Below are 57,671 nucleotides of genomic sequence, written 5' to 3'. Positions count from 1 at the left end.
ATTCGTGCAGGAAAAATGACTATTACCGAAGCGTATGTCATATTCCGCAATAACGAAGCTTTCTTATTTGGTGCGCACATTCAGCCATTACTATCGAGCTCAACGCACGTTAGTCCAGACAGTATTCGTACCCGTAAACTGCTGCTAAACCGTCGTGAGATCGAAAAACTATCTGGGGCAATCAACCAGAAAGGCTACGCTTGTGTACCGCTGTCTTGCTACTGGAAAAACTCATTGGTGAAATGCCAAATTGGCCTAGCATTGGGTAAAAAGCAGCATGACAAACGTAAAACGCTAAAAGATCGTGACTGGGAACGTGATAAGCAACGCGGTTTCAAACAGCATTTAGATTAAGCGTTATTTAATCTATATAAAAAAGGACGACTCAATATTTACTGAGCCGTCCTTTTTTGCTGTTTATAATATTTTATCAAAAACCATTTTAAACGCTAGTTGGTAAAAATAGACTTGTAAAGTAGTAGTTTTATAAAATAGAAACCTTTATAACATCTAGCCAGCGACCTTTTATGCCATTTTCTCTTCTAGAGACAATGCTGTCTTTCTACTAGCCTGACGCAATTGCCTAACACCATGAGCAATCAGACAACCAATACCTAACCAAATCAGACCATAGCTATAGATCATCGCTGACTCAAATGGGTTACCTAGTACGGTCACTGCCAAGATAAATAGCAACGCAGGCTCTAGATAGCTCATCATGCCATAGACGTTGACTGGTAGCATTTGACTGGCATCAATATTGGTCTTCATCGCCAAGACACTGAGCACACCTAAACCTACTAGCATCATGATAAAGAACCCAGAGCCGCTAACCAATACTAAACTGCTTGGGGCAAAGAAGAACAAGTAAGCCAGCGCAAAGGGCGCAAATATCGTTAAATCAATCAATAATCCAGTCACGGCACCGACTCCCTGCAGTCGGCGTAAAATGTAGTAAACGGGATACGTACCGCATACCCATAGCGTCGCCCAAGAGACACTTTGGGTACGAATAACTTCGCTACCTACGCCCAGTGCAGCAAAGGCCACTGCCAACCATTGCAAACGGCTTAGTTTTTCGCCAAAGAGGACACAACCAAACACCACCATCATTAACGGGAATAAGAAATACCCCATCGCGGTTTGCACACCTTGCCCATTAACTGGCGCCCACATAAATAACCAAAATTGGCTAAGGAATATCGGTGTAGGTAGTAGCAGCCAAGCCCATTGCTTAGCGCCTCTTATCACTTTCAATTTATCGATGTGCAATCCCAGACGTCCACTTACCATCAGGTATCCGACCAACGCTGCCCACATCGCGAGCATGCGCCAGATAAAAACTTGCGTCCCTGATAATGGCGATAAAAAGCTGCTATACGCATAGAGGACGCCAAATAGCACATTGGACAATATGGCAAAAGACACTCCTAGTATCACAGTGCGTTGTTGTGCGCTACCTGTCGTCCAAATCGCAGGTAGTGGCAAACGTGCAGCAGTCGTTGCTAGCGTATTAGCGAATACATTGGAGAGCATTGAGATAGACATGATAAGCACCGTAGCTATTAATAGATTATAAAAAACCAATTGCTAGCTCTTTTTTTTAAAGCAGCTCTGATTGGTACAGTCTATTTTACTAGGGTGCTTTAATATATTATCTCTATATAGATGTATTAATGAATAAAAATATCAAATATGTATCATATAAATCATTATTTTCTTATATTAGTATTTTTAGTGATAATATTTATAAAAATAGATAGAAAACTCTGCTATTAAGGATGTCCTGATATGAGCCATACTTTAGATAATATTGATAAAGCCATTTTGAACTTGCTACAAGATGATGCGACATTACCGCTTAAAACTGTCGCAGAACGAGTGCATGTATCTATTGCAACGGCACAGCGGCGTATACAGGCGCTCATAGATAGTGACGTGATTACCAAACAAGTCGCCATCGTCAATCCTGACAAAGTGGGCTATGGCCTGACAGCCGTAGTGATGATAGAAATGGAGCGCTCTAATACCTCAATGCAGCATCGGTTTGAGCGCCTGATGGATGCACAATCGCGAATCATGAGCTGCTATGAAGTATCGGGCGATTTTGATTTTATGTTGATGGTCAATGCAAAGAATATGAGCGACTATCATCAGTTCACTCGCAGCTTACTGACTTACGAAAATAATGTGCGCAATTTCAAAAGCCAGTTTGTGATGAACTTTACTAAGAGTGGGACAAAAATTACCCTAGATTAATTATAATTAATACGTCTCAGCTGAAGTTGCCTATCATATGACAATGGATGATAAGTAGCTAAGTTACCTCTAAACTCTGTACGATATTCACCAGACATCCGAGAAGAAATAAAAACTCGATAGTTAATTTCGTAAGCCCATTTGTTAGACAAGGAAGCCTAATCATGACTGACCACACAAATGCTACTCAGAAGAATATGCAAGCGTCACTAAAACCGTTAAACCCATTAAATTTAAAAAAGATAATAGCAGGCGCTCTGTTTGCTACGGTACTAGCCAGCTCAGGCTGTGCGACTAGCTCATTGTTAGACAATAGCGGGCATGTCACTACGAACACAACGAAGCAGATACTGTCTGAAGATCAAATTGTTGCCTTTGGTCGTCCTGCGCAGGCGTTACCAAAAATGCCAAACGCGACGATGGTTATCGTAGGAGAAAAAAATAGCTACGTCCTTACCCAAGGTGGGACAGAGATGGTGAATTTACTGAGTAATCTCACGCAAGAAAACATTCAAGTGGATAACGACATGAGCTTTCATGTACCCAATAATGATGGGTACTTTCAAGGTGAGATGAAACTGTCTTATGCCAAATTAAAAGATGAGTTTGGGCGCTCAGACTATCAGTTCTTTTTGCAAAATAATGGTAAAGAGTGCACCTCAGCGAGCGATCAACGTATCAATGCTCAGCGCTTTTGTTTTAGCGTTCCTGTCAAAGGCGCTATCTATCCGCAAGTTAGTAACTTAGGATTAATTCAGTCAAACTATCGTGCATTGACCAGGCCCTATACGGTGAGCTTCTATACACAAACTCAGCAAGATGTCGTCACTCATAGCGGTCCAAATGGCGCACAAAAGCTAGTATTGCTACCCTTTGCCCTCGCCTTTGACGTGGTTACTTTCCCGCTTCAGTTATTAGATTAAATAGCTAACTATTAGACTACTCATCGTCTAGTATCAAGTTTCAAGGTACGCCATGAAGGCTACATTGTGAAAGCTATCTCATGAAAACTACGTTATATAAGGCACGCTATCGAAAGGTATTCCGTACCCGACCGTAACGTGCCTGCTTAATATCTTAGAATAACTTTTCGACCAATGTTTTCGGGTAATTTTGTTTTGCCTTCTCTGCCGCTCGAAACATCATCTCATCTGCTTCGACAGGGCCTGCAACATCGCATAAGCATACATAAGCCAGCTGCATCAAATTATTTAACAGGTGCTCATTATCAGGTACAGACGGGCGATTGCCTTCTAAAAATTGACTGATGTTAAAACTATGCCCTTTGAAGGTGCGCTCTTGCGAAACAGTTTGGTGCATGGTTAGAAATAGGTTGCGACTTTCTGTTTCTGATAACTGACTGCGCAGCGCCTCTACGACGGTATAAAATGCAAGAACCAATTCAGAGACAGGTACTGGCGCTTTGATTGCTTCATTATGACTATTATGGCGATTGTGACTATCAGATTCGACAGTCTGCTGACTGTCCGCTTGCAACGTAGCCCAAAAGCCTTTCCTAATATCAGACTTATAAGCTTGCAGCTCAGGATAGCGCCTTGTCGCATCCAAGACGCACTGTTGCATCATTTTCACAGAGACCGTTGAGTATCTCTGCCACTGTGATTTAAGCAGCCGCACCTCTTCAGGATGTAGATAATCGGCAAGTACTTCTGCCATCGCAGTCACAGCTTGGTCTACGGACTGAGTATCAATATTCATCAGCTCGCTCCTATAAATGCCGCTCGGTTAAACTCTTGGAATCAAACATCTGCTTCTGAAACTCAGGGTAACCAAGCTCTGCATGCTCGGTATAATCAAGGCCGCGCTGCTCATGTAAGCGGCTTGCTTTTAACCCAAAGCTTAGATCGATCAGCTTATACATCACTAGCCCCAATCCCAGTCCCCAGCCTAACGCTACACCGACGCCCAGCGCTTGTACGCCAAGCCGTGATAAGTTAAATAAATCTCCTGTATAGAATAATCCTGCAGCAATCGTACCCCACGCACCGCCAAAACCATGTACTGCCACTGCCGAGACCACATCGTCTACTTTGAATTTTAATAATGCTTGCGACGATAAGATATAAACCACGGAAGCAACCGCACCGATGATAATGGCAAATACAGGCGTAGTGGTAGCACAACCTGCGGTAATCGATACCAGACCAATCAAGCTGGCATTGACACTATCGCTCAGTAAAATAGCTTTGTTAAGCGATCGGGAGATCAGCATGTAACTCACCACCGCACTGACTGCAGCGACAAAAGTATTGACTGCGATTAAACCAATATTGCCGGTGATAGATAATGTCGACCCAGCGTTGAACCCGAACCAACCAAACCATAAGATAAATCCGCCAAGCGCCAGTAACGTCATGTTATGCCCTGCGATAAGTCTTGGCGTACCATCAGGTGCAAAGCGGCCTAATCTTGGGCCAATGACCAAGATACCTGCCAAGGCCAACCAGCCACCGATAGAATGCACGACAGTAGATCCAGCAAAATCAATAAAACCAAGCTCGGCTAGCCAGCCCGTACCGCCGAAGTAACCACCCCATACCCAACTGGCAAATACAGGGTAAATGAACAAACAAATCAAACATGCCGCCACTGCATAGCCGATAAAGGAAACTCGCTCTGCCATTGCACCACTAGCAATCGTCACCGCTGTCGCTGCAAACATCATCTGAAAAAATATCAATGCCCAGTCCATATTGGACAACTCAATTGGCATAAAATGATCCGTACCGACAAATCCGGAGTGATTGGTACCCATCATCAGCCCAAAACCAACCAAGTAGAACGCCAGACCGCCGATACACATATCGGTATAGTTTTTCATCATCACGTTTACCGCATTTTTCGCACGTACCGATCCGCTTTCAAGTAGAGCAAAACCTGCCTGCATAAAGAACACCAATACCCCGCCCCAGATAATCCAAGCGATGTTTTGATATTCGAGCAGCTGTGCCACGGTCAATGTGTCAGTCGCAGCAGCTTGGGCACTACTTATCATTGCAAACGATAATATACTTAGCATCAGCCTACTACTTAGTGATGATTTTAATAGTTTTGGTAATGTCTTTATCGTGTCCAGTCCAACAGATGATGTTCTCATTTTATCTCCAAACACTTATCTAGCCGTTCAAATTTTATCGGTGCACTATTTTTACTCATTAATGCACACAAATAAGCCCTAATAAGGGTGGAGCAAAACCTGTGCCAAAACCTATCATTAGAAATTGAAGTAAGTCTTAAATGTAAGAAAACAAATGACCAGTATCAGATAAATCAGTATTTTGACTATTACGTTTGCGAGGATGTAGCTAAAAATTGAACTAGAATAGAGAGTGGTTGTTAGAAATAAGTTTTATAGAGCTAATAATGCGACTGTTCTGCCTAGACTGTTTTTGCCATTATTTTTCTGTGCGGATAGCTTACTTTGCATGAGCAGTTTATCTCACGCTATCAATAACTTATCGGCAATCGCCCCTTATAGAATAGGTCGCATAGTGAAGGCGATTCATGTTAAAATGAGCGCTTTTAAATTCGCCTTTATTATCATTGGGTAATAAGGGCTGTATTTTTAGTGCCATTTTTCTAATTAACAGGTCCGCCCATGTCTGCCGATACCATCGCCCGCACTGCCTTTAAACAAGGCACCAAGCCACTTTATGATTATGACAAACACTGGGCGAGCTGCTACGAGCCGGCGCCTTATCTGCCGATGAGCCGCAAAGAGATGGACGATTTGGGCTGGGATGCTTGTGACGTCATCATCATCTCAGGTGATGCCTATGTCGATCATCCAAGCTTTGGTATGGCGATTATCGGTCGCTTGCTTGAGTCGCAAGGTTTCCGTGTTGGTATCATTGCTCAGCCAGATTGGAAGAGTAAAGACGCCTTTATGGAATTGGGCAAACCTGTTTATGCGTACGGCGTAACCGCGGGCAACATGGACAGCATGATCAACCGCTATACCGCCGATCGCAAAATCCGTAGCGATGATGCTTACTCTCCTGGCAACGTGGCAAACAAACGCCCTGACCGCGCGGCTATCGTCTATAGCCAGCGCTGCCGTGAAGCCTATCCTGATGTACCAATTATCTTGGGCGGTATTGAAGGTAGCTTGCGTCGTATCGCTCATTACGATTATTGGTCAGACAAAGTGCGCCGTAGTATATTGCTGGATGCGCGTGCTGATGTCTTACTGTATGGTAATGCTGAACGTGCGATCGTCGATGTGGTACATGGTCTGTCTAAAGGCTATAGCTTTGAGCAAATGAGCAAACTGCGGGGTACTGCTTACTTATTGACCCCGACTCGTCGTCACTGGCAAGAAGATATGACTGAGGTTGCGAGTAATGATGTCGATACCGTCGGCCGTGTCGATCCAATCATCAACCCTTATGTGATGACCGAAGACGTTGATAGCTGTTCAATTGAGCAGAGCAAACCATCGGACTCGCCTGTTGGCCAAGCCATGCCTTCATCTATGTCGTCACAATATCAGGGTTTTGTCGCTGAGCCAGTTGCCAATAAAGTCATCAACGCTGAACAAGTCGATGAAGAGACGCAAGTGGTGCAAATGCGCGGCTTTGATAAGCCAATGACCGCACGTAAGCATAAGCTAAAAATGCCACCACGTGAAAAAACCGTTATTCGTCTGCCTGACTACGAGCATGTCAAATCTGACCCTGTGCTTTATGCTCATGCAAGTCGTATCCTGCATTTAGAAACCAATCCAGGTAACGCCCGTGCGCTTGTACAGCGTCATAGTAGCGGTGCTGGTAACTCACATACCTCTATCGACGTTTGGCTTAATCCACCACCAGTGCCACTCTCAACTGAAGAGATGGATTATGTGTTTGACCTGCCGTATGCACGCCTGCCGCATCCAAGCTATGGCGATGCGCGCATCCCTGCTTATGACATGATTAAGTTTTCGGTCAATATCATGCGCGGCTGTTTTGGTGGTTGTACCTTCTGCTCGATCACTGAGCACGAAGGCCGTATTATCCAGAGCCGTTCAGAAGATTCAATCTTGCGCGAAGTAGAAGCGATTCGAGATACCGCACCGAACTTTACTGGTGTGATATCTGATCTTGGTGGCCCGACTGCCAACATGTATCGCCTCAGCTGTAAAGACGAGACAATTGAGAAGAACTGCCGTAAGCCATCTTGTGTCTATCCTGATGTCTGCGAAAACCTGATTACTGATCATAGTAATTTGACCAAGCTATATCGCAAAGCCCGTGATATCAAAGGCGTGAAAAAGATCCTGATTGCTTCAGGCTTACGTTATGACTTGGCAGTGAAAGATCCTGAATATGTGAAAGAATTGGTCAGTCATCACGTCGGTGGTTACCTCAAGATTGCGCCTGAGCACTCTGAAGAAGGCGTGCTATCGAAGATGATGAAGCCGGGCATGGGCAGTTATGATCAATTCAAAGCCATGTTTGAACAGTTCAGTCAGGAAGCTGGCAAAGAGCAATATCTGATTCCTTACTTCATCGCTGCCCATCCGGGTACCAAAGATGAAGATATGATGAACCTTGCGCTTTGGCTCAAAAGTAATGGCTATCGTGCTGACCAAGTACAGGCGTTTTATCCAAGCCCAATGGCGACCGCGACTACCATGTACCACACGCATAAAGACCCACTACATAAGGTCAGCCGTGATGAAGGTGACATGGATATCGTCAAGTCTGGCAAGCAGCGCAAACTGCATAAAGCATTCTTACGCTATCATGATCCAAAAAACTGGGTATTACTACGTAAAGCCTTACAAGACATGGGTCGTAGTGACTTAATTGGTAAAAACCGTGGTTGCTTGATTCCACCATTTAACGCCAGTTTAGAAGGGCGTGATGCCGCGCAAGATACTTACCAGTCAGCGCGCAAAAAGAATAGCCGTGTTGGCAATGACTCAGTGAAGCGCAGTAATGGCTCGTCAAACAGCAATGCGTCAGCTAAAGGCGCAGCAGGCAAAGGCATGGCGGGTAAGAAGAAAGTTAGCAAAGGCAATTTCCAAACGCAGCATACTGGTCTGCCACCGCGTAAAACCAAGTAGTATTCATAGCAAGTAATGTTCATAGTATAGAAATGCATGCTCAATCTAGAGCATTTTAAGTAAAACAAAAAACCGCCTATCAGCCACTCGTTGATAGGCGATTTTTTATGCGCTAATTTTATAGTCGCGCATCTCATAATTAATACGACTTACTTTTCAGCATGTCGCAGATTACAAGTTACATTAGACAGCGGTTGGGTAACGAAGCTAACAGGTAACGAACAATTTCTAACATTGAAATGGTTCGTTTTCGCTACTATAACCCTCATATGCTAAACGCATAATTAAGAACAAGTAAATGACACCAGTGAAAAACTTTGGAGAGCACTATGAAAATGACAACCAAAATTGCGACTACCCTACCAGTCCTTGCCATATTGAGCGCTTGTGCGACTACCGCACCAACTACCCCAGATGCAAATGATACGCCAGTTCCAGAAAAAGTAACCGCTGCCTATGATCGTATGGCACCAGCACCGTACACCTGTACCGATGACAGCAAAATCATGGCAAAGCAATCTATTAACAAAGAACAAGTGATGCTCAACGCTACCTTGCCAAAAGTAAAATGGGCAGAGCAGCCGATCGTCCTAAACGGTAAAATGAAAGGCGAAGTTGCAAGCTATGTAAACGACTCAAACCCAGAAGTCGTCTATGCATGGCACATGAAAGGTGACAAAGGTATCTTTGCGATGAAATGGGCTAATGGTAAAGAATACCAAGTAAATTGCCAAATCTAATCAGCTAAAGATACGCTCGTATCGTAATAGACAAATAGTCACAACAGAAAAAAGCAGTCATTATATAGTGGCTGCTTTTTTATGCGTGTTCGTTTGATACGTGTATAAAGACGGCTATAAGAAACAGTTCCAAGTAGACGGTTGTACAGTCAGTTCAATATAATTTTGATACAAGGAAACCGAGTGCAAGTTATACATTATTATGCTTAGCGAGGATGACGATGTAGCGGATTTATATAGACTTGACTATATAGTTGATTCAATTTAAAAGTAGCATAAGGCAGCCGAGCGCAGTTGTAACTGTGACACTGCAAGCGAGGTTAACGCTATCATTCTTTTGGAGAGAATTGGACTATATCAAAACTTACCATCTGATGCATTTCACTAGAGAAGCACCAAGAAAGCTGGCAAAATAGCAGGTAGAGCAAATCAATCATGACCAATAACCAAAAGGGTAACTCGATGGCAAAGCGTCTGATAAGTATGATGGTAATTGCAACGGCAAGCATGTGGGCGCTAACAGGCTGCGATAACGCTACCGATTCTGTCGATGCCACTGAGCAAACTGCGGAGACAGCAGCAGATCCAACTGCATCGGCAGCCGACACCATCGACTGGTCACTGGTAGACAGTGGTACAAAGCCTGCTGACCCTACCAACTATAAGTATCCATTTGCAATCGATAGTCAAAACGTCCGAGACTATGCAGATTACTTCAAAGTGGACGCTGCGACCGCTCAGCATAATCTGACGGTAAGCATGGCAAGCAACGAAGCACTATCGAAAGCCTTAGATCAACTCAGCGAAACCTATGTCTCACATGAGCTAACCGATGGCAATGAGATGACGCTTATCATTCATACCACGCCTGATGTCGCTGCCAGTCGCTATGATTATGTGCTGTCTGATGACTTTGCCAAAGGGCTGGTACTACCTATCGTGATTCAGCCAGATGGTAAGAAAGGTGATGTGAAAGCGCATGGTGAGATGGCGGAGTAATTTAATTTACAGGGTGCGCCCTACGCACCGACAAAACATTGAAATTCATACGGCAAATACCAATGTCACAATACATTCGTTCATACACGAAAGGTGCTACCTATTTTTTTACTTTGAAGTCATACAACCGAGACTAGTCAAAATAGTAGTACATTGACCATATTCAAGCTTTCATCGTTATGTAAGACAAGGTTCTTATGCAGAGGACTGGGGTAATGATTCAATTTTGACTTTTCAGAGTGTTTTTAGATAAATTACTCTAACTTATATATATCATTGACAATTCGATTAGTAGCTATCGAGATGCATTAAAGATATAGTAATTTACAATAGTATATTGTATAGTTAGCACTATAATATGTTGACAGCCTTGTCAACAGCTGAAAGTGTGTCAAATTATAATCATATAAGAAAAATATACGGTACTTATTAATGTATAAATTGTTAAATCTTGATGTGCAAGCCACCAACTCTATTCGTGCAAACTGGATAGAACAAGTCGAAAAAGGTGATGATAGTGGTCTCGAACTTACAGACTCTTTCTTTGATTACCTTATGAGCGGTAATTACTTTGGAGATCTGCTGCAAAGGTCTAATCAAATAACTTATCTTTCGGTAGTTGATCCAAATAATCAAGAAGTGGTTGCTATAACTGAAATTATATACGCTCGCCAAGGTGCTAAATCTATATGTAAAATTATGGACATATCTCATGCACCAAAAATAAGTAATTTAGAAGATGAAGCGTATATAAATAAAAGTTTCGATATATTGCTTTCTATTCTAGCGCATATGTTGGAGATCAATAAATCAACTAATCATGGCATTACTAAGATTTATGCGAGAGATGATGCCGCTCGAGATACAATTAAACAAATCCACACACATACAGACAAAAATGTTTTAGAAACAACAGGGTTTAAAATGAAAACATCAGGCTATCGTTGGCTTGAGTTTGAAAAAATTTAATCCTGTATATAAATTTGCTAAAGGAGCAAGGTTATGAAAAATCTTCAAGAAGTTAATGTAGATTCAAGGATGTTTGAAACTTTGGATAGTGCGCTACGCCAATCTTACGTTAATGCCTTAAATAGTAAAGTAGAAGAAGGTTTTGACCCACGACAGATTCTAGCTACTGATATTTCTAAGACAGACTTCTCTATCAGCGTTGCAGCTTAAAATACTACTAAATGTATTAAAGAAAACCTACCTAAAATGGTAGGTTTTTTTGTATCATATAGTGAACCATCATAGGATGGTTGGAGACTCAACATTCTGACAGAATACGACAATTAAAAGACAAACTTATACTCCTGAAATTAAAGAATGCGCCGTTCGCATGCTAATTAAAGCAGCGAGCGACTATCCATCCAACTGGTCAGCTATCCAAGCCATTGAAACTAAGACTGGCTGTACGCCTGAAGCTCTACGATCGTGGCGTGGCATAAACAATATATCGAACAAACCACTCCTGCATCAGTAGTGGTAGGATGCGCCCAAAAACTAACGCTTAAATATAAAAAAATTTCTTAAAGGTGCGCTGGGCGCACCCTACTCAAAAATGTTCAAAATGCTTATTCTTGCGCGAATGAGTAAAGCAACCGTAACTCTCTACTAAAGCAAAAGACGAAAATTGTACGCGAGGGACGAGCGCCGAGTAAACCATTAAAGAAAGACGGCTCATGACCCGCATATTTGCCCACTATTAAAGTAAGCGATGCTGAGGCCATGCTTTTAAATCTTTATCTTTTGCTCTTGCGCTAGGGACGAGCGTGTTATTAAAGTATGACCTAATCAGAAAATCCCCTTTAAGGGATTTTCACTTGCGAACCTAAAAATTGCAGTGCAATTTTTTAACGGTTCTCATCCCCAACCATCATCAAAAACTCTTCCTCAGCTACAATTTTGACGCCCAGTTTTTCCGCTTTGGTCAGTTTAGAGCCAGCCTTATCCCCTGCCAGTAACGCGGTGGTTTTTGCCGAAATACTGCCTGATACTTTTGCACCCAGCGCTTGTAGTTTGGCTTTGGCTTCATCACGTGCCATGCTATCGAGCGCGCCCGTGATGACCCACGTTTGCCCATCGAGTGGCAGCCCTTCTGAGGCGACCTGCTCGACCTTATCCCAATGTACGCCCGCTTCTAGTAATGAGTTGATCACCTCGATATTGTGCGGCGCACGGAAAAATTTATAGGTCAGCTCGGCAGTAATTTCTCCAACATCTGGCGTTTTTATCAATGTCTCGACACTGGCGGCCATCAGGCTATCTAAATCACTGAACTGCTGAGCAAAGTTCTGTGCTGTGCCTTCACCAACACCGCGGATGCCAAGTGCATAGATAAAGCGAGGCAACGTTGTATGCTTACTGGCTTCGATAGCGTTGATGATATTTTGTACCGATTTTTCGCCCAATTTTTCAAAGGTGACCATTTCATCTGCATGGTTATGCAATTGATAGATATCAGCGACCGTCTTGACCAGACCATGCTCAAAGAAGCTGATCAGCCAGCTCGCACCAAGCCCATCGATATCCATCGCGCGGCGCGAGACAAAGTGTATGAGCGCCTCGGTCTGCTGCGCGGGGCAAAACAATCCGCCGCTGCAACGTGCCAATGCTTCATCTTCCGGCAGGACGACAGGAGAGTCGCAAACAGGGCAAGTCGAAGGTAGCGTGACTGGCTCGCTATCGGCTGGGCGCTGATCGTGCCAGACACGAGTGACTTTTGGGATGACATCGCCTGCACGATGGACGCTGACCGTATCGCCTGCACGTACGTCCAAACGCTGAATCTCGCCAAAGTTATGCAAGGTGACATTGCTGACAGTGACGCCGCCGACTTTGACAGGTTCAAGCTTACCGACCGGTGTGATTTGACCCGTACGGCCGACTTGCCACTCGATATCGTTTAGACGCGTCATTACCGTTTCGGCAGGGAATTTATAAGCAGTTGCCCAGCGTGGCTCACGTGATAGGTAGCCTAACTGCTGCTGTAACGCAAGGCTGTTTACCTTAATCACCATGCCATCGATTTCAAATGGCAGATCGCTACGCCCTTCTATCACTGATTCATAATAGGTCTGCGCGGCGCGCGGGTTGGCGACCACTTCTACAGCGCTGACTGTAAATCCAAGCTCAGTGAGCCATGCCAAAGCCCCTGATTGTGTATCGATAGTATCTGGCAAACCCTGATTGACCGAATAGCCGTAGAATGCCAATGGACGACTAGCAGCAATGGCTGGATCTAACTGACGTAAGCTACCAGCAGCGGCATTGCGCGGATTGGCAAAGGTTTTGCCCTCGTTCTCTTCTGCCAGTCGATTAAGCCGCTCAAAGCCTGCCTTTGGCATCAATACTTCACCGCGCACTTCTAGCAACTCAATATTAGCAGCATCAGCTATCCATAGTGGCAAGTTACGAATGGTTTTGGCATTTTGGGTAATATCTTCACCGGTCTGTCCATCACCGCGCGTGACCGCTTGGACAAACTTACCATGCTCATATTTCAGTGAGACAGCTAGCCCATCGAGCTTTAGTTCCATCTCGTATTCAGGGTTTTGCTGCGAGTCGCTGAGACGATCATTGACGCGGCGCATAAAATCGCGCAAATCATCATATTCAAAGACATTGCCTAGCGATAGCATCGGAATATCATGCGTAACTTGGGTAAAAGCCGATAGCGGCATATCGCCGACTTGATTAATTGGGCTATCCGGCTGCACCAAATCTGGATATTCTTCTTCAATCTCAAGCAACGATCGACGTAATTGATCGTACTCGCTGTCTTCTAATATCGGATTATCGAGCACATAATAAGCATAGTTATGCGTCTTAATCGCTTCAATAAGCGCACGCATTTTTGAGACAATCTCTACACTATTATCCGTACTGCCATCGGTTGGACTGGGTATATTAGATGTCGCAGGTGCTTGGTTTCCTACTTGAGCAGATAGGTTTTTAGAATTATTTGATGAGGTAGAGTCAGTCATAGTCGGCGTCTTTTTTGCAATTCAAGATGTCGATATGATAACAAGTTTGTAGGAAGCTCGGTATAGTCAATCCTATATAAATCAAATACCATGTCAGGCTCGGTCAGTCTACTATGATTAGCATTTTGCAGAAACTATAGCTCATTAAAAAAGGCAAATAACGTTAATCGCTATTTGCCTTTTTATGATTTCTGATACTAATCAGCTTTTATCTTTCAGCGCTTATCCTTCGAGCTTCTAATCCTCAAGCACCTAGCCCTCATAATCACGAACTTGGTTACGTAGTTGCTGCTTGTATTCAGGCGTGATTGGTTCATTCTCTTCATCAAGCATAATCGCGTCAAGGTCGCTTGCCATCATATAAGCAATGCTCATCATACTATCAAAACTGCGCACGGCCTGTGGATGTGGCAATGACAAGAATACGACGACACCGTTATAAGTGTTGGTCGCGACACTATGCGGATCAAATGGCGCGATACCGCTATCGGTGATACCCATCATGCTAAACCACAGCATACCAGTGCCGTCTTTCTGCTCATAGCGATGGAACATATTCATCGCGCCATAGCGTAGGCCGTATTTATCAATCAACGCTAACAGATCACGACCACGGATAATCGCCGCTGGACGGTCACGATATTGGTGCGGCAAGATGGTGATATTGATATTGTCTTTAGCATTAATTAAAGGACCATTTTGGGCGTCATCACCTGACTCTGATAGATGCTGATCCAGTATCGGACTGTTGTCATCGAAGCTTGGCTCTTCTGCCGTATCAATGGTTGGCATCAGGCTATCAGTAGCTGACATTAGGCTAGAGAACGCATCAGGCTCTTGCTCGATATGCATCTGATCGGCGACTTCTACAAACTCCGCACTGTCGGCACGGCGCTGCTCTTCTTGCCAGCGCGCGTAGTCCGCTTCATCGATGACGTCATGTTCATCAGTTGCTACGTGGTCACGCTCAGCCGTTAGTTGAGCGTCAACGTTGGTATGCGCTTGCGTCAATGGCTCTTCTTCAACCACAGCATCTAAGTAACTACGATCTGGACCGATGCTCGTCTCGCCTGCGACTGTATCATCAAGGTCGGGCTGATCGACGATATTGCGCTCGTGACGCGGTATGATCGGAATACCATTTTTATCATAATTGACCGCAGCAGCTTCGGTAGCACCGCGGCGCTTAAAGCTACGAATGACCATAAACAGCCCTGCGAGCACGATAAACGCGGCAATGGCAATCAATATAAACTGAATAACGGTCATGATAAATACATCCTAGTATATATAACAAAAGGGAATACACAAACGAGCATAAATGGCAATATTCTAGCATGGCTAACCTATATCGTCACCACATTGTGTACTTTATAACCAGTATGCTGGACTGAGGTCAATCTTATTTGCATTTATGCCAATTGATTGATTATATTTGCATCGCACTGATTCTCATAGCACTTTTAATGTCGACTATTTCACGCTTAGCTCTCTACGTAACGCGCGGCTTCATCGAGCGACACACTGACTAGTGTAGAAATGCCTGCACTTGGCATGGTAATACCTTTTAGCTCATCAGCAATTTGCATCGTCAATTTATTATGACTGATAAATATAAACTGTAAATCATCTGCTAGCTCATGGATGAGGCTGGTAAAGCGCGCAACGTTTGCATCATCAAGCGGTGCATCGACCTCATCAAGCACACAGAACGGTGCAGGATGCTGCTTAAATATCGCAAAAATCAAACTCAATGCAGTAAGGGTTTTTTCACCACCCGATAATACCGCTAAGCGACTGTTGCGTTTGCCCTTTGGCTGCGCCATTAAGGTAAGCCCTGCGCGCCACTGTTCTGACTTTGGCGTATTGGCTGGCATCTCGTCGGTGTTCAACGTCAGGCTGGCTTGTCCACCGCCAAAGACTTTGGCAAATAAATTGGCCAGCTCCTTATTGACCGCATCAAGCGTCTGCATAAACAGCGTTTTAGTCGTCTCATCAATAGAGGCTATCGCTTCAGTCAATGTCTGCATACTGGCCGCAATATCTGCCGTCTGCTGTGCGAGTGGATCTAGGCGTTCGTTCACCTCGGCCAACTCTGCGACCGCTGCTAAATTAACTGGCCCAATCTTGCTCAACTGCTGGGTCAACTTGGCGCGCTCAGATTCAAGCTCAGCGATTTTGTCTGGACGGACGCGCCGATCATGAGCGATAAAATCTGCTAGCAAGTTTGAGACGCTCATGCTTTGTCGAGGTTGCTCAGCTTGCGCTTTATATTTATGACTCACACGATAATAAGCATCTAAAGCGCTCTGCGTGTGTGCGCTAGCATCCTCTAACCGTGCAGCACTCAGTGCCAGCTCAGTAGCATGACGGGCAAGCTCGCTTTGCTGCGTTTGCAATGTATTTTGCAATGTATCAAATGCTGTCTGCTGCTCAGCGTACGTTTGTTTTAGTGCTGTTAGCGCAGTATCACGCTCGTTCAATAGCACTTGCTGCTCATCGCGCGCTGTCTGGGCAGACTGTAGCGTTGCTTGTAGCTCTGGCAACTTGGCCTGCTGCTGATCGTGATGCATCTGTAGACTTTGCTCATTCTCTAACGACTTGTCGTGTTGCTCAGTCGCACGATCCAGACTGCTAACACTATGTTCTAAACGCATCTCGTATTGCTGAATACGCAGCTGCAGTGCTTGCCACGCGTCATCATCGACTTGACGCGCGCGGTTTAGATCGCTGCGCTCAGCTTGCAGTTGCTGAGTTGTCGCTCGTGCCTCTGCTATTTGCGGAGTGAGTGTGGCGATCTCACTTTCAATGTGCTGTTGTTCTTGCTCAAGGGTTTGTTGCTCTTGTACCAGTTCTTGCTTTTCTTGCTCAAGCGTTGCTTTATCAGCGTTCAAACGCTGGCTATCCGCTTGCAACCGCTCAGCATTGGCTCGCTCGGTCGTCAGTTGCTGCTGGTATTGATGCTTATCACGGGTTAACTGCTCAGCTTGCGCGCGCGTTTCTTCCAAGCTAACCATCAACGCATCATAATCGCGCTGGTCTTTTGCAATAGATTTTTGCTGCTCTTGTATTTTGCTTTCAAACTCATCAAGCAAGTCTTCTAACGCTTGCAAACGAGTGCGCTGCTGCAAACGCTGCGTGAGAAATTGACTGCTGCTATCACTTTGATTATCTTGCGCACCAGCGAATTTGCTTAAATTAATCGTTCCATGACGACTGATGAGCCAACCATCTGCGGTAAGTAGGATAGCGGACGATGGTAATAATTTTAGTACATCAGTAAGTGTGTCAATCTCATTCTGTTGACTGGTCTCAAACTGCGCCGTATATATATAGCACTGCTGCCATAGCGAGAGTAGCGGCTGAGTAATCAACTGCGATAATGGCAACACTTTATCAATCAAATTGTCTGGCAATTCGCTGACAAATTCTTGGTCACTAATATCACTTTTCGCAGTTGGCAACCATAAGCTATGACCTGTCTCTATTAGAGTTTTATCTTTTGCACTGGCAGGCGTATTTTGTGCCGTCTGATAAGTCCGTAAATCTGCAATGTCATGCTCAAGCACTTGCCAGAGGCTATCAGTTTTCTGAGAAATGCTATTAGCGTTGTTAACGTCTGATTGCTTGATTTGATTAGCTTGTTGATTAGCAACCAGCACATGGCTATCTAGCCACAATGCTAGGATACTATCGAGTAGCGGCGCATACTCCTGCCCCTTCGCACTTAGCTCAATTTGCTCACGTAGCGTTGCAATGGCTAACGGCTGATGATGTATGCCATTGTTATCCGTCTTATCTTTCGCAGTAGTTTGGGTCTTTGCTGATTGCTGTTGTGTAGGTTTCGGATGCAGTATTTGATGCAGGGTATCGTATTCGCCTGCCAGTAGCGCATGACGCTTTTCATTATCGCTCAGCTCACTCTGTTGTGCGTTTAGTCTCTGCTGCAAGCTATGTGCTTGCGGTTGTATCTCGGATAATCGTTCATCGACGGCTTCGTATTGACGCTTAACCTGCTGCAACTGCATACTTAGCTCAGTGATTTGCTGTTCTAGCACCTGACTTAGATCTTGCGCATCATCCGTCTTACTCACATTAGTACGACTAGATGGCGCTATAGACTGCTGTAATTGCTGCCACAGGTTTTGCCAGTTTTGCTCGCGGCGTTGCCATTTATCATAGCTTTGCTGATGGCGTTTTTGTGCTTGAGTGTTGATAGCTTGCTGCTGCTCAAGCGAACGGGCCTTATCTTGTAAGCGTGACAGATTGTTTTGCGCTTCATGCCACGCGCGTTGTAGTGGCTGCTCATTGCGCTTATAGTTATCACGTTTATCTGTTAGCTCAGTCAGCTGCGGACGCAAGGCTTCTAGCGCTTGATTCTGCTCAGCTTGTTCAGCGTTGAGGCGTTCGATATCAGCGAGTGATTGTGCACGTTGCTGAGCCAAGTCAGACAGTTGCTGCTCGATAGTAGTCAGCTGTGCCTTGGCATCACTTAGCTTATGTTCCGCTTGTTGATAGCCGAGCTGCTGCTGATAGTGAGCGCTCTGGGCATCGTCTTTGAGCCACTGCTCTTGGTTAATACGCGCAGTGAGCTTGTCTTGCTGAGCTTTGAGCGTGTCGTAGTCAGCTTGTAGTGTCGACACCTCCGTAGCACTGCGTTCATGCGCTACTTTCTGCTGTTGATGTGTTTGCTTGGCTTGATAAAGCTGCTGAATAGCAAGCTGCTGCTCGATATCAGCTAGTGTTAAAGCCAACTCTTCGTAACGCTGCGCACTAGCCACCTGTTTAGACAGTGTCTTTTGTTGACGTAGTAATTCGCTTTGCATATCGTGCAGACGCGCTAGATTGTCTTTCGTTCTCTCTAACTTTTTTTGCGTTTCTTCACGGCGAGCCTGATAGCGTGAGACACCTGCCGCCTCTTCGATAAACTCACGCAGCTGCACGGGACTAGACTCAACAATGCGCCCGATCATGCCTTGCTCAATCACCGCATAGCTACGTGCACCCAGCCCTGTACCTAAAAACACATCAACCACATCACGGCGACGGCAACGCGTGCCATTGATAAAATAATCTGAGCGGCCATCTTTATTTACCTGACGACGAACCGATAGCTCTTGGTACAAGTTAAACTCGTGGCGAATGCCAGTCTGCTCATCTTGGGTATGCTCAAACGTCAGCTCGACACTGGCGACGCTTTTGGCTGTCTTATCCTGCGTACCAGCAAAGATAACATCGCTCATCGCCCCGCCGCGTAACTGCTTGGCAGAGGTTTCGCCTAGCACCCAGCGGATAGCATCAATCACATTGGATTTGCCACAGCCGTTCGGCCCGACGATGGCGGTGATACCATGACGAAAAGTAAAGGTTGTTGGATTGGCAAAGGATTTGAAGCCTGCCAGCTTTAGAGATTTTAAACGCATGAAGAGTCAATAAACTTAGCAAAAACAGGCGGCTATTCTACCTGAAATTGTAGTGGGTTTTTAGGGTTAAACTGCTAAGTGCATAAACGATTTTGATTCAAGGCTTTGATGGAACCCTCGTAACAGTTTTTGCTCCACTTGGCAGACGCTATTTTCTGCTAAGTAGTGATTATTAAACTCGATAAAGGCTGCCCAAGAGATACTTGCCACCTCTAAATGATCGACTATCTCTAACAGCTCTGGTCTTAGCAAATGCTGATACTTTCTTGGCCGTTTATGACATAGAGCCAGCTCCCGATCTACGAGCGTTTGCTTGTTTTGCTTTAGCGCGTCACCACCGATAAATAACAGCAAAAACTTTGCCCCTTTTTCAATAAAACCTTTTTCTAATAAGTGCTCATACATCAAGCAGTATTTTAGGATTGGGTCTGGGGTTTTCCGACCAGCGAGTTTTAACTCATTCGCTATCAATACATTCGCCTGATGGTTGTAGGCTAGGTTGTCCATATACATTGCTTTTAGCTCTGTACTGTTTTCAAACATGTCGCTATTACCATGTGTCGACCATGCCCCGCTTGGCTCAAAGTTGATAAACTGCTGATAAAATAAGTTCAGATAAACATCACTGCACAAACTCAAAAAGATATCGAACTCTTTATTTAGGTAATCCTCAGAAAAGAACGTTACGCGGCGCACGGCTTCTCTCGCATTACAGATACCCATCGTTTGCGTTGAATACGTCTCTAGCTGCTCAGTTTCATTCATTTTTGTATTGAGCTTTTTGATGACTGATTGCTCAATCTCTTCTATATTCTTGTCTTTTAACTCTGGGTGGGCCGCCCACTCAATGATTTGGCGTACATATTGCTTTTTAGTAATACCTAAAATACGCTGCGGCTCCCATGCCAAAAACTCTACCATATTAGAGAGACCTGTCGTCCATGATAACTGGTCTTTTAGATGATTCATTGAGCCGAAAACACGGCGGTATTTTTCTGCAGCTTTCATACTAATAATGTCTCACGGTTTGCATACTAATTTTATAAAAACTCATTATTGCTATAAAACACCCAACCCACTCAACAACAACTGCCCTCCAGCAAATATTAACAACACGCCAAACGCGCGCTTAAGCATCAGCGCAGGTAAGATATGGGCAAGCTTGGCACCGACTTTTGCCATTGCAAAACTGGCGACTGAAATAAACAAGAATCCTGTGACATGGACAAATCCTATCGTACCCTCAGGTAGATTGACCACGTCTTGACCGAACCAAGCAAAGCCCGCTGCTCCAGCCAAGGCAATTGGTAGACCGCATGCCGCTGATGTACCGACCGATTGTTTCATCGGCAGCCCTGCCCAATTTAAGAAAGGTACGGTCAAGCTGCCGCCGCCAATGCCAAAAATAGAGGACGCCATACCAATGCCAGTACCTGCACCAAACTGGATGCCGGCCGATGGTAACGGTTTGCCCACCTGCTCTTTATTCGAAAAGAACAGCATTTTTAGAGCGACCAATAGCGCACCGAAACCAATGATAGCCTGTAGTGCTTGCCCATCAATCATATCCGCGATACCAGCGCCAACCAAACTACCGATGACCAACCCAAGCGCCATCTTGCGCCATACTTCCCAGCGCACGCCGCCACGCTTGTTGTGTGCCGTCAGTGAGCTGATTGAAGTTACAACGATGGTCGCTAATGACGTACCAATGGCCAAATGGGTGATTACTTCTGGCGAAAAGTCATAAGCGGTAAAAATCCAGACCAATGCAGGCACGATAATCATGCCACCGCCGACGCCAAACAAGCCCGCGCTGACACCCGCAAACGCGCCTGCAATCACAAACCACACATATAACATCATAGAACGAACCTTTTATAATACTGACTGGCGCTATAGTACTCACTAGCGCTTAGGCATGCTTAATTGTATTTGCCAAATCTCAACGCGACCTTTATGCTGTTTACTCGGTACTGTCTGACCGCAACAATCGCTCAGTATATCAAAGTTTCCTTTAACCACATCGACTAAACTTATGCCGCCACTCACCAGTTTTTCTCCCTATTTATCTGAGCTCAATCATCGTCATGTGGCTAGTAGCGCCTCGACCAATAGCGAGCTGATAGAAGCCTTGCAAAACGGGTCGTTAGATGTCGCCACCGTACACGTTTTGACCGCGGAAACCCAAAGCGCAGGTCGTGGTCAGCACGGGCGCTCGTGGCAATCACCGCGCGGCAATGTCTATCTGTCGCTATATCATCCCGTGCATATGCCAATTAGTGGCTTACTATCGCTCATCATTGGTCTTGAACTGGCAAAAATGCCCGTCATTCAAACGCTGAACGAGCAACTACAAGCACAAGGACTGACGCCAATTGGTGTGAAATGGGCAAATGACTTGGGTTTTTATCAGCAAGCTCAGAGCCAATGTAAAGAGCTACCTAAAGAACAATCTATAACGGACAGCTCGGTATTGGGTTCAGCATTGAATAGTGATGTAGCAAATCAGCGTACCCTACCCTTTAATAAACTGTCTGGGATTTTGATAGAGCCAGTGACGAAAGCTGGCAGGCTGGTCGGTGTGGTGCTAGGCATTGGCCTAAACGTACAGGCAGCACCAAAGCTCACCACACAAACGTCTGAGGGCATGAGTTACCAAGCGATTAGCTTACAAGACATTAATGAGATGCTGTCTTTAGAAACACAACCTGCGAGCCTACCGGACTTACCAGTGCTCTATCAGCAGATGAGCAAAGCATTGATAGCGGCAATGATACGCTTTGAGCATTTGGGCATAGAACAGCCAACGGGTCATACTTATTATTTGAATAGTTTTTTGGAGCAGTTTGCGACGATGGATGCGCTATCAGGTCTGTGCTTACGCGTCACGCAAGACTATAATAACGAAGAAAAAGTCATAACGGGAATCGCTTGCGGTGTCGACACACATGGCTGTTTGCAATTGCGCCAAGATAGCGGTAAGATTTCTACGCTTTTTACTGGACGCATCGACGTTATTTATTAGGCTTAGACAACTATATTGATGAACCCCATCATTAACGAGCACTATATAAAGGGACTTTTATGCTCTGGCTTGATCTTGGAAATACCCGCCTAAAATACTGGCTAACCGATGATATCGGACAAATAGTCGCGCATGATGCCAAGCAGCATTTGCAAGCGCCTGCCGAATTACTTATGGGTCTGACGGATCGCTTTGAGCGTTACGCGCCTGACTTTATTGGTATCTCATCGGTATTGGGTGACAATCTCAATGCCAAAGTATCAGAGACGCTCAGTCGTTTGAATATTCCGTTTGAGTTTGTCCATGTCGATGCAGCACACGCGCTGATGAAAAGTGCTTACAATGATCAGCAGCTCGGCTGTGATCGCTGGCTACAGATGCTCGGTGCGGTCGATAAGAAAAAACGCCAGTGTGTGATTGGTTGCGGTACAGCGGTGACCATTGATTTGATTGATCATGCTGAGCATTTGGGCGGTTATATTTTCCCTAGCATCTACCTGCAACGTGAATCACTGTTCTCTGGTACTAAGCAAATCACTATCTCGAACGGTACTTTTGATAGCGTCAACCAAGGCTTAACCACTCAAGACGCGGTACATCGCGGTATCTTGCTCTCTATCGTCGGCGCGATCAATGAGATTAGCCATCGTCACCCTAATTTTGAATTGATTATGACAGGCGGTGATGCAGCCATTATATCCCAGCATGTTAATCGTCCAGTGCGCTTACGTGATGATTTATTACTAAATGGTTTGGCAAGATACTTTGATTATCGCAATAAGTCTTAACCGCTTATAGATAATTCGGTTTAACGTTGACACAAAAAAAGCAGCACGTTTTGAACGTGCTGCTTTTTTATTTTACTATTAGAAAATAGCTAACGTGTTTCTAGTTATTGCCACAATACTTTCTTATTTGGTCTCGTTAAACAGCTCACGACCGACTAGCATACGGCGAATTTCACTGGTACCTGCGCCAATCTCATACAGCTTGGCATCGCGCCAGTAGCGACCGAGTGGATACTCATTGGTATAGCCATTACCGCCAAATATTTGAATACCTTCACCTGCCATCCATGTGGCTTTTTCGGCACACCATAGAATCACACTGGCGCAATCTTTACGCACTTCTCGACTATGACCCGCACCGCGCGCGTCCAACATGTCCAAATTCTTGCCAACGGTATATAAGAAACTACGACCGGCTTGTAGTATGGTATACATGTCCGCAACTTTACCTTGGATAAGCTGAAACTCACCGATCGCTTGACCAAACTGTTTACGGTCATGGATATAAGGCACGACATTGTCCATCACCGCTTGCATGATACCGATAGGACCTGCGGCCAATACGGCACGCTCGTAATCTAGGCCACTCATCAATACCTTAACGCCTTCATTAAGACCACCCAAGATATTTTCGCTTGGTACTTTTACATTATTAAAAGTCATCTCACCAGTATGGCTACCACGCATGCCGAGCTTGTCTAGCTTTTGCGCGGTACCAAAACCTTCCATACCTTTTTCAACGATAAAGGCCGTCATGCCTTTTGCACCCAATTCAGGATTGGTCTTGGCATAGACCACCATCACGTCAGCATCAGGACCATTGGTAATCCACATTTTGCTACCGTTCAACACATAGCTGCCGTCTTTTTCTTCAGCTTTTAGCTTCATACTAACGACGTCTGAGCCAGCGCCTGTCTCACTCATTGCCAATGCACCGATGAACTCGCCACTGATTAGTTTTGGCAGATATTTCTGCTTTTGTTCTTCAGAACCATTACGTTTGATTTGGTTAATACATAGATTAGAGTGTGCGCCATAGCTAAGCGCTACCGATGCTGAGGCTCGGCTAATCTCTTCCATCGCGACCATGTGTGCGACATAACCCATATTAGAGCCGCCGTACTCTTCAGGAACGGTAATGCCATGTAGACCGAGGTCGCCCATCTTTTGCCACAGATCCATAGGGAACTCATCGCTGCTATCAATCTCGGCAGCACGTGGAGCGATTTCATTGGCTGCAAACTGCTGTACCATATCGCGTAATGCATCAATATCTTCGCCAAGCTGAAAATTCAATCCAGGTAAACTCATAACCATTCCTTGTATTTTAATATTTAATTTTTACAGTAATTATTTAAGACTGACGTTTATTGATTAAGGCACGTGCCACGTTTGAGCCATTTGGTCGCTTTAAGAACTCACTGATACGTTCGCCTGCCACGACCAATTTTCCCAAATCGATACCTGTGCTAATACCCATGCCATGCAGCATATACACCACATCTTCAGTCGCGACATTACCCGTTGCGCCTTTGGCATAAGGACAACCACCTAGGCCAGCGACGGAGGTATCAAACTCACTAACACCCATTTGTAATGCAGCCAGAGTATTGCTCAGTGCTTGACCATAAGTATCATGAAAATGACCCGATAGCATAGAGATATCAGCATACTCGAGTGCAGCTTGCAACGCTCGCTGTACTTTGAGCGGTGTACCCACACCGATCGTATCGGCAATACCAATCTGCTCTGCACCGATCTCAATCAATCGCTTGGTGACATAAGCTACTTGGCTAGGGTCAATCTCGCCTTCATAGGGACAACCAACCGTACAAGAGATCACGCCGCGTACTTTGATGCCTTGTGCTTTTGCTGCAGCAGCCACTGGTGCAAAACGTTCAATACTCTCATCGATACTACAATTGATGTTTTTTTGGCTAAAGGTTTCACTGGCTGAGCCAAAGATAACGATTTCATCAGGACGATGCAAGATAGCATTTTCAAAGCCGCGCATATTGGGTACCAGTACGGAGTAGCAAACGTCCTTCTGCCGCATAGGCGCTAGCGCGTCAAGCAACACGCTATTATCGCCCATTTGTGGCACCCACTTTGGTGAGACAAAACTGGTCGCTTCCAATTTTTTGATACCCGCCGCAATCAAGTCATTGATAAGCGTTTGCTTAACCTCAGTCGGTACCGTCGTTGACTCGTTTTGCAAGCCATCACGTGGACTGACATCAACGATGGTGACATGGCTTGGATACGAATGGCTCATACTTGTCATCCTTCTTATTACTCGGCTGCTAATTGTCAGCCTTTATTAACCTTCAGCATCAATGCGCAATAGCTCATCACCATCAGCGACCAAATCACCTGCTGCAAATAATAGCTCTGCTACCACACCATCTGTCGGTGCGGTAATCGTGTGTTCAATTTTCATGGCTTCGATGACGGCAAGTGGCTCGCCTTTTTTCACAGTATCGCCAACAGCTACTTTGAATGCAACCACTTGTCCTGGCATTGGCGACTTCAAACTGCCGACCGCTGCTGTGTCTTCGCCCACATGTGCCATGATATCAATAAGCGTAATTTCATCACGTCCGCTATCTGTGAATACGTAGACCGTCTCGTTATTTACCCAGCTTTGGGCACTGATACGTGCACCATCTAACCATAAAGTATGATTGTGCGCGTCACTGCTATCGTAGCTGATCTGACCTTCATAAACCGTTTTGGTCTGAGCAGCCACATTGATATTGCTATCATCCTGCGTATTCGCGATTTCTTTACCAATGACGAGCGTAAAACTACTGAGATTATCGCCGCCCTTTTTGCTATCAGTACAACTCGCATTATGCCAATTACTGATGCGAGCGCTATAAGCCTGTTCATCATAAACCAAGCTAAATGAACGAGTATAATCGCTATAAGCACGGAAACCCGTTGGCTTACTAAACGGATCTGAGCCCTGCGTGGTCGCTTCACTCGCAAGCTGCTGGGCAATAGCAGTCACCACAAGCGTCGATAATTCAAGAGGATGCTGATCAAAAAGCTTATCCTGCTCACGCTCTATCAATGCGGTATCAAGATTGGCTTTGCTAAATGAATCTGTATTTAAAATATAACGCAAAAATGCCACGTTATTTGGCAGACCAACGATACGTGTCTGTGCTAATGCACGATCAAGTCTCGCCAACGCTTGCTCACGCGTAGGAGCATGGACGATAAGCTTAGCAATCATAGAGTCGTAAAAAGGACTGATCACATCACCCTCACGTACGCCATCATCGATACGCACATCAGTAATGTTAAAGGTACTATGCCCAGGCTTTTGATAAGTAAACAACGTACCTGTCGCTGGCAAGAAATTGTTGTCAGGGTTTTCAGCACAGATACGCGCCTCAATTGCATGACCGTTGATAGCCAGATCGTCTTGCGCCATTGGCAATGGCTGACCTGCAGCAACCAACAGCTGCCACTCGACCAAATCGACACCTGTAATGGCTTCACTAACGGGATGCTCAACCTGCAAGCGCGTATTCATTTCCATGAAATAAAAATTCATAGCGTCTTCACGCTGCTCAACGATGAATTCAACCGTACCTGCACCAACGTAATCGACCGCACGTGCTGCTTCGATTGCCGCTGTGCCCATTGCTTCACGCATGGCAGTATCAACACCCGGTGCGGGTGCTTCTTCTAGTACTTTTTGATGGCGACGCTGTACTGAGCAATCACGCTCAAACAGATGCACATAATTACCATGCGTATCACCGAATACTTGGATTTCGATATGACGTGGTTTTAGCGCGTATTTTTCGACCAACACTTGATCATTGCCAAAACTGGTAATCGCTTCACGGCGACATGAATCTAACAGGTCAATAAAATCGCTGCTTTTTTCAACGATACGCATACCTTTACCGCCACCACCTGCACTCGCTTTAATCAAGACAGGATAGTCAATACTATCGGCCTGCTGCTGCAAAAACTGTGCGTCTTGATTGTCACCATGATAGCCCGGTATCAGCGGCACACCAGCTGACTCCATCAAGCGCTTGGACTCAGACTTGCCACCCATAGCACGGATAGCATCTGCCGATGGGCCAATAAATACCAAGCCAGCATCTTGGCAAGCCTGCGCAAAGTCTGCATTTTCACTCAAAAACCCATACCCCGGATGAATCGCTTGAGCGCCCGTTTCAAGCGCTATCGCAATAATAGCATCGCCTTTGAGATAACTGTCTTTTGGTGCCGAACCACCCAAATAGATAGCTTCATCACAGACGGCCACATGCTTGGCCTCACGATCCGCATCAGAATAAACAGCAACGGTACTGACGCCAAGACGCTTAGCAGTCGCGGCCACTCGGCAAGCAATTTCACCACGGTTGGCGATTAGAATTTTAGAAAACATAACTATCCCTGTGTCTTGTCGTTATTATTTGACGTCTTGTCTATTTGCCCATTTGCCTATCATTGTTCTACTACTAGTTAGTCTGCCATTAGCCAATCAGGTTTACGCTTTTGCAAAAACGCTTGCACACCCTCTTTACCTTGTGTTGATGAGCGGATATCAGCGATACCTTTGACCGTGTCAGCGATCAGCTCATCAGTAATAGGTGCACCAGCGATATTGTGTAATAGTTGCTTACAGGTTTTTACCGCGTCAGGGCTGTTTTTGACGACCTTATTACAGAATGCAGCCACTTCATCGGCCAGCCCTTCTTCGCTAACACGCTCATGGATAAAACCAAGCTGACGTGCCTTTTTGGCATCAAATACTTCAGCACTTAAGAAATAACGCTGCGATGCTCTAGCACCTAGCGCTCGGATAACATAAGGACTGATAGTGGCAGGGGCCAAGCCCAAACGCACTTCACTGAGGCAGAAATTAGCAATCTTAACGGCGATAGCCACATCACAAACAGCAACTAAACCCATGCCACCTGCATAAACATCGCCTTGAATAGCCGCGACTGTTGGCTTAGGACATTCATAAATAGTCTTAAGCATTTGCGCCAATTTATCAGCATCCGCTAGATTCTCTTCATAGCTATAATCTGCCATGGCACGCATCCAATTCAAATCAGCACCTGCACAGAACGCTTTGCCAGCAGCTGCTAGCACAATGACACGTACCTCATCATCAGCACCAAGCGTACTGAACACATCGGTTAGCTCAGCAATCATTTCGTCGTTAAAGGCATTACGTATCTCAGGACGATTCAACGTCACTGTCGCCACGTGCTGCTCGACGTTAACCAGTAGGCTTTTATAGTTATTTATATTTTGTTGCATTGTCTTCTCTTTTTTTAGTCACTATCTACTATCTTTACTAATGATATTTATTGAGTATCGTTAAATATTAAAAACTGGTTACATTCTAAAGACACCAAAAGTCGTCTCTTCAATCGGAGCGTTATAAGCGGCGCTCAGCCCCAATGCCAGCACATGACGAGTATCAGCAGGGTCAATCACGCCGTCATCCCACATACGTGCGGTGGCATAATACGGATGACCTTGCTCTTCATACATCTCACGTATTGGCGCTTTAAATGCTGCTTCGTCCTTATCACTCCACGCTTCACCCTTACGATCAAAATTATCACGCTTGACCGTTGCCAGTACTGATGCTGCTTGCTCACCGCCCATGACAGAGATACGCGCATTTGGCCACATCCATAAGAAACGCGGGCTATAAGCACGGCCACACATACCGTAGTTACCAGCGCCGAACGAGCCACCGACGATAACGGTGAATTTTGGCACTTTTGCATTAGCCACTGCCATTACCATCTTGGCGCCATGACGAGCGATACCTTCATTCTCGTATTTACGCCCAACCATAAAGCCAGTAATGTTCTGCAGGAATACTAATGGGATTTTGCGCTTACAGCACAGCTCAATGAAGTGCGTGCCTTTTTGCGCTGACTCACTGAACAGAATGCCGTTATTGGCAATGATACCAACAGGCATCCCTTCGATATGAGCAAACCCGCAGACCAACGTCGTACCAAAGCGTGCTTTAAACTCATCAAAGGCACTATCATCAACGATACGTGCAATGATTTCTCTGATATCAAATGGCTTGCGCTTGTCCGTTGGAATGACACCATAGAGTTCTTTAGCGTCATAACGCGGCGGACGCGGTGTGACTTGATTAGGAATATTTTTCGCAGGGCGATTTAGGTGACTGACGATATTACGCGCAATCGATAACGCGTGAGTATCGTTTTGCGCTAGATGATCAACCACGCCTGATAGACGAGTATGTACATCGCCGCCACCCAAATCCTCTGCCGTGACCTCTTCACCAGTCGCTGCTTTGACTAGTGGTGGACCACCCAAAAATATCGTACCTTGCTCTTTGACGATAATAGACTCATCGCTCATGGCAGGCACATAGGCACCGCCAGCCGTACAGCTGCCCATAACCACAGCAATCTGTGGAATACCTGCCGCACTGAGATTGGCTTGATTAAAGAAGATACGGCCGAAATGTTCTTTATCAGGGAACACATCATCTTGGTTCGGTAAATTAGCCCCACCTGAATCAACCAGATAAACGCACGGCAGATGATTTTCTTGCGCAATTTCTTGTGCTCGCAGGTGCTTTTTGACCGTCATTGGGTAGTACGTGCCGCCTTTTACCGTGGCATCATTACAGACAATCATACACTCGATGCCATTGATAAGGCCGATACCCGCAATCACGCCAGCCGCCGGAATCTCTTCGCCATACATATCATGTGCAGCCATCGGTGCCACTTCTAGGAACGGCGTGCCTACATCCAATAAACGCTCGACGCGCTCACGTGGTAACAGCTTACCACGCGCTAGATGCTTGGCTCGTGCGCGCTCTGAGCCACCTTGGGCAACTTTACGCAAGTGTACATACAGGTCGTCGACTATCTCTTGCATCGCGGCACTGTTTTGCTGAAAATCGCTTGAGTTTGGACTCAGTTTACTGGTTATGATAGCGCTCATGATATCCCTTTTTTTCTTATACATAGATAGATACGTAGATGTGAGTAGCTTTTTATATAAATGATACTAACTGCTATTTTTAAGCATTGCTCACATATAGTCGATTCAATTTAAAAGTAGTACAAGGCAACCGAGTGCAGAGGTATGTGTGATACTTCAAGCGAGGTTAACGCTGTAATACTTTTATAGCGAAATGAATATGGTTAGTCTTTTATTTTTTAGAGCAGATAAGTAAGCTTACTACAAACCCAACTCTTCTTTCATTTGCTCAATGATTTTATATTTTTGAATTTTGCCAGTGATGGTCATTGGATATTCAGTCACAAAGCGATAGTAAGTCGGCACTTTATAGTGAGCGATATGCTCACTACAGAACTCGCGTACTTCTTGTTCAGTCAAGCAGCCAGGTTCTTTTGGAATAATCCATGCCGCGAGTACTTCACCATAACGCTCATCTGGTATACCCACGATTTGTACATCACGAATCTTTGGATGACGATAGAGATAATTTTCAATTTCTACCGGATAGATATTTTCGCCGCCACGAATCACCATGTCTTTACTACGGCCGACGATTTTTACGTAGCCATCTTCATCCATCGTAGCCAAGTCACCCGTATGCATCCAACCATCTTGGATGGCCTCACGCGTTTTAAAGCGGCTGCCCCAATAGCCTTTCATCACGGAATAGCCTCGTGTGAGCAACTCACCTGTCTCGCCTAGCGGTACAATTTCACCTGTTTCTGTATCGACGACTTTCACCTCAAGCGCAGGCTGTACCAGTCCTACCGTCGAGACTTGCTTATCAAGTGGCGTATGCTCATTGGTCTGGCAAGATACAGGACTTGTCTCTGTCATGCCATAGGCAATGGTGACTTCGCTCATATGCATCTTATCGATGACACGGCGCATGACTTCAATCGGACAGCTAGAGCCAGCCATGATGCCAGTACGTAAGGTAGACAGATCAAAGTTTTCAAATTCAGGATGGTCAAGCTCAGCGATAAACATCGTTGGCACGCCGTGCAGACCTGTACACTTTTCTTCTTCGACTGCCTGCAATACGGTCAATGGCTCAAAGCCGTCGTTTGGATATACGATACAGCCACCATGCGTGAGAATCGCTAGATTACCAAGCACCATGCCAAAACAGTGATACAGAGGTACTGGAATACATAGTCTGTCCTCTTCAGTGAGGTTCATAGCCTCACCAATGAAATAGCCATTGTTAAGGATATTACGATGGCTTAAGGTTGCACCTTTTGGCGTACCTGTCGTGCCACTGGTGAACTGTACATTGATAGCATCGGTGTTTTTAAGCTGAGCTTGGCGCTCGGCAACACGGGGATCGTTGGCATCGCCCTCGCTCATCCACGCAGAGAATTTCTGCATAAAACCGAAGGTCTCATCCGACTCTGGCTCATCAATCCAAATGATACGTTCAATCGTCGGAATCTCGACCAAATCAAGCTGAGTGTAATCTTTATGGTAAATCTCAGGACATAGCTCACGAATTAAACTGGCATAGTCACTGGTTTTGAAATGGCGCATAAGTACCAGCGCTGAGCAGCCCAATTTATTTAAAGCATATTGCAACTCAAAAGTACGGTAGGCAGGATTAATATTAACGAGGATAACGCCGACTTTTGCCGTGGCTAACTGCATGAGTAACCATTCAGCATTGTTGTATGACCAGATACCAATACGATCGCCAATCTCTAGTCCCACTTCAATCATGCTACTGGCTAGCTGATTCACTTGCTGCTGTAGCTCACGATATGTCCAGCGGATATTTTGATGGCGGACGACCAATGCTTCGCGCTCAGGATATTTAGAAACAATAGCATCAAAAAAGTCACCGATTGTCGCTTCAATCAGCGGTACATCAGGACCTTTGTCATAGCTTTGAGTAAGTGGTGCATTGGCTGAGCGTGCGCCCATATTGATACTAGGAATGTTGTTTAAAATAGCATCGAAGTCAACGCGAGTCGAATCGAAATCAGGAGTTTGAGTCATAACGAGTCCTTTCGTTTTACTTTTTATATTATTTATAAATAGCACTTATTAATAGCCTGCGTGCAAACCTTCTTCCTTGGGCAGGTCTTACATAGCATTCAGCTACTATAACGCCATCAATGAAAGCCTGTCAACAATATCAATACAGTATGTATCATTTAATTAGACAGTCTGCATTTATACTTAGTAAAAGGTAGCATAGAATCATGGCAAATATTTGACACAAAAAAGCCAGCCACATCATAAGGAATGGGCTGGCTCGATCATCAATATTGTCTTTTAACTAAGTCCTCTGGAAAGCATCTAATAAAGGACATCACTTATAAATGATGTGCTTTTATTAGTTTTTCAAAAGACGGTATTTCAATCATTATGCCTTAGGAACTGCAGGCGCTTTAATCGTTACCGTTGCGCTAACCACTTCATTATCATCAAGCAAATCCATGATTAGCTCATCATCACTCTCAGTCTTCACTTGCCAATTACCTGCTGCTTGCGGTACACCCGTCACCATCACAGAGATGGCTTTATTTTTTAGGCGAATCATCGGTGGCTTATGATCATAGCCACTATGCTCATGACCTAAGATATCATCAGCGATAGTCGCAGCCTGCGCGCGTAATGGCGCAACATAACGACAAGCAACCCCGTTGATAGACATACAGTCGCCGATGGCATAGATATTCGCTGCATTGGTACGCAACGTCGCTGCATCTACCACTATACCCGTACGGCGATCGAATTCCACACCAGCCGCCGCAGGTAATTGCTCATCGACTGTCAGACCTGTACTGGCAATCACATGATCTACAATCAATGGTTCGAGCGGCTGAGTATCAGTACTATCTGCATCCGATGATAATGGGGCATAGTCTACTTGTAGTTTCTCGCCATCTTCGCTGTCATTGTCATCGTCATTAACACGAGTGACAGCTGATACTTGATAACCACCTAAGAATTGAATGCCCTGCGACTCGATCGCTTTGGCGATACGTGCGGTCGCTGTGGCTGGTAGCATCTGTGAAAGCGGTGCATCGTTTAAGTCAATAAGCGTTACTTTATGACCAGCTTTAAGCAGGTCTTCTGCGATTTCTGTACCCACCATACCAGCACCAACGATCGCAACATGCTGGCTACCTGTTGCTAGCTTTTCTTGTAGCTGACTAAAACGCTCGATATGATTGACATGCCAGACCAAATCTTGCGGCAGACTTTTAGGAAAGATAGGGTGCGCGCCCATCGCCAGTACCATTTTCTCATAGCCGATAGTCGTCAGCGTGTCATCTGACTGCGTAGTAGAGCGCACCTGTACGGTTTGGCTCACTGGATCGATATCTATCACTTGCGTATTGGCTAACAACGTCACTTCTGCTGTGTTCGCCGCTTCGCTACCAGATGCTCGTACCAAATCTGATGCTCGTTTGTTTTGGCTGATTGCCATCGTCAACATCGGCTTATGATAACGGTCGCCACTATCAGCTGTGATTAGGGTAATTGGAATCTCTGTGTCTTTAGCACGAATGGCATCGATGACATGCCAGCCTGCCAGTCCTGCACCAATAATAACCACACCTTTTTTTTCTGCTGTGCTCGACGCTACAGATAGGTTTTCTACGTTCATATAAACTCCAATATGGTTTATGAATTATTTTAATTATCAAAAATATTGACCGCTATTGTATCAGTAAACATCCATTCACTCACCTATCTAGCAATTCACTTAATCAATATCGAACTCCATGCGATGTGCTGTTGCACGCATGGTTTCACTATCTATTAATTTTTCTATACAGTATAGACTTGCATGGATGCCTGCACTTATTCCCGCTGATGTAACGATATTACCAGTATCATCACTAGCATCTACAAAACGCGTATGCGAGATCACATCGATATCAGGATAGGATGCTAAATTATCCAAATCCATCCAGTGCGTAGTTGCTGACTTACCAGTTAATAAACCTGCCTTAGCCAATAGCAATGCTCCCGTACACACTGAAAGCGTCAGCTCTGCCAAACTTGCTTGAGTGATAATCTAATCAATTACCACCTTATTATATATTTCTGTTTTTTCGGCACCGTAACCACCAGGGACGATTAAGACATCAATGTCTGGATGATTTGCAAAGCTATAGTCAGGAATGACTTGTAGACCGTTCCTAGCGGATATCGTTGCTTGATACTCAGCAATAGTGATAACGTCAAAGTGCTTATCATCACTAGCAGAGGCAGCATTTTCAGCCAACGAAAACACCTCAAAAGGTCCTGCAAAATCTAATACTTCTACTTCATTGAACAGTAGTATGCCGACGGTTCGTTTTAGCGTCATATTCAATCCTAATTCAGTTGATCGCATTAAATAAAATTAAACTTATCTATATTATGACTACTATCTCTTCAAACTTGCTTGATTAATAAGATGAGCCACTTCATCTGCCTTTGCCGTTTGCAATCTCTCTAATCCTACGACTATTCCCGCTCTATTTTCAGCGGCTTTATAGTCTCAAAGCTATCTTATTTAAACTCCTTGTATGTAAACATCATAGGCTCCAAGTCGTTTTTCAAATAGCTATACAAAAAAAGGCTCAATACAAAGCGCCCTATTAAAGATAGCGTTGAACTGTCTTTAATAGGGCGCTTTGTATAATCATTAGCAGTGGAAAGAAAAGTAAGCTTTAGAACACGTCTTAATATTAGAAATACTGCTATAAAAATCGTAAATCAGAGTGTATTTAATGATTTAAAATCTTCGATAAGAACATCTGCGCACGGTCACTTTTCGCGCCTTCAAAAAACTCATCTTTACTACAGTTTTCTACGATATGCCCTTCATCCATAAAGATAATACGATTGGCCACCTGACTGGCAAAGCCCATTTCATGCGTCACGCACATCATGGTCATACCATCACGAGTCAGCTCAACCATCACATCTAGCACCTCTTGAATCATCTCAGGATCAAGCGCGGAGGTTGGTTCATCAAATAGCATTGCGACTGGATCCATGGCCAACGCTCGTGCAATCGCAACACGCTGCTGCTGACCACCAGAGAGCTCCGCTGGATATTTCGCCGCTTGTACCGTCAGACCAACACGGTCTAGATAGGCCATCGCTTTTTGTTTTGCCTCATACTCTTTACGGCCCAACACTTTGATTTGCGCCACGGTCAAATTATCAATAATAGTCAAATGTGGAAACAACTCAAAATGCTGAAACACCATGCCGACACGGCTACGTAACTTAGGTAAATTAGTCTTTGGGTCACCGACAGAGATGCCATTGACCATGATGCCACCCTTTTGAAAAGGCTCAAGTCCATTCACTGTCTTAATCAAAGTGGATTTACCACTGCCCGATGGACCACAAACAACAACGACATCACCTTTATGTACATGCGCTGTACAGTCAGTCAGTACTTGAAAATCTCCATACCATTTACTGACATTAGATATCTCAATGACCATCTCATCACTAGCATGACCACTATTGGTAACCAGCCCGCCAAAGGCATTTACGTACGTATCAGCATTGCTCATCACTGGCTCCTAACCACATTATTTTCGATAGTCATTATTTAAAAAAGGTAAATCAAACGCTCAAACTTTCAACATTCAAAAGCGCAAGCGATAGGCATATCAAAATAGCTATATTAAAACCGCAAACGCTTCTGTAATTGTTGCACACCAATAGAAGCACTTAAGCTAATCACAAAGTAGACAGCGCCAGCACCTAGAATATACGGCGTGAGTAGTCCCATTAGCTCACCGCGCACGTAGGCTGCGCGGAAAAAGTCGGTCAAACCAATGGCAAATACCAGTGTCGTATCTTGGAATAAAATAATACATTGTTGCAAAATCAATGGCAGCATCTTACGAAAGGCTTGTGGCAAGATGACCAGACGCATGGTCTGCCCATAAGTCATGCCGAGCGCTTTTGCCGCATTGACCTGCCCGCTACCAATCGATTGAATACCAGCACGCACCACTTCTGAGAAATAAGCGGCCTCAAACATCATAAAGGCGACCACACAAGAGGCAAACGCAGCATCGAGTTGCAGGTACTTACCCGCTACCCAAAGATAAATCATCGGTACAGCAAAATAGAACCATAGCAGTACCAATAGCAGTGGCACGGAGCGGAAGTAATTGACGTATAGTTTGGCTGGAATCTCAAGCGCTTTGATACCTGACAAACGCATCAATGCCAATATGGTACCTAAACTGATACCGCCCAAAATAGCCAAAAACAATACTTTTAAGGTGGTAAGCATGCCACCCATCAAACCAGGATAGGCTGTTGCCAATTCGGTCATATTCATTTCTGACCTCCCGCAATAAGCCCAGGCACACGCAATTTACGTTCAATCAATCCCATAATAGCGATTAAGGATAAATTGAAAACCAAATAAATAATCGTCGCGTAAGTATATATCTCGATACTATTTTGAGTGTATTCGCTGATGGTTTTGGTTTGGCTAATCAGCTCCATTACCCCCACTAGCGAGGCCACAGAGGCGTTTTTAAAGCAGTTAGTCAGCTCAGAGCTGAGCGGTGGCAAGATAATACGAAATGCTTGCGGTAGCAGCACTTCTTTATAGACTTGTGGAATACTAAACCCTAACGCGTAGGCTGCGTTAATCTGTCCATCAGGTAATGACTCTATACCCGTCCGTACCTGTTCCACGATACGAGCAGCAGTAAATAAGCCCAAACCAATACTGGCTGATAACATGGCTGAGGTATTCGGAGACAAATCCTTATACCACCATTCTTGTATCGTCGGCGTGAGCCAGCCAGGGGCGATATAAAACCAAAAGAACAGTTGAACAAGCAGTGGAATATTACGAAAAAATGTCACATAAGCCGTACCGATTGCACGAGCAGTCTTGTTGGGCAAAGTACGCATGATACCGAAAATAGTACCGACGACCATCGCGATGGCCCATGCGATACTGCCAATCAATAGCAGCCAGCCAAGACCAGTGATCATCCAATGGATATAGAGCTCGTTGCCAATACCAGTCTGCTCAAAGAGCACACCCCAGTTCCAGCTATAATTCATGGTTGTCTCTCCGAGCAACGATTGATAAGCCTATACGTCAAATAAAATTACTGGCTATCTGAACGTATAGGCAAGCTATGTTGAGGGACAATGAGCGTTACTGCGCTGCTGCTTCTTTAGGCTGAGCGCTGTCATGCGGATTGGCAATCAAGGCCTTTAAGTTGTCTGACATCTCAAAGTTTAGATTGACGTTCTTTGGTGGGATTGGGTTCAAGAACCACTTGTCATAAATGCTATTGATTTCGCCTGAGCTAAAGACATTAGCAAGTGCTTCATCGACCACAGCTTTGAATTCAGGATCATCTTTACGCATCATACAACCATAGATTTCAAACGATTGCGGCGTACCGACGATGACCCACTCATCAGGATTTTTTGCTTTGGCTTTTTCGCCTGCGAGCAATACATCATCCATCATAAAGGCATCAGCGCGACCATTCTCTAGCATTAGGAAGCCTTCGCCATGATCTTTTGCTGAGATGATATTGGTATCCATTTTATTATCATCGTTGTACTGACGGATATAACGCTCCGAAGTCGTGCCTGCTGTCGTTACCAAAGTTTTGCCTTTTAGGTCTTCAAAGTCCTGAATACCAGAGTCTTTTTTGGTCAATAGACGCGTACCGATTTCAAAGAAACCATTAGAGAAGGCAACCTGTTTTTGGCGCTCTTCGTTGTTGGTGGTTGAGCCGCACTCAAAATCTACCGTGCCGTTTTGTACCAATGGGATACGAGTCTGCGAAGTGATTAGGTTATAGCGAACGTTAAGGTCTGGCATGTTTAGCTTCTGCTTAACTGCTTCAACCACTTTCATTTCCAAGTCGTGAGCATAGCCAATTGGTTGGTTAGGATCATCAGCGATATAAGAGAAAGGAATAGAGGAATCACGGTGACCGACGACAATAGTACCAGAGTCTTTGATTTTCTGTAGCGTACCGTTGGTCGTGGTTTCTGTCGTCGTTGCATCATCTGCTGGCGCATCAGTGCTGGTTTGGCTGCTGTTATTACATCCCGCTAAGCCTAATGCCATAACAGCAGCTAAAGTCAACGGTTTGGAAAATGAGTATGTCATGAAATACATCCTTTTATCGCAAGATTGAGTGAGTGCTTGGACGACATAGGTCTGATTGACCAGACTGCCCCGCATCCGTACGGTTGTTGCTGTTGTTTATCACAATGCAACTTAATGTTACTGTACAACAAATTTGCAGTAGAGGGTGAATTTTTTTTGAGAGAGTACATATTTATGAATATATTTATATCCTAACTATAAAATGTTGGCTTATAGCGGCTATCTACTCAGAACTTTGTACAAACAGCTGCTTGGTTATTTAAGTTAATTATTGACAATTACTACTCATAATCATCAAAACAGTCTGCTAAGTGAGATTGATAAATCGGCAGTAATCCCCATAAAGCAAACAACTTCTCTATACTACAAATGACTTATGACTCAAGATATCCAAGTCCCAAATACGGACAGCCAAACTACTGGCAACCATGGCAGCAACGACATTCGCCAACGTTTCTTTGTTGAAGACTCTCCAGTGCGCGGTGATGTGGTACGCCTATCACGCAGCTATGCGAGCACGATTGCGCAAAAGCCCTACCCTGAAGCCATCAAACGCTTGTTGGGTGAGATGCTAACCGCAGCAAGTCTGCTAATCAGTACGGTCAAAATCAATGGTCGCCTATCTATTCAGTTGCAATCATCAGACGGTGACAGCTTACTAAACTGGGCGATGGCAGAATGCGATCAAGACGGTATCATTCGTGCGCTTGCTAGCTGGAAAGGCGAGACGGATGAGCAAGTACAAGCGTGGGACAATATGACCCATGCCAAAGAAGCGTTTGCTGAACTTGGTGCGATGGGACAAGGCGTATTGTTTATCAATATTCAGCCTGATGGCGGTGAGCCATACCAAGGTATCGTTGAGCGTAGCCACGACAATCTAGCGGACTGCTTAGCGCATTATCAAAAGCAATCAGCACAGATTCCAACGTTGGTTAACTTGGCATCTGATGGTCTGCAAGCTGGTGGTATCTTGGTGCAAATGCTGCCGCGCACTGCTGAAGAAACGTCTGAAGTTGAGCAAAACCAAGATGCGGGTATCGATGATGATTTATGGACACGCTTGTCTGTATTGACGCGCACGGTAAAAGCAGAAGAACTAACGACACTGGATGCTAACGAAATCCTTTATCGCTTGTATCACGAAGAAAACATCGTTGCCCCTGAGCCTGCGCCTCTATCATTTGGTTGCACTTGCTCACGCGAGAAGTGTGAAATGGCAATCGAGCAAATCGGTGAAGCAGAAGCGTTAGATATCGTCGAAGAGCAAGGCGGTACATTTGAGATGGATTGCGGTTTCTGCGGTGAAGTCTATAAGTTCAATAAAGATGATGTAGCAGCGATATTTGCTGAGTAAGTTTTCTTACTTCCTATAAATTATTGTTTATAAAAAAACCCTCAAGCGTCATGCCTGAGGGTTTTTGTTTTTATCATTAAATCACTACACCGCTACATCTAAACTTCTAGGATAAGAGTGTATGCGCGGACGTCCGGCATAGTCACTTCGACCATTATCAAGTAGCCATTCAACCACTTGTTCGCGTACTCGTCTACTATGAATTAAGTTCATATGATTAACACCATAAAATATGGCTTTATGACCATCTGGCACAAACAAAGCATGCTCGGCATCATCCTCGCCCAACGCTGAAGCCACCGATACCAAACTGTCTCCTAGCAGATCCGTTACCTTAGAATCATAATGCGTCTCAAGCAAGGCACTAGCGACAAAATAAGTTTTGATACCACTTGGCAGCCGTGCAGGATGGCGGAAATCTTGTGGCAACACGCTACGTCCTTCTAATGCTTTCCAATCCGCATCACGAATACTGCCATGACGTAGATCAATAATACCAGCACTGCGCATATCACCGAGCTTGGCCAGTGAGCCTGCAAACGGTAATTTGGCAATAATGTCTTGTACATAATTACCGATACGCTCAAGGACTGCCCCATGATGCGGCGAACCTAGCGTGATAAGGTTTCCCACGCGCTTGATCCAGTCTAGGCGATCTTGCTCGCCATAAAATAGTGCACTGCGAGAGACCAAGCCGCCCATACTATGTCCGACCAGATCTATCTGACTGATATTTGGGTTATCATCGACCAGCGTTTGTAGTAATTGAGAGAACTTACGGCCGCTACGTGAGATACGTCGACCCGTATTGTAATCCAAATACAGCACCGTGGTATCAGGCTGGCTGACATGAATGGCCTCGCCTAAATCATTATCCGCTTGGGCTTGCCAGCTTAAATGACTCATACATAGACCATGGCACAAAATAGCAATGCGACCTGATAGGCTCTCACTTTGCGGCTTGCCATCTTGAGTGTATAGCATCATCGGAATGGCGAGCGCATTTTGATTGTTGACAAGATGATCACCCATAACACCATTGAGCACATTGACCAGTTTTTTTAGTGAATCTGGTAGTGGCTGCACTGACTTTTGGAGAATCAGGTTTTTGTATATGCGTAGTACAGACGCTAGGTTATTACCGACCATTTGCATGACATGACGTATCGTGCCATAGATACGTCCAGTAAATCCGCGCGACCATTTATTTAAATGTTTGTCATTGAAGCGGCCTAGCGGACGCAAGATAACTTCACGGTGGATGGCTTCTACGATTTCTGTAACCTCAACCACACCCACGGTAGCAAGCTGCGCCAATCCTTCAAAAAAATCAGCCAAAGACACAGGTGTTTTGTTGATTTCATCACTGTCATCCGCATCTGCTAGTAGCTTGACCAGCTCATCCATATCGATGGCTTCGAGTTGGTCGATTTGCTCATATAGATGACTATGTAGCGGCACACTCGCATCTGGGACAAAATGCGCGTCGAGCTCATGATGAGTACGAGTATAGCTGCTATCATTTTGAGCGTCGCTGTCACTAACACTGTCGTTATAAAACACCTTTGGACTGCTCATAATATTTGCACATTCAGCGAGAAAAGTAATGGTCTATATTATCCTGTAACGGCAGCAAAGAGAAGTGAATGGTTTGACTTTAGAGCGGGATGACGATTAGCAGAGCTAGATAGGTGATAGACGGTCTATTTAACCATCAAATCAATATGATAATAAAAAATCCCAAGCCTTAACTTGGGATTTTTATGGTTGTGAGCATTTTGGTTGTGCCTAATATACGCCTACAGCTTATCTATCTATGTCGTGCTATCAGCCGTATCAAATGATTCTGCCAGTATGACATCACCATCTTCGCGAGTAATCATCACAGTCGCTGAGCGAGGAATACTACCGCCAGCGACAGCGCCCCATGTGTTGCCCGGATGCTGGATGTTGATAAACAGCGTTTTAAAATCTGGCGCCATGGTGATACCTGTTACTTCGCATCCTTCAGGACCAACAAAGAATCGTTTGATATTGTCATTGCTAGCAGATGTGCCGACTCGGGTTGACTGCCCTGCCGATGTGGTCGTCATCGAGCCATCACTGACCTTACCCGGCAGAGCCGCAAGCAACATACAGCTACTGGTATCGGTGTAAGCGCCGTCGTCTGTCTGAATCCACAAGACACCGCGCGGGTCAAAATACAGCCCATCAGGTGAAGAAAAGTCATTATTGTCATTTAGCTGAGATAGGTTTTCTGCTGATAAGTCACTTGGCGCACCAAACAGATAAATATCCCACTCAAAGCTCGTTGCAGCATGGTCGCCGCCCGCTTCTGCCCAGCGAATGATATGGCCATTGTCATTACCAAGCGCTTTTCCGCTTGATTGATAGCTACGCGGATTGGAGGCTGAGACAGGTTGGTCGTCACGTACGCCGCGATATTTATTATTGGTCAATGTCACATAGACATCGCCTGTCATAGGACTGACCGATACCCATTCTGGTCGATCCATTTTGGTAGCACCAGCAGCATCGGCAGCTGCACGAGCAAAGACCAATACTTCATCCTGTCCATTGAATGGCAGTACACTATTAAAAGCATCCAGTCCATTTTGACCATGGACGAGTGCTTTCCACTCGCCGCTACCATCTTCGTTAAATACCGCCACGTATAGCGTGCCGTCATTCAGATATTTGTCACCTGCTTTTAGTCCGCCGCCGATGTCCGAGTTTGACCACATCGCTTTGGAGACAAACTTATAAATGTACTCACCTCGGGCGTCATCACCCATGTAGAACACCACTGGCTTACCTTGCTCAACAGGAGCATACGCACAGTTTTCATGAGCAAATCGGCCCAGTGCGGTACGTTTTTGCGGTATAGAGTTTTGGTCAAATGGGTCAATCTCAGTAATATAACCAAAAGTGTTGAAGCCGTAGCGATAATCTTCAGCAGCACTCGCACCGACAGCGGTCATATCCCAGCGTGAGAACTCGTCTGCTATTTTGGCATCCCTTGCCTCTGGGGTATGCCATAGATACTCCCAACCTGGGAAGTTCTCCACCGCACCGTAGCGCTCGCGTGCATAGTTATCACCAGCGCTCAATTGACTGGCATCTTGTCCACGGGCAAACACACCCAAGAAGTTCTCTTCGGTCGTCAGATAAGTACCCCACGGTGACAGACCTGCGCCGCAATTGTTATTGATACCGCGAGTCTGATAGCCTGTCGGATCAAACTTGGTCTTGACCAGAGCAGAGCCTGCCACAGGGCCAGCCAATTGTGCTGTTGTACTACTGGTAATACGGCGATTGTATTTAGAGTCAGGTACCATCTCATAACCCATACCATCTGCACGGCGAGTTAATTCAACCACCGAAACCCCATGACAGTTGACTTCACGACGGACGTCGCTTGCGAGACGGCGGTTTTGAAAGATAGGCGCAGCATCGTTATCTTGAGTGACGTAATAGCCAAATGGGCTAAGCTCACTGCTATTAACGTATTCATGGTTCATGACTAGCAGGCTGTTTTCTGACGCTTTGGCATCGTAAGCGTTACCGTTTTTGCCAAAGAACCACATCCCATCATGGTTGTCACCCATACGCCATTCAAATGACTCTGCTGATTGCTCACGATTGTCTTTCCAGTCTTCGATACCAGAGTTCAGCGGTGTACCAAGTGGTAATATCATCTCTGCCTTGTAGCCCGCTGCTACAGTCATCGTATCAGCTGTTGAATGCGCGACTGCTTCAAACTTTAGGGTATCAGGACGCTTTAGATCACCTTGTGCAGGGATAGCGGCATTATCGTCATTACCAACAATACTGCTATCGTCGTCCTCACTACAACCGACCAAAGGTAATGCGCCAAAAAACGCAGCAGCCGTCAACCCTGTGCCACCTTTTAGGATACTACGGCGGTTCAATCGACGATTGATAATCGTCTGAAAGTCAGTATTATTAGTAGGATTTGAGTCTTCAACCACTTCGTGGGCAAGCGTTCGCTCATTGTTCAATAATGTCATTATCAGTCACCTTGCTATTAGGCTAGATTGGCAGAGAGTTGATCGCGGCTTTATAATTACGACCACAAAAATACGAATTCCGCTTAAGTCTACTCAACCTTTATGACAGCACGCTGAACAATAGGTGACAAACTGATGACAATCGACTGTACTGATGGTTATTGAAAAATAGAATGATTAGATAGTTAGAATTGTTTTGCAGTTAGCAAATTTAAAAAATAAATATAAAGGCTTAAAAGCAAAAACCCCAAGCAATTGCTCGGGGTTTTTAATATGTGTTTGTTATTGCAATCAAGCTTACTGCACTTGTGATACCCACTCATGAGCACCCAGTTTTAGCTTAAGCTGATCGCCTGCTTGCAACACACCAACGCCGCTTGGCGTACCAGTCATAATCACATCACCTGCTTGCAAGCTAAAGGCGTGACTGATATTGACCAGCAATTCATAGACAGGAAATAGCATTAAGGCACTATCGCCATCTTGCGCCAGCTCATCATTGATAGACAGCTGATACTGTACACTCTGCAGATTGCCAAACGCTTGCGGGTCAAGCCAATCAGCAAGCACGCAGGCTCCGTCAAAACACTTAGCACGCTCCCACGGATGACCTTTTTCTTTGAGGGTGCTTTGCAAATCACGCAAGGTCAAATCCAGTCCCAATGTCACGCCACCAATCGCTTGCTGAGCTTGCTCAATCGTCGCCATAGATAAATCAGCTGATAGCTGAATACATAGTTCGGCCTCGTAGTGAGTCTCCCCAAATAACTCTGGACTTGGGCGAACCACATCACTACGGATAGAGACTACTGAAGACGCAGGCTTCATAAACAGTATCGGCGTGGTTGGTACTTCATTACCCAATTCTGCAGCATGTGCCGCATAGTTGCGACCAACACAGACAACTTTACCAATAGAAGCACGCAATCTTTCATTATGATTGATAGCGCCCTGCTCGGCATTGACACCAGCTGCAATGGCGTTCGCTAATGATTCATGTGGCGATTGGCTCATACTAAACTCTCCCTGTAAATGACGGCTATTTTATCAGCAGTCCATACTATGTTGTCTACAGTGACTTTGACGATTTTTAGTTGCTAACTGCTAACTGCTAACTGCTAACTGCTAACTGCTAACTATGGAATCGTATTGGTCACAACATCTGGTGGTACATAACTGGCATGACGGTTCATACGCTTTTCAAACATTCTAAAGCTAAACAAGATAACCCATGACAGCAATAGATAGACGATACCAGCGGCAAAGAATAGCTCCATCAAGGTATAGGTACGCGCACTAATCGTACGAGCAACACCTGTGATATCCATCAATGCAATAGTCGACGCTAGCGCACTACCTTTTAGCATAAAGATAACTTCGTTACTGTATGCTGGAATCACAATACCAAATGCGCGCGGCAGCGTAACCCGTGTTAGCTTTTGCCATTTAGACATACCAAGTGCATCAGCGGCCTCAAGCTCTCCAATAGGAATCGTCTGAATCGCACCGCGTATAATCTCTGCCAGATAAGCACTGGTATTGAGGGTAAAGGCGATGATGGCACACCAATATGCTTGGCTAAGTACCGGCTCCCACAAGAACGACTCGCGTACGGCCTCGAACTGACCCAAACCGTAATAAATCAGGAATATCTGTACCAATAGCGGCGTACCACGGAAAAAGAAGATATACAGAAACGGTAGTATCTGTACCACCCAATTCTTAGACAGTCGTAGCAACGCTAAAACCAAACCAAACAGCAATCCAATCACACCTGAAAACAAGACCAGCTGTACGGTCAATACCGCGCCGCCTAGTAAATCAGGGATATGGTCAAAAATGACCTGCCAATTCCAATCCATAGTATCTCTCCTCTACCCTATGGTCGATTGACTGTGAGTGGATTGGCGGCTTATCTTTTTAGCATAGCGTGCCGCAGGATTGGCGCGCCACTCAAGCCACATCATAAAGCCAGTAATCAACATGGTCAGACCCAAATAAATAATCGCTGCTGCCATATAAAAGGTAAACGGCTGCTGTGTAGACTGTGCCGCACGCGATGACTGATACATGATGTCCTTGAGACCCACGACCGATACCAATGCGGTATCTTTGAGTAGTACCAGAAATAAATTTCCCAAACCTGGTAAAGCAATCTGCCACACTTGCGGCAAAGTGATGCGATAAAAAGTCTGAAAAGGACGCATACCAATCGCTTGCGCAGCCTCTCGCTGCCCTACTGGAATCTCTTGAATGGACATGCGAAAAATCTCAGTCGCATACGCACCAAAAGCAATAGACAGTGCCATGACACCACCCCAAAAAGCGCTAATTTCGACATAGTCGTTATAGCCGAACTTTTTGAGGATGCTCATCAATAAGATAGAGCCGCCATAATAGATAAAGAGCACCAATAGCAGCTCAGGAATACCGCGCATCGTCGCAGTATAGACAGTCGCAAGTTTACGCAGCAACCAGATATTGGACATCTTTGCGGTTGCGCCGAGCAAGCCTAAAGCCAGACCAATGATCAAACTGGTCACAGCTAGCTGTATAGTGACGGTAGCGCCGCTTAATAAAAGCGCGCCAAATCCTTGTAAGTCAAACACGATTATCCACTCAGTCTCTTTATATTAGCAATTTGCAAAATATGAGTTAAAAGAATCAGCATCAATAGCTGAACGCGGCGAAACACCGTATTTTATACCAAATCAATAGGGATGGTCGGCGTCAAAAAATGACGTCAGAAGAATACGATTAATGCTGCGATAATTGACACAGTAGAAATGAGCGCTGATTTTATCATATTCACTCGCCGTGATGTTAATACTGACGCGTAAAAGCTGCGCCTAAACCGTACTTAAACAGACACTTGCCTCTAGAGACATACAATAAGCCGACTAAATTTGAGCAAAATTGATAGGCGGCTATTATGTATATTCTTTGATATAACGACAAATAAAAAAGGACATCACCATGATGGTGATATCCTTTTATTAATCAAAACAATATTTCTTGACTGCTATCTTTGACTACTGTTAGCTATTAACTAACGTTTTCTGTCGCTGGTTGGTCGGCAGTATTTGTATCTGTGCCTGTATTTGCGTCTTCATCAACTGTGCTCGTTGCAGACGCTGGCACCGCAAAGTACTTTTGATTGATTTTATCGTAAGTACCATTAGCTTTTATATTAGCAAGAGACTGATTGATCTTTGCTTGTAGCGGATCGCCTGGGCGTACTGCTATGGCAAAGTTATCATTGATATCGATCTCATCACCTTTAAGCGCATATTTGCTACCAGCATTTGAGCTCAGCCATTCTATGGCAGGCAGCTTATCAGAAATCATCGCATCGACACGGTTTGAACCGAGATCCAAAAACGCATTGCTCAACGTATCATAAAGCTTCATATCGGCTTTTGGATACGTGTCTTCTAGCCACTGCGATGAAATGGTTGAACGCTGTGCAGCAATAGAATGCGAGTCGATATCGCTGTTGTTACTAGGGTCAAAGCTGCTGTCTTTTTTGGCCAAAAAGACCAAGGCATTGCTAAAGTACGGATCGGTAAAGCTCACCTGCTGCGAACGCTCTGGAGTAACGGACATCGCGGCCACGATTGCATCATACTTACCTGCTTTTAGACCAGGGATAATACCGTCCCAGTCCTGCGCCACAATCTCACAGGTCACCTGCATATCAGCACAGAGTGCATTTGCTATCTCAACATCAAAACCACCCAGTGTCCCATCGGCATTGGTATAGTTAAAAGGCGCATAGGCCCCTTCTGTACCGATGCGTAATACATCACCTGTAGAGGCTGCCGTTGTTTCGGTAGCCTCTGGATTGGTATCAGCCGCACTCTCTTGGCTATTGCTACAGCCAGCAACGGTAAAGGCCGTCGCTAGCGCAAGCAGTGACATAGACAAACGACTGGCTACAGTAATGTTAGATTTGCCAGTCGTGGTACAGATTGGGGCACAATGGTTGCTCATGATCATCCTTGGTTTTTTCTTGAGTAAACAACACGTCTTCAAACAACAGCAGTCGAACTGCTAGATATCGTATTAGTTAGCTGGCGCTTCTTCTTCAGCGACCATTACTTCTTCGACACTATCAGTTGTTGCCACAGCTTTTTGCGCAGCAGCCGTTGAGCTAGTACCAAAGTAGCTACCCGTGATTTGATCATAGGTGCCATTGTCTTTTAGTTCAGCTAATGCTGCATTGAACTTAGCAACTAACGGATCGCCTTTACGGAAGGCAATACCCATCGCATCATCATTGGTGCTGATTTCTTCACCTTTGACTTCGTAGCCTTTGCCTGCGTCTGTTTTTAACCAGTCAATACCTGTGACTTTGTCAGACATCATACCGCGCACGCGACCTGAGGTTAGATCTAGATAAGCATTGTCTTGCGTATCATATAACTTGATATCAGCATCTGCATGCTCGTCTTGTAGGTATTGCGAGGCAACAGTTGAGCGCTGTGAGGCAATTGGTAGACCTGTTAGCGACTCAACGCTTAAGTCATCACCTTTTTTGCCGATCAAGATGATACCGCTATGGAAGTAAGGGTCACTGAAATCAACCACTTCTTTACGCTCAGGCGTGATAGACATACCTGCGATAGCTGCATCAAATTTCTGTGCGTTAAGCCCTGGAATCAAACCATCCCAATCTTGAGAGATGACTTCACACTCAGCTTTCATTTGCGCACATAATGCGTCAACCAGCTCAATCTCATAACCAATCAGCTTGCCATCTGCATCGGTATAACTAAAAGGCTTATAGCTTGATTCTGTCGCAATTTTGATATTTAAAGGCGCTTCAGTAGCGGTGTCAGCTTCAGCATTTTCTGCTGGTGCTGAGCTATTGTTACAACCTGCCAGCATTAGCATTGCTGCGCTAAGCGGTGCTAGCCACAATGCTTTTTTGCTCATTGATGATGTCATTGAAATTGTCATAAGTTTTATTCCTTAATATATTTACCAGCTGTATCGTCAATCACTGCTTGCTGATTTATACTTATAAACACCGTTTATTTGAAACATACTTCGTTTTAAGCATTACTTGTATCAAACGTTACTTGTTCTAAGCATAAATCTTCAGTGAGTCATTATTGACCAAAGTTCATCTGCTCAAGACGTGCAAGCTCACCGTTACTACGGATTTCGCTCAATGCTTTGTCAAAGTCAGCTTTGAGTGAGTCACCTTTACGTACAGCAATGGCAATATTGTCATCGTTATCAATTTCATCACCAACGATACCGAAGCCCGCTGCGTTTTCTGCTAACCATGATTTGGCAGACACTTTTTCAGCCAATACGGCATCGCTACGACCAGATTTTAGATCTAGATAGGCATTGTCATAGTTGTCATATAACTGAACTGTGTTGCCTTCTTTGCCTTCGTAGTTATCCTGTAGATAAGCACCTGGCGTAGTAGAACGTTGACCACCAAGCGTTGCATCTTTAATCGCCATAGGATCAAAACCACCATCCGTATTGGTCAACCATACCATCGTATTAGCAAAGTACGGCTCGCTGAAATCAACTTTCTCTTGACGCTCAGCAGTAATAGACATACCTGCAATCACCGCATCATATTTCTGCGCCAATAGACCAGGGATGATACCGTCCCAGTCCTGTGCAACGATTTCACACTTGGCTTGCATTTGATCACACAATGCGTTGGCAACATCGATATCGAAACCTGCCAAGCTGCCGTCGGCGTTGGTGTAGTTGAATGGAGGGTAAGCGCCTTCGGTAGCGATACGAATGGTTTTACCAGTGGTTTCTGCTGCAGGGGCGTTAGCGTTGGTATCGGTAGTTTCATCGGCAGGTTGGCTACAAGCGCTCAACATCAATGCAGCAGTAACGGTCATCGATGACCACAATAGGCGAGAATTCGACATCATACGTTCCTTAAATTCTGATGGGTTTTACATAAGTTTTTGACAGGATTTTCTGACTTAGGGTTCTGATATTTTGTTCTCTGACGTCCCTGCCAGACAAGCAATATAGATAGCAGAATAACAGACAGCCACGAGACGTGACGGCCTATAAACCTTTTGATAATACCTGAGTAAAATATCAAAAACAAACGTTTTGCATACTCATAGTTATCATTGGGCAATAAACAGTCAACAATGGTTACGTTACAGTGATTTTACGTTTGCAGGGCAAATGGCGGCAAGAATGTTGCCACCATCTGTATTGGACATGATACTAGGTAAAAAACTAATAACTAAGTAGGACGATGCGATGCCATAAAGTCTTTGACGCGCTCAGAGGTAGGGTTATCAAAGACTTGCTCAGGTGTGCCAATTTCTTCAACCACACCTTGATGTAAAAAGACGACTTTACTTGATACTTCACGGGCAAAGCGCATTTCGTGAGTAACGATAAGCATTGTACGCCCCTCTTCTGCTAGCTCGCGCATTACCGCAAGCACTTCGTTGACCAGTTCAGGATCTAGTGCAGAGGTTGGTTCATCAAATAATAGAACTTGTGGCTGCATAGCAAGCGCACGGGCAATTGCGACACGCTGACGCTGACCACCAGATAAGTTGGCAGGATAAGCATCTTTTTTGTCGAGCAGGCCGACTTTATCGAGCAACTTTTCTGCATCGCTAATCGCTTGGTCTTTTTTAATCTTTAAGACCTGCGTTGGCCCTTCGATGATGTTTTGCAAAATGGTCTTGTGCGGCCATAGATTAAAGTTCTGAAAGACAAACCCGACGCGAGCGCGCAAGCTTTCTAGCTGCTTTACGTCTGCCGCTTGTAACTCACCTGATTTGGCAGGTTTTAGCATCAGCTCTTCATTACCGATCAAGATACGACCATGATTGGGGTTTTCTAGAAGATTAATACAACGCAGCAACGTCGACTTACCTGAGCCAGATGAGCCCAAAATAGAGATAACATCGCCATCATAGGCAGTCAAGGATACCCCTTTTAGTACCTCTAATGAGCCGTAGCTTTTATGGATGTCTTGTAAGTCTAGGGCGATAGGCCGAGTCGGGTTTTTTGCAGTATCAAGCATGGTTTAGCAGACTTCCAATAAATATGAGTGAAAACACGAATAAAATAAGAGCTATATCTATATATAGTACAAGCATCTAGATGCATTATCGTAATATGCCTGATGAGGCAAGGAGAAAAATGCCATATTGTCTCTTATTACGCAGTAAAAAGGCAAATATTGTATTTAACCAACGGGTTAATCAGCTTCTAACAAACCGGAGTACAAAAAAGCCCAGACTGCATTTATCGCTCTGGGCTTTATTTTATCACTTTAGAATACGAGACGTTGTGTTATCTGATAACTGCCTATTTATAGTATATGCTTAGTACATCTAATATGTAGCTAGTGCATTCTATAATATGCGATTAGTACGTCGATACATGCTCTGAGTCTTCAGTGCCGTCCATCATATCCGCATCTTCTGCTGTCGCCACTGCCACATCATCGTTATTGGTAACGTCCATACCTTCATCATCAGCACTAGCAACGGCCACATCATCAGAATCGCTCGCTGTTGCACTTTCTTCTACAGAGGTTTGAGCGTCTACAGTAGTATCAGCTTCAGTTTCCATCGGTGTATCATCTTTTTTGCTACAAGCGCCTAATGCTAGAGCACCTGCTACCAAGCCAACCGTTAACCAATTTTTATAAGTCGTATTTTTCGTAGCCATGTTCGTTCTCCATCACTTATCATAATAAGATTAAGTACTATCTACTGATAGCCTTGCTGTTTTAATGCTTACTATACTGAGGATATCTCGCAGCTACCTTAGTATTTACAGCGCAATTCTGTTAAAAACACGTAAAGATATAGTGTAGTACTGATAACGCGCTTATCTTAAATAAACACCACTTAGCATGAACAATATTACTTTGAATAAGCCCCTACAAGAGCGCTGCAAAGCGGATTCTGTTCACAAAATCATCTTTACTATCGTCTCAATCTGCTCTATGTTAAATAGCATAATGACCTACCGCTATCTAAGTAGGCATTCAAAACTTCTTTTTTTGCGACATTTTTCGCCTTTTTAGGTACTTTTACCTATATAAATTGGGCGCTTTTAGTTATAAAAAACCTGTATCACATAAGGAAAATAATTTATGAGTCAATCGAATACTACGGATATTACGACCTATATGCAGTCTGTCGGCAAGCAAGCAAGAGCTGCTTCTCGCGCGCTGGCTGCCGCCAACACTGGCGATAAAAACTCAGCACTCTTGGCCATTCATGATGAGCTGGTCAATGCCAAACAAGACATCTTGGCAGCCAATAAAATCGATATGGACAACGGCCAAAAAAACAATCTTGATAGCGCACTCCTCGATCGCTTAGAGCTAAACGAAGCACGATTTAACGGTATGCTACAAGGTCTTAAAGATGTCGCTGGTCTTCCTGATCCAATCGGTGAAGTCACTGACATGACCTATCAGCCATCAGGGATTCATTTGGGCAAAATGCGGGTGCCACTTGGCGTAGTCGGTATGATTTATGAGTCGCGCCCTAATGTGACTTTAGAGGCTGCCTCACTGGCACTCAAATCAGGCAATGCTATTATCTTGCGTGGTGGTTCTGAAGCATTTGAATCTAACCAAGCAATTGCCAAATGTATCATTAAAGGACTTAGCCATACTGATCTATCAGAACATAGCGTACAAGTGCTACAGACGACCGATCGCGCCGCTGTTGGTGAGCTGATTACCATGACTGAATACGTCGATGTCATCGTGCCACGTGGCGGTAAAGGTCTGATTGCTCGTATCAGTAACGATGCAAAAGTCCCTGTGATCAAGCATTTAGACGGCAACTGCCATACCTTTATTGATAGTGATGCAGATCCTGAGATTGCGATTAAAGTCAGCGTCAATGCCAAAACGCATCGCTACGGCACTTGTAACACGATGGAGACGCTACTGGTTGATGAAGCAGTCGCTAATGAGCTATTACCTAAAATAGCAGAAGCCATCGTCGCTGCTGATGACGCAATGCAACTACGCCTTGATGACAAATCACAAGCTATCCTAAATGAAAACGCTAAGCTTGAAGGTCATTTATCCGCTGCCACGGCTGAGGATTGGGATACTGAATATTTAGCTCCTATCCTAGCGGTAAAAGTGGTCGCAGGTATTGACGAGGCGATTGAGCATATCAATACGCACGGCAGCCATCATACCGATGTTATCATCACTGACAACTATACCAAATCGCAACGCTTCATCCGTGAAGTTGACTCGGCCAGCGTTATGATTAACGCTTCTAGCCGTTTTGCTGATGGTTTCGAATACGGTCTCGGTGCTGAAATTGGTATCTCAACGGACAAAATCCATGCCCGTGGCCCTGTCGGTCTCGAAGGTCTGACGTCGCAAAAATGGATCGTTTATGGTCATGGCGAAACCCGTGCTTAATCATACTAGCATCGACTATCAAAACGAGTAATCAGAAACGTCAGCAATTATGCTGGCGTTTCTTCGTTTGAATCATAAGTATTTTAGTTAAGGCATTTAAATTATAGGGAGCGGTACGACCATGCAAAGTGGCAAGATTAAGCACTGGAACGAAGATAAAGGCTATGGCTTTATCGATGTAGATAATCAAAATGAAGATGTGTTCTTTCATATTAGCAAAGCAAGACTGGCGAAGCCTATAACAGTTGGTCAAAGTGTCTACTTTAACAGTGCCCGTAACGACAAAAATCAATTGAGAGCCACTGAAGTGACCTCGTCTTCGTTTAGCCTTGATCAAGATACTGCATCAGATGTTCCAAGCTATACCCCTGCTAATAGAAATAGCCATCACAGCACTCGTAACTCAAATCGTAGCAATCAAAACAGCAGATCAAATAAAAGAAGCTTAGGCTCTACGCTATTTAGCCTTATCGCTATCATCGCCGTCGCTTTCTATTTCTTTGGCGATTTAAATTCGACATTGTTTGCTGATAGCATCGAGTCGACAACGGTATCGCAGGACGTCACTAATAATACGAGCCAAACCACTACTGCTGGTATAACAGGTGATGCACAGGTCGATAACACGATTGCGCTTATTCAGCAAGGCGGCCCTTTTCCGTATCCAAATAAAGATGGTACGACGTTTTATAACCGTGAAGGCAGACTACCCGCTCAGTCACAAGGCTACTACCGCGAATATACCGTACCCACCCCTGGTGTCTCTCATCGCGGCGCACGGCGTATCGTCACAGGTGGTAATCCGCCTACCGTCTATTACTTGACTGTCGACCATTATGATAGCTTCCAAAGACTACAGGTGCCTTAATATGAAAAAAGCTGATATGAATCGAGACAGTATAAACCAAGCAATCCACTACGTTAATCAAAGCCATATTAATCAAAACCACATTAACCAAAACGGTACAGCACTGGGTACTAGCATTCCTGCGCAGGCTGTTACTATAGCCGTAGGTGACACGCTCGAGAAAACTGAGTTATTGACGAGTTTGGCCAAGGCCTGTGACTTCCCCAGTTATTTTTCACACAACTGGGACAGTGCATGGGATTGTCTAACAGACAGTGAGGCAATTCATTTAAAGCTGAATTTGACAGACGTCAAAAGGATAAATACTGAGGACTTCAATGTCTTTAAAAGCATCATTGAGGATGCCTTTAGAGAATTTGGCAAACCACAATTGTGGATCATCGTGCCATCTGAGGATGAAGCTTATACGTTAGAAAGTTAGTCGTTGAAAGCCTATATTGCAAGCCCGACCGCCGATAGTCACCGATAATTATTCGTCATCATAGAAACCTGAATTCGAGATAAAGCCATATTTATCCCGAATTCAGGTTAATTTATTTTATAGAAAGGATTAACCTATGGAGATTACCTTAAACGGTTATTACACCCTGATATTGGCCACCTTAGTGCTGCTGCTTGGGCGGTTTTTGGTGCGGAGAGTCAAGTTTTTAGAAGACTTTAATATTCCAGAACCGGTTGCTGGTGGTTTGGTCGCGGCGATTGTTGTCTATGCTCTCAATATGGTTTGGGGATATAGTTTTAACTTTCATCAAGGGCTGCAGACCGCCACCATGTTGATGTTCTTTGCCTCCATCGGTCTGAGCGCTGATTTTAGTAGGCTAAAAGCAGGCGGCACACCATTATTGATTTTTACTATCGTTGTATCAGTGTTTATTGTATTGCAGGATGTCGTGGGTGTGGCCATGGCAAGTGCATTGGGACTTGATCCTTTGCTCGGTCTGGTGACAGGGTCTATCGCTCTAACAGGTGGTCATGGTACAGCAGGCGCTTGGGGCATTACGTTAGAACAAGACTATGGTGTGGTCGGTGCGACGACGCTTGGTATCGCGGTTGCTACTTATGGTTTGGTCGCGGGTGGTATCGTTGGTGGTCCTGTTGCCCGTCGCTTGATTAACCGACTTGGACTAAAACCAACGCCAGCCAACCCTGATCCTAGCGATATCGAAAAAGTTGCTGGTGCACAGTCGTTATATAGTACCAAACACGATGAGGAGTCTGCAGGTAGTAATAAAGATATCTTTGAAAGGCCTGATAGCATGCGCTTTATCACCGCTTCTTCTACTATCGAAACCTTGGCACTATTCGCAGGTGCTTTGGCTTTTGCCGATGTGATGGCCATCGTTGCTGAAGGTACCTGGTTTGAGCTGCCTACTTTCGTATGGGCATTGGCAGGTGGTGTTATCATTCGCAATGTGCTAACGATGGTCTTCAATTTTGATATGTTTGACCGCTCAATTGATGTACTTGGTAATGCGTCTTTAAGCCTATTTCTAGCGATGGCATTATTGTCTCTAAAACTTTGGCAGTTGACCGATTTGGCGGGTCCTGTACTAATTATATTGGTCGTACAGACCATCATTATGATTATCTACGTTTACCTGATTACCTTTAAGATTATGGGTAAAGACTATGACGCAGCTGTATTATCAGCGGGTCATTGTGGTTTTGGTATGGGTGCGACACCGACTGCAATTGCAAATATGCAGGCAGTCACTGATCGCTATTTGCCTTCACCTAAAGCATTCCTAATCGTACCGATGGTAGGTGCGTTCTTTGTTGATATCGTCAATGCCACGATATTGCAGATATTTACCAAATTGCCGTTTATGTAGGCTGATGCTGTCACAGATCAGAAATTAATAGCTATCTAGAAAATACCAGCCATCGAAAAGCCCGCCAAGAATCATCTTGGCGGGCTTTTTTAATTATCAGGTTATAATAGAGTGTTCAATCGAACCTATTATTTATACTTCTTAATTTCACCACTTTTCACACGAGCTATGAAAGAATTAACCTCTCTTTTCACAATTGGCATCAAGAAGTACAGACCGATGATGTTAAAGATAGCCATAGCGAACAGAGCCGCATCTGAGAAGTCGATAACGAAGCTAAACTGTACGATGGTACCGATAACAACGAAGATTAAGAAGATAAGTTTGTATATCATCTCACCGCCTTTGCCTTCACCAAAGAGGTAAGTCCAAGCTTTTAGACCATAATATGACCATGAAATCATCGTTGAGAAAGCAAACAACAATACCGCAACAGCTAGGAAATACTGGAAGATAGGCGCCGTTTCCATGAAGGCCGCACGGGTTAGATCCACACCAGTAAGCGCTTGGGTTTGCAAGTTTGCGGCAGTGTTCACCCCAGAGATAGTAATAACAAGCGCCGTCATCGTACAGATAACAACCGTATCAATGAAAGGCTCTAACAGCGCTACTAGACCTTCAGTAGCAGGCTCTTTGGTTTTTACCGCTGAGTGAGCAATAGCAGCTGAACCAACACCCGCTTCGTTAGAGAAAGTTGCACGTTTCAAACCTTGAATCAACGCGCCAATAAAGCCACCAGCTACGCCAGCACCAGTGAAGGCACCCGAGAAAATCTCGCCAAATGCAGTGCCGATATGATTAAAGTTAGCAATCAGTACGATTACCGCCATAGTAATGTACAACAAGGCCATAAAAGGTACGACTTTTTCGGTAACGGTTGCGATGCGCGGCATACCGCCAATGATAACCATACCGACTAAAAACGCTAAGCCAATACCAAAGAATACACTATAGTCCGTTGGAATGCTAAAAGTAGAGCTCATCACTGCAAAGGCTTGGTTACCCTGGAACATGTTACCGGCACCAAAGGTCGCCAATATACACATAAGGGCAAAACCAACAGCCAGAAACTTACCTAATCCGCCCATACCACGTTCAGCCATACCGCGGCTTAGGTAGTACATAGGGCCACCTGATACGACGCCAGATGGTAGTACCGTACGGTATTTGACACCTAACGTACATTCTACAAACTTAGTCGCCATACCGAATAGGCCGACCATAATCATCCAAAAGGTAGCGCCAGGTCCACCAATAGCAAGTGCCGCACCAACACCTGCAATATTACCAAGACCAACAGTACCTGATAATGCAGTAGCTAAGGCTTGAAAATGGCTGACCTCGCCTTCTTCTTTGTTGGCGGGATTGGGATCGGTATATTTGCCTCTAACAATATCTAAAGACAAGCCTATTTGGCGAAACTGAATAAATCCAAAGTAAAAAGTGAATACGAGTGCGGCAACTAACAACCAACCCACAATGAGCGGGAAGCTGACGTCTCCAAGAGGTACTGAAAAGAAAATAAGGTCGACGAACCAGCCAAATATGTTGGCCATAAAGCCATCGAGACCTGCTCCAAATGCTGCTAAACCTGATTGTTCTGCTGCTTGCGCAAGAGTCGTGCTGAGTAATAGCATCGTTGCGACTAAAGATTATTTTTTCATGTAAATCCCTTTAGTGAAAATAACATTTATATAATTATTCAATCAATTACAGCGATA

At 44.8% G+C, this 57,671-nt stretch carries 46 protein-coding genes and 1 pseudogene (1 of these 47 running past the window's edge); 16 read left to right on the top strand and 31 right to left on the bottom strand.

Features of this window, described 5'->3' with window-relative positions; genetic code table 11:
* On the top strand, positions 1-354 hold the 3' portion of the coding sequence (smpB, locus tag CXF61_RS11725) for an SsrA-binding protein SmpB (protein ID WP_057758370.1). The gene continues 123 nt to the left of window position 1, outside the view; only the last 354 of its 477 coding nucleotides appear in the window; its start codon lies off the left edge, out of view; it ends in the stop codon at positions 352-354.
* A gap of 171 nt (positions 355-525) precedes the next feature.
* Here smpB and rarD read toward each other — a convergent pair whose 3' ends face one another.
* Positions 526-1,548, bottom strand: a complete 1,023-nt coding sequence (gene rarD, locus CXF61_RS11720) for an EamA family transporter RarD (protein WP_227526677.1) — start codon at positions 1,546-1,548, stop codon at positions 526-528.
* Positions 1,549-1,791: 243 nt separating this feature from the next.
* On the opposite strand from rarD, the gene CXF61_RS11715 reads away from it, so the two are divergent.
* Positions 1,792-2,259 (top strand): Lrp/AsnC family transcriptional regulator, encoded by a 468-nt coding sequence (locus CXF61_RS11715; protein WP_101204277.1) that lies wholly within the window; start codon positions 1,792-1,794, stop codon positions 2,257-2,259.
* A 164-nt stretch (positions 2,260-2,423) separates the two neighbouring features.
* The gene (locus CXF61_RS11710; RefSeq protein WP_165598311.1) at positions 2,424-3,182 is read left to right on the top strand and encodes a YidX family protein; all 759 of its coding nucleotides are present in this window, start codon (positions 2,424-2,426) and stop codon (positions 3,180-3,182) included.
* Positions 3,183-3,336: 154 nt separating this feature from the next.
* On the opposite strand, the gene CXF61_RS11705 is transcribed toward CXF61_RS11710, so the two are convergent.
* Together CXF61_RS11705 and CXF61_RS11700 are read right to left on the bottom strand one after the other, a co-directional pair.
* Positions 3,337-3,978, bottom strand: a complete 642-nt coding sequence (locus tag CXF61_RS11705; protein WP_165598310.1) for a hypothetical protein — start codon at positions 3,976-3,978, stop codon at positions 3,337-3,339.
* A 10-nt stretch (positions 3,979-3,988) separates the two neighbouring features.
* A complete protein-coding gene (locus tag CXF61_RS11700) occupies positions 3,989-5,299 on the bottom strand; it encodes an ammonium transporter (protein ID WP_165598323.1) in 1,311 nt (436 codons plus the stop codon).
* 579 nt (positions 5,300-5,878) lie between these two features.
* Between CXF61_RS11700 and CXF61_RS11695 the strand changes: the two genes are divergently transcribed.
* The 6 genes from CXF61_RS11695 to CXF61_RS11670 all read left to right on the top strand — a co-directional run bounded on the left by CXF61_RS11695 (position 5,879) and on the right by CXF61_RS11670 (position 11,554).
* Positions 5,879-8,332: a YgiQ family radical SAM protein gene (locus CXF61_RS11695; protein ID WP_165598309.1), complete on the top strand. Its 2,454-nt coding sequence runs from the start codon at positions 5,879-5,881 to the stop codon at positions 8,330-8,332.
* A 329-nt stretch (positions 8,333-8,661) separates the two neighbouring features.
* Positions 8,662-9,072 carry a hypothetical protein gene (locus tag CXF61_RS11690; RefSeq protein ID WP_165598308.1) on the top strand — a complete coding sequence of 137 codons (411 nt, stop codon included), beginning with the start codon at positions 8,662-8,664 and terminating at the stop codon, positions 9,070-9,072.
* 435 nt (positions 9,073-9,507) lie between these two features.
* On the top strand, positions 9,508-10,071 hold the full coding sequence (locus tag CXF61_RS11685) for a hypothetical protein (RefSeq protein WP_227526676.1): 564 nt from the start codon (positions 9,508-9,510) through the stop codon (positions 10,069-10,071).
* A gap of 432 nt (positions 10,072-10,503) precedes the next feature.
* On the top strand, positions 10,504-11,040 hold the full coding sequence (locus tag CXF61_RS11680; RefSeq protein WP_165598307.1) for a hypothetical protein: 537 nt from the start codon (positions 10,504-10,506) through the stop codon (positions 11,038-11,040).
* 33 nt (positions 11,041-11,073) lie between these two features.
* The gene (locus CXF61_RS11675) at positions 11,074-11,250 is read left to right on the top strand and encodes a hypothetical protein (protein WP_165598306.1); all 177 of its coding nucleotides are present in this window, start codon (positions 11,074-11,076) and stop codon (positions 11,248-11,250) included.
* Positions 11,251-11,410: 160 nt separating this feature from the next.
* Positions 11,411-11,554 carry a hypothetical protein gene (locus tag CXF61_RS11670; RefSeq protein WP_165598305.1) on the top strand — a complete coding sequence of 48 codons (144 nt, stop codon included), beginning with the start codon at positions 11,411-11,413 and terminating at the stop codon, positions 11,552-11,554.
* Between the two features lie 370 nt (positions 11,555-11,924).
* On the opposite strand, the gene ligA is transcribed toward CXF61_RS11670, so the two are convergent.
* The 5 genes from ligA to CXF61_RS11645 form a co-directional block, all read right to left on the bottom strand.
* A complete protein-coding gene (gene ligA, locus CXF61_RS11665; RefSeq protein ID WP_413775341.1) occupies positions 11,925-13,925 on the bottom strand; it encodes an NAD-dependent DNA ligase LigA in 2,001 nt (666 codons plus the stop codon).
* Between the two features lie 384 nt (positions 13,926-14,309).
* On the bottom strand, positions 14,310-15,326 hold the full coding sequence (locus CXF61_RS11660) for a cell division protein ZipA (protein WP_160021142.1): 1,017 nt from the start codon (positions 15,324-15,326) through the stop codon (positions 14,310-14,312).
* A gap of 215 nt (positions 15,327-15,541) precedes the next feature.
* Positions 15,542-19,480 carry an AAA family ATPase gene (locus CXF61_RS11655; protein WP_165598303.1) on the bottom strand — a complete coding sequence of 1,313 codons (3,939 nt, stop codon included), beginning with the start codon at positions 19,478-19,480 and terminating at the stop codon, positions 15,542-15,544.
* Between the two features lie 66 nt (positions 19,481-19,546).
* Positions 19,547-20,488 carry a hypothetical protein gene (locus CXF61_RS11650; protein WP_165598302.1) on the bottom strand — a complete coding sequence of 314 codons (942 nt, stop codon included), beginning with the start codon at positions 20,486-20,488 and terminating at the stop codon, positions 19,547-19,549.
* Positions 20,489-20,539: 51 nt separating this feature from the next.
* Positions 20,540-21,343: a sulfite exporter TauE/SafE family protein gene (locus CXF61_RS11645; RefSeq protein WP_193834220.1), complete on the bottom strand. Its 804-nt coding sequence runs from the start codon at positions 21,341-21,343 to the stop codon at positions 20,540-20,542.
* 175 nt (positions 21,344-21,518) lie between these two features.
* Between CXF61_RS11645 and CXF61_RS11640 the strand changes: the two genes are divergently transcribed.
* On the top strand, positions 21,519-22,508 hold the full coding sequence (locus tag CXF61_RS11640) for a biotin--[acetyl-CoA-carboxylase] ligase (RefSeq protein WP_165598300.1): 990 nt from the start codon (positions 21,519-21,521) through the stop codon (positions 22,506-22,508).
* 59 nt (positions 22,509-22,567) lie between these two features.
* Positions 22,568-23,296 (top strand): pantothenate kinase, encoded by a 729-nt coding sequence (locus tag CXF61_RS11635; protein ID WP_165598299.1) that lies wholly within the window; start codon positions 22,568-22,570, stop codon positions 23,294-23,296.
* 123 nt (positions 23,297-23,419) lie between these two features.
* Here the strand turns inward: CXF61_RS11635 and CXF61_RS11630 are convergent, their stop codons facing one another.
* The 12 genes and pseudogenes from CXF61_RS11630 to CXF61_RS11575 all read right to left on the bottom strand — a co-directional run bounded on the left by CXF61_RS11630 (position 23,420) and on the right by CXF61_RS11575 (position 38,435).
* Positions 23,420-24,607, bottom strand: coding sequence for an isovaleryl-CoA dehydrogenase (locus CXF61_RS11630; RefSeq protein ID WP_165598298.1), 1,188 nt, complete (start codon positions 24,605-24,607; stop codon positions 23,420-23,422).
* A 43-nt stretch (positions 24,608-24,650) separates the two neighbouring features.
* Positions 24,651-25,571 carry a hydroxymethylglutaryl-CoA lyase gene (locus CXF61_RS11625; RefSeq protein ID WP_165598297.1) on the bottom strand — a complete coding sequence of 307 codons (921 nt, stop codon included), beginning with the start codon at positions 25,569-25,571 and terminating at the stop codon, positions 24,651-24,653.
* Between the two features lie 45 nt (positions 25,572-25,616).
* Positions 25,617-27,713: an acetyl/propionyl/methylcrotonyl-CoA carboxylase subunit alpha gene (locus CXF61_RS11620; protein ID WP_165598296.1), complete on the bottom strand. Its 2,097-nt coding sequence runs from the start codon at positions 27,711-27,713 to the stop codon at positions 25,617-25,619.
* Positions 27,714-27,790: 77 nt separating this feature from the next.
* The gene (locus CXF61_RS11615; protein ID WP_165598295.1) at positions 27,791-28,597 is read right to left on the bottom strand and encodes an enoyl-CoA hydratase/isomerase family protein; all 807 of its coding nucleotides are present in this window, start codon (positions 28,595-28,597) and stop codon (positions 27,791-27,793) included.
* A gap of 78 nt (positions 28,598-28,675) precedes the next feature.
* The gene (locus CXF61_RS11610) at positions 28,676-30,286 is read right to left on the bottom strand and encodes a carboxyl transferase domain-containing protein (RefSeq protein ID WP_165598294.1); all 1,611 of its coding nucleotides are present in this window, start codon (positions 30,284-30,286) and stop codon (positions 28,676-28,678) included.
* Between the two features lie 240 nt (positions 30,287-30,526).
* Positions 30,527-32,302: an AMP-binding protein gene (locus CXF61_RS11605; RefSeq protein WP_165598293.1), complete on the bottom strand. Its 1,776-nt coding sequence runs from the start codon at positions 32,300-32,302 to the stop codon at positions 30,527-30,529.
* 370 nt (positions 32,303-32,672) lie between these two features.
* Positions 32,673-33,923, bottom strand: a complete 1,251-nt coding sequence (locus CXF61_RS11600; RefSeq protein ID WP_165598292.1) for an FAD-dependent oxidoreductase — start codon at positions 33,921-33,923, stop codon at positions 32,673-32,675.
* 99 nt (positions 33,924-34,022) lie between these two features.
* Positions 34,023-34,631 (bottom strand): annotated as a pseudogene (locus CXF61_RS11595) (DJ-1/PfpI family protein).
* Positions 34,632-35,034: 403 nt separating this feature from the next.
* A complete protein-coding gene (locus tag CXF61_RS11590; protein WP_165598321.1) occupies positions 35,035-35,766 on the bottom strand; it encodes an amino acid ABC transporter ATP-binding protein in 732 nt (243 codons plus the stop codon).
* Positions 35,767-35,951: 185 nt separating this feature from the next.
* The gene (locus CXF61_RS11585; protein ID WP_102091653.1) at positions 35,952-36,620 is read right to left on the bottom strand and encodes an ABC transporter permease subunit; all 669 of its coding nucleotides are present in this window, start codon (positions 36,618-36,620) and stop codon (positions 35,952-35,954) included.
* Positions 36,617-37,363: an amino acid ABC transporter permease gene (locus CXF61_RS11580; protein ID WP_057758328.1), complete on the bottom strand. Its 747-nt coding sequence runs from the start codon at positions 37,361-37,363 to the stop codon at positions 36,617-36,619. Before CXF61_RS11580 ends, CXF61_RS11585 begins: the two co-directional genes overlap by 4 nt.
* Before the next feature lie 97 nt (positions 37,364-37,460).
* Positions 37,461-38,435, bottom strand: coding sequence for a glutamate/aspartate ABC transporter substrate-binding protein (locus CXF61_RS11575; protein ID WP_193834219.1), 975 nt, complete (start codon positions 38,433-38,435; stop codon positions 37,461-37,463).
* A gap of 376 nt (positions 38,436-38,811) precedes the next feature.
* Between CXF61_RS11575 and CXF61_RS11570 the strand changes: the two genes are divergently transcribed.
* Positions 38,812-39,792 carry an Hsp33 family molecular chaperone HslO gene (locus CXF61_RS11570; protein ID WP_165598290.1) on the top strand — a complete coding sequence of 327 codons (981 nt, stop codon included), beginning with the start codon at positions 38,812-38,814 and terminating at the stop codon, positions 39,790-39,792.
* Positions 39,793-39,876: 84 nt separating this feature from the next.
* Here the strand turns inward: CXF61_RS11570 and CXF61_RS11565 are convergent, their stop codons facing one another.
* The 10 genes from CXF61_RS11565 to CXF61_RS11520 all read right to left on the bottom strand — a co-directional run bounded on the left by CXF61_RS11565 (position 39,877) and on the right by CXF61_RS11520 (position 51,518).
* The gene (locus tag CXF61_RS11565) at positions 39,877-41,370 is read right to left on the bottom strand and encodes a PGAP1-like alpha/beta domain-containing protein (protein WP_165598289.1); all 1,494 of its coding nucleotides are present in this window, start codon (positions 41,368-41,370) and stop codon (positions 39,877-39,879) included.
* A gap of 236 nt (positions 41,371-41,606) precedes the next feature.
* Positions 41,607-43,823 (bottom strand): PhoX family protein, encoded by a 2,217-nt coding sequence (locus tag CXF61_RS11560; RefSeq protein WP_165598288.1) that lies wholly within the window; start codon positions 43,821-43,823, stop codon positions 41,607-41,609.
* Positions 43,824-44,120: 297 nt separating this feature from the next.
* Positions 44,121-44,750 (bottom strand): fumarylacetoacetate hydrolase family protein, encoded by a 630-nt coding sequence (locus CXF61_RS11555; protein ID WP_413775340.1) that lies wholly within the window; start codon positions 44,748-44,750, stop codon positions 44,121-44,123.
* Between the two features lie 209 nt (positions 44,751-44,959).
* Positions 44,960-45,685 carry an ABC transporter permease gene (locus CXF61_RS11550; protein WP_101205569.1) on the bottom strand — a complete coding sequence of 242 codons (726 nt, stop codon included), beginning with the start codon at positions 45,683-45,685 and terminating at the stop codon, positions 44,960-44,962.
* Positions 45,686-45,697: 12 nt separating this feature from the next.
* Positions 45,698-46,432 (bottom strand): ABC transporter permease, encoded by a 735-nt coding sequence (locus tag CXF61_RS11545; RefSeq protein ID WP_057758316.1) that lies wholly within the window; start codon positions 46,430-46,432, stop codon positions 45,698-45,700.
* Between the two features lie 436 nt (positions 46,433-46,868).
* Complete coding sequence (locus tag CXF61_RS11540) at positions 46,869-47,816, bottom strand: ABC transporter substrate-binding protein (protein ID WP_165598286.1); 948 nt, start codon at positions 47,814-47,816, stop codon at positions 46,869-46,871.
* Positions 47,817-47,888: 72 nt separating this feature from the next.
* Positions 47,889-48,785, bottom strand: coding sequence for a transporter substrate-binding domain-containing protein (locus tag CXF61_RS11535; protein ID WP_101205565.1), 897 nt, complete (start codon positions 48,783-48,785; stop codon positions 47,889-47,891).
* A gap of 152 nt (positions 48,786-48,937) precedes the next feature.
* A complete protein-coding gene (locus tag CXF61_RS11530) occupies positions 48,938-49,738 on the bottom strand; it encodes a transporter substrate-binding domain-containing protein (RefSeq protein WP_193834218.1) in 801 nt (266 codons plus the stop codon).
* Between the two features lie 329 nt (positions 49,739-50,067).
* A complete protein-coding gene (locus CXF61_RS11525) occupies positions 50,068-50,865 on the bottom strand; it encodes an ABC transporter ATP-binding protein (protein WP_057758311.1) in 798 nt (265 codons plus the stop codon).
* Positions 50,866-51,212: 347 nt separating this feature from the next.
* On the bottom strand, positions 51,213-51,518 hold the full coding sequence (locus CXF61_RS11520; RefSeq protein WP_165598284.1) for a hypothetical protein: 306 nt from the start codon (positions 51,516-51,518) through the stop codon (positions 51,213-51,215).
* Between the two features lie 430 nt (positions 51,519-51,948).
* Here CXF61_RS11520 and CXF61_RS11515 point away from each other — a divergent pair, with 430 nt between their 5' ends.
* The 4 genes from CXF61_RS11515 (at position 51,949) to gltS (ending at position 55,950) form a co-directional block, all read left to right on the top strand.
* Positions 51,949-53,250, top strand: coding sequence for a glutamate-5-semialdehyde dehydrogenase (locus CXF61_RS11515; RefSeq protein ID WP_165598283.1), 1,302 nt, complete (start codon positions 51,949-51,951; stop codon positions 53,248-53,250).
* A gap of 121 nt (positions 53,251-53,371) precedes the next feature.
* Entirely contained in the window at positions 53,372-54,118 is a 747-nt protein-coding gene (locus CXF61_RS14285; RefSeq protein ID WP_165598282.1) for a ribonuclease domain-containing protein, read from the top strand.
* A 1-nt stretch (position 54,119) separates the two neighbouring features.
* Positions 54,120-54,539, top strand: coding sequence for a barstar family protein (locus CXF61_RS11505; protein WP_227526675.1), 420 nt, complete (start codon positions 54,120-54,122; stop codon positions 54,537-54,539).
* Positions 54,540-54,675: 136 nt separating this feature from the next.
* Entirely contained in the window at positions 54,676-55,950 is a 1,275-nt protein-coding gene (gltS, locus tag CXF61_RS11500; RefSeq protein WP_102078318.1) for a sodium/glutamate symporter, read from the top strand.
* 128 nt (positions 55,951-56,078) lie between these two features.
* Here the strand turns inward: gltS and CXF61_RS11495 are convergent, their stop codons facing one another.
* Positions 56,079-57,587: an alanine/glycine:cation symporter family protein gene (locus tag CXF61_RS11495; protein ID WP_165598281.1), complete on the bottom strand. Its 1,509-nt coding sequence runs from the start codon at positions 57,585-57,587 to the stop codon at positions 56,079-56,081.
* Positions 57,588-57,671 lie beyond the last annotated feature (84 nt).

The organism is Psychrobacter sp. 4Dc (assembly GCF_002836715.1).
GTDB lineage: Bacteria > Pseudomonadota > Gammaproteobacteria > Pseudomonadales > Moraxellaceae > Psychrobacter.
Note: the sequence above shows the minus strand (reverse complement) of the source record. Positions and strands in the feature narration are given on the sequence as shown.

What these genes read in the sequence shown, in the direction of transcription:
- CXF61_RS11550 (WP_101205569.1), bottom strand. Translation starts at nt 45,685, where the DNA reads ATGGATTGGAATTGGCAGGTCATTTTTGACCATATCCCTGATTTACTA.
- CXF61_RS11660 (WP_160021142.1), bottom strand. Translation starts at nt 15,326, where the DNA reads ATGACCGTTATTCAGTTTATATTGATTGCCATTGCCGCGTTTATCGTG.
- CXF61_RS11610 (WP_165598294.1), bottom strand. Translation starts at nt 30,286, where the DNA reads ATGAGCGCTATCATAACCAGTAAACTGAGTCCAAACTCAAGCGATTTT.
- CXF61_RS11710 (WP_165598311.1), top strand. Translation starts at nt 2,424, where the DNA reads ATGACTGACCACACAAATGCTACTCAGAAGAATATGCAAGCGTCACTA.
- CXF61_RS11630 (WP_165598298.1), bottom strand. Translation starts at nt 24,607, where the DNA reads ATGAGTTTACCTGGATTGAATTTTCAGCTTGGCGAAGATATTGATGCA.
- CXF61_RS11680 (WP_165598307.1), top strand. Translation starts at nt 10,504, where the DNA reads ATGTATAAATTGTTAAATCTTGATGTGCAAGCCACCAACTCTATTCGT.
- CXF61_RS11575 (WP_193834219.1), bottom strand. Translation starts at nt 38,435, where the DNA reads ATGACATACTCATTTTCCAAACCGTTGACTTTAGCTGCTGTTATGGCA.
- CXF61_RS11695 (WP_165598309.1), top strand. Translation starts at nt 5,879, where the DNA reads ATGTCTGCCGATACCATCGCCCGCACTGCCTTTAAACAAGGCACCAAG.
- CXF61_RS11620 (WP_165598296.1), bottom strand. Translation starts at nt 27,713, where the DNA reads ATGTTTTCTAAAATTCTAATCGCCAACCGTGGTGAAATTGCTTGCCGA.
- CXF61_RS11605 (WP_165598293.1), bottom strand. Translation starts at nt 32,302, where the DNA reads ATGACTCAAACTCCTGATTTCGATTCGACTCGCGTTGACTTCGATGCT.
- CXF61_RS11580 (WP_057758328.1), bottom strand. Translation starts at nt 37,363, where the DNA reads ATGAATTATAGCTGGAACTGGGGTGTGCTCTTTGAGCAGACTGGTATT.
- ligA (WP_413775341.1), bottom strand. Translation starts at nt 13,925, where the DNA reads ATGCGTGCGCTTATTGAAGCGATTAAGACGCATAACTATGCTTATTAT.
- CXF61_RS11600 (WP_165598292.1), bottom strand. Translation starts at nt 33,923, where the DNA reads ATGAACGTAGAAAACCTATCTGTAGCGTCGAGCACAGCAGAAAAAAAA.
- CXF61_RS11635 (WP_165598299.1), top strand. Translation starts at nt 22,568, where the DNA reads ATGCTCTGGCTTGATCTTGGAAATACCCGCCTAAAATACTGGCTAACC.
- CXF61_RS11585 (WP_102091653.1), bottom strand. Translation starts at nt 36,620, where the DNA reads ATGAATATGACCGAATTGGCAACAGCCTATCCTGGTTTGATGGGTGGC.
- CXF61_RS11650 (WP_165598302.1), bottom strand. Translation starts at nt 20,488, where the DNA reads ATGAAAGCTGCAGAAAAATACCGCCGTGTTTTCGGCTCAATGAATCAT.
- CXF61_RS11625 (WP_165598297.1), bottom strand. Translation starts at nt 25,571, where the DNA reads ATGAGCCATTCGTATCCAAGCCATGTCACCATCGTTGATGTCAGTCCA.
- CXF61_RS11685 (WP_227526676.1), top strand. Translation starts at nt 9,508, where the DNA reads ATGACCAATAACCAAAAGGGTAACTCGATGGCAAAGCGTCTGATAAGT.
- CXF61_RS11615 (WP_165598295.1), bottom strand. Translation starts at nt 28,597, where the DNA reads ATGCAACAAAATATAAATAACTATAAAAGCCTACTGGTTAACGTCGAG.
- CXF61_RS11495 (WP_165598281.1), bottom strand. Translation starts at nt 57,587, where the DNA reads ATGCTATTACTCAGCACGACTCTTGCGCAAGCAGCAGAACAATCAGGT.
- CXF61_RS11570 (WP_165598290.1), top strand. Translation starts at nt 38,812, where the DNA reads ATGACTCAAGATATCCAAGTCCCAAATACGGACAGCCAAACTACTGGC.
- CXF61_RS11530 (WP_193834218.1), bottom strand. Translation starts at nt 49,738, where the DNA reads ATGATGTCGAATTCTCGCCTATTGTGGTCATCGATGACCGTTACTGCT.
- CXF61_RS11645 (WP_193834220.1), bottom strand. Translation starts at nt 21,343, where the DNA reads ATGTTATATGTGTGGTTTGTGATTGCAGGCGCGTTTGCGGGTGTCAGC.
- CXF61_RS11705 (WP_165598310.1), bottom strand. Translation starts at nt 3,978, where the DNA reads ATGAATATTGATACTCAGTCCGTAGACCAAGCTGTGACTGCGATGGCA.
- CXF61_RS11520 (WP_165598284.1), bottom strand. Translation starts at nt 51,518, where the DNA reads ATGGCTACGAAAAATACGACTTATAAAAATTGGTTAACGGTTGGCTTG.
- rarD (WP_227526677.1), bottom strand. Translation starts at nt 1,548, where the DNA reads ATGTCTATCTCAATGCTCTCCAATGTATTCGCTAATACGCTAGCAACG.
- CXF61_RS14285 (WP_165598282.1), top strand. Translation starts at nt 53,372, where the DNA reads ATGCAAAGTGGCAAGATTAAGCACTGGAACGAAGATAAAGGCTATGGC.
- CXF61_RS11565 (WP_165598289.1), bottom strand. Translation starts at nt 41,370, where the DNA reads ATGAGCAGTCCAAAGGTGTTTTATAACGACAGTGTTAGTGACAGCGAC.
- CXF61_RS11655 (WP_165598303.1), bottom strand. Translation starts at nt 19,480, where the DNA reads ATGCGTTTAAAATCTCTAAAGCTGGCAGGCTTCAAATCCTTTGCCAAT.
- CXF61_RS11540 (WP_165598286.1), bottom strand. Translation starts at nt 47,816, where the DNA reads ATGAGCAACCATTGTGCCCCAATCTGTACCACGACTGGCAAATCTAAC.
- CXF61_RS11525 (WP_057758311.1), bottom strand. Translation starts at nt 50,865, where the DNA reads ATGCTTGATACTGCAAAAAACCCGACTCGGCCTATCGCCCTAGACTTA.
- CXF61_RS11690 (WP_165598308.1), top strand. Translation starts at nt 8,662, where the DNA reads ATGAAAATGACAACCAAAATTGCGACTACCCTACCAGTCCTTGCCATA.
- CXF61_RS11590 (WP_165598321.1), bottom strand. Translation starts at nt 35,766, where the DNA reads ATGGTCATTGAGATATCTAATGTCAGTAAATGGTATGGAGATTTTCAA.
- CXF61_RS11560 (WP_165598288.1), bottom strand. Translation starts at nt 43,823, where the DNA reads ATGACATTATTGAACAATGAGCGAACGCTTGCCCACGAAGTGGTTGAA.
- CXF61_RS11675 (WP_165598306.1), top strand. Translation starts at nt 11,074, where the DNA reads ATGAAAAATCTTCAAGAAGTTAATGTAGATTCAAGGATGTTTGAAACT.
- CXF61_RS11670 (WP_165598305.1), top strand. Translation starts at nt 11,411, where the DNA reads ATGCTAATTAAAGCAGCGAGCGACTATCCATCCAACTGGTCAGCTATC.
- CXF61_RS11715 (WP_101204277.1), top strand. Translation starts at nt 1,792, where the DNA reads ATGAGCCATACTTTAGATAATATTGATAAAGCCATTTTGAACTTGCTA.
- gltS (WP_102078318.1), top strand. Translation starts at nt 54,676, where the DNA reads ATGGAGATTACCTTAAACGGTTATTACACCCTGATATTGGCCACCTTA.
- CXF61_RS11640 (WP_165598300.1), top strand. Translation starts at nt 21,519, where the DNA reads ATGCCGCCACTCACCAGTTTTTCTCCCTATTTATCTGAGCTCAATCAT.
- CXF61_RS11535 (WP_101205565.1), bottom strand. Translation starts at nt 48,785, where the DNA reads ATGACAATTTCAATGACATCATCAATGAGCAAAAAAGCATTGTGGCTA.
- CXF61_RS11505 (WP_227526675.1), top strand. Translation starts at nt 54,120, where the DNA reads ATGAAAAAAGCTGATATGAATCGAGACAGTATAAACCAAGCAATCCAC.
- CXF61_RS11700 (WP_165598323.1), bottom strand. Translation starts at nt 5,299, where the DNA reads ATGCTAAGTATATTATCGTTTGCAATGATAAGTAGTGCCCAAGCTGCT.
- CXF61_RS11515 (WP_165598283.1), top strand. Translation starts at nt 51,949, where the DNA reads ATGAGTCAATCGAATACTACGGATATTACGACCTATATGCAGTCTGTC.